The sequence below is a fragment of the Micrococcus sp. H39-S4 genome (assembly GCF_027158145.1).
Classification (GTDB): Bacteria; Actinomycetota; Actinomycetes; order Actinomycetales; family Micrococcaceae; genus Micrococcus; species Micrococcus luteus.
Map to the genome: position 1 here is coordinate 112,562 of NZ_JAPVLT010000003.1, position 55,743 is coordinate 168,304.

General features: G+C 73.8%; 54 protein-coding genes and 1 tRNA gene (2 of these 55 only partly in view). 14 read left to right on the forward strand and 41 right to left on the reverse strand.

Features of this window, described 5'->3' with window-relative positions; genetic code table 11:
- Window positions 1-745, reverse strand: the 5' portion of a protein-coding gene (locus tag O3T09_RS04340) for a glycerophosphodiester phosphodiesterase (RefSeq protein WP_269295400.1). Its footprint begins 179 nt before the window's first position; only the first 745 of its 924 coding nucleotides appear in the window; its start codon is at window positions 743-745; its stop codon lies off the left edge, out of view.
- A gap of 100 nt (window positions 746-845) precedes the next feature.
- Here O3T09_RS04340 and O3T09_RS04345 point away from each other — a divergent pair, with 100 nt between their 5' ends.
- Window positions 846-2,123, forward strand: coding sequence for a DUF445 domain-containing protein (locus O3T09_RS04345; RefSeq protein ID WP_061867608.1), 1,278 nt, complete (start codon window positions 846-848; stop codon window positions 2,121-2,123).
- A 126-nt stretch (window positions 2,124-2,249) separates the two neighbouring features.
- Here O3T09_RS04345 and O3T09_RS04350 read toward each other — a convergent pair whose 3' ends face one another.
- The 3 genes from O3T09_RS04350 to O3T09_RS04360 all read right to left on the reverse strand — a co-directional run bounded on the left by O3T09_RS04350 (window position 2,250) and on the right by O3T09_RS04360 (window position 4,042).
- Entirely contained in the window at window positions 2,250-3,149 is a 900-nt protein-coding gene (locus tag O3T09_RS04350; RefSeq protein WP_101965646.1) for a hypothetical protein, read from the reverse strand.
- 33 nt (window positions 3,150-3,182) lie between these two features.
- Window positions 3,183-3,908, reverse strand: coding sequence for an alpha/beta hydrolase (locus O3T09_RS04355; RefSeq protein ID WP_036383543.1), 726 nt, complete (start codon window positions 3,906-3,908; stop codon window positions 3,183-3,185).
- Window positions 3,909-3,969: 61 nt separating this feature from the next.
- Window positions 3,970-4,042, reverse strand: a tRNA-Lys gene (locus O3T09_RS04360).
- A gap of 158 nt (window positions 4,043-4,200) precedes the next feature.
- On the opposite strand from O3T09_RS04360, the gene O3T09_RS04365 reads away from it, so the two are divergent.
- From O3T09_RS04365 to O3T09_RS04375, 3 genes are all read left to right on the forward strand, one after another.
- Complete coding sequence (locus tag O3T09_RS04365; protein WP_041103592.1) at window positions 4,201-4,875, forward strand: hypothetical protein; 675 nt, start codon at window positions 4,201-4,203, stop codon at window positions 4,873-4,875.
- 139 nt (window positions 4,876-5,014) lie between these two features.
- Window positions 5,015-5,641, forward strand: coding sequence for a hypothetical protein (locus O3T09_RS04370; protein ID WP_098471078.1), 627 nt, complete (start codon window positions 5,015-5,017; stop codon window positions 5,639-5,641).
- Window positions 5,642-5,656: 15 nt separating this feature from the next.
- Window positions 5,657-6,682: an inorganic phosphate transporter gene (locus O3T09_RS04375; RefSeq protein ID WP_041103591.1), complete on the forward strand. Its 1,026-nt coding sequence runs from the start codon at window positions 5,657-5,659 to the stop codon at window positions 6,680-6,682.
- A 92-nt stretch (window positions 6,683-6,774) separates the two neighbouring features.
- Here O3T09_RS04375 and pstB read toward each other — a convergent pair whose 3' ends face one another.
- From pstB to pstS, 4 genes are all read right to left on the reverse strand, one after another.
- Entirely contained in the window at window positions 6,775-7,554 is a 780-nt protein-coding gene (gene pstB / locus O3T09_RS04380) for a phosphate ABC transporter ATP-binding protein PstB (protein WP_041103590.1), read from the reverse strand.
- Between the two features lie 86 nt (window positions 7,555-7,640).
- Complete coding sequence (gene pstA / locus O3T09_RS04385) at window positions 7,641-8,822, reverse strand: phosphate ABC transporter permease PstA (protein WP_036384203.1); 1,182 nt, start codon at window positions 8,820-8,822, stop codon at window positions 7,641-7,643.
- A 1-nt stretch (window position 8,823) separates the two neighbouring features.
- Window positions 8,824-9,780 (reverse strand): phosphate ABC transporter permease subunit PstC, encoded by a 957-nt coding sequence (pstC, locus tag O3T09_RS04390; RefSeq protein ID WP_044658633.1) that lies wholly within the window; start codon window positions 9,778-9,780, stop codon window positions 8,824-8,826.
- 134 nt (window positions 9,781-9,914) lie between these two features.
- Window positions 9,915-11,054 carry a phosphate ABC transporter substrate-binding protein PstS gene (gene pstS, locus O3T09_RS04395; RefSeq protein WP_020624566.1) on the reverse strand — a complete coding sequence of 380 codons (1,140 nt, stop codon included), beginning with the start codon at window positions 11,052-11,054 and terminating at the stop codon, window positions 9,915-9,917.
- A gap of 226 nt (window positions 11,055-11,280) precedes the next feature.
- On the opposite strand from pstS, the gene O3T09_RS04400 reads away from it, so the two are divergent.
- Window positions 11,281-12,450, forward strand: coding sequence for an FUSC family protein (locus tag O3T09_RS04400; RefSeq protein ID WP_069941088.1), 1,170 nt, complete (start codon window positions 11,281-11,283; stop codon window positions 12,448-12,450).
- Window positions 12,451-12,539: 89 nt separating this feature from the next.
- Window positions 12,540-13,976, forward strand: a complete 1,437-nt coding sequence (gene radA, locus O3T09_RS04405; RefSeq protein WP_144860649.1) for a DNA repair protein RadA — start codon at window positions 12,540-12,542, stop codon at window positions 13,974-13,976.
- Between the two features lie 13 nt (window positions 13,977-13,989).
- Here radA and O3T09_RS04410 read toward each other — a convergent pair whose 3' ends face one another.
- Window positions 13,990-14,841, reverse strand: coding sequence for a hypothetical protein (locus tag O3T09_RS04410; protein ID WP_119217626.1), 852 nt, complete (start codon window positions 14,839-14,841; stop codon window positions 13,990-13,992).
- A gap of 41 nt (window positions 14,842-14,882) precedes the next feature.
- Here O3T09_RS04410 and O3T09_RS04415 point away from each other — a divergent pair, with 41 nt between their 5' ends.
- Window positions 14,883-15,815 (forward strand): A/G-specific adenine glycosylase, encoded by a 933-nt coding sequence (locus tag O3T09_RS04415; RefSeq protein ID WP_269295402.1) that lies wholly within the window; start codon window positions 14,883-14,885, stop codon window positions 15,813-15,815.
- Window positions 15,816-15,852: 37 nt separating this feature from the next.
- Here the strand turns inward: O3T09_RS04415 and O3T09_RS04420 are convergent, their stop codons facing one another.
- From O3T09_RS04420 to O3T09_RS04450, 7 genes are all read right to left on the reverse strand, one after another.
- A complete protein-coding gene (locus tag O3T09_RS04420; RefSeq protein WP_144868673.1) occupies window positions 15,853-16,368 on the reverse strand; it encodes an amino-acid N-acetyltransferase in 516 nt (171 codons plus the stop codon).
- 96 nt (window positions 16,369-16,464) lie between these two features.
- The gene (locus O3T09_RS04425; RefSeq protein WP_269295403.1) at window positions 16,465-16,647 is read right to left on the reverse strand and encodes an Rv0909 family putative TA system antitoxin; all 183 of its coding nucleotides are present in this window, start codon (window positions 16,645-16,647) and stop codon (window positions 16,465-16,467) included.
- Between the two features lie 327 nt (window positions 16,648-16,974).
- Entirely contained in the window at window positions 16,975-19,530 is a 2,556-nt protein-coding gene (locus O3T09_RS04430; protein WP_141843812.1) for an ATP-dependent Clp protease ATP-binding subunit, read from the reverse strand.
- Between the two features lie 156 nt (window positions 19,531-19,686).
- Entirely contained in the window at window positions 19,687-19,989 is a 303-nt protein-coding gene (locus tag O3T09_RS04435) for a histone-like nucleoid-structuring protein Lsr2 (RefSeq protein ID WP_036314827.1), read from the reverse strand.
- A 164-nt stretch (window positions 19,990-20,153) separates the two neighbouring features.
- Window positions 20,154-20,393, reverse strand: coding sequence for a hypothetical protein (locus O3T09_RS04440; RefSeq protein WP_041104642.1), 240 nt, complete (start codon window positions 20,391-20,393; stop codon window positions 20,154-20,156).
- A 1-nt stretch (window position 20,394) separates the two neighbouring features.
- Entirely contained in the window at window positions 20,395-21,909 is a 1,515-nt protein-coding gene (lysS, locus tag O3T09_RS04445) for a lysine--tRNA ligase (RefSeq protein WP_136939888.1), read from the reverse strand.
- Between the two features lie 32 nt (window positions 21,910-21,941).
- Complete coding sequence (locus tag O3T09_RS04450) at window positions 21,942-22,931, reverse strand: 2-hydroxyacid dehydrogenase (protein WP_141843810.1); 990 nt, start codon at window positions 22,929-22,931, stop codon at window positions 21,942-21,944.
- Between the two features lie 165 nt (window positions 22,932-23,096).
- Between O3T09_RS04450 and O3T09_RS04455 the strand changes: the two genes are divergently transcribed.
- On the forward strand, window positions 23,097-24,971 hold the full coding sequence (locus O3T09_RS04455) for an MDR family MFS transporter (protein WP_136939886.1): 1,875 nt from the start codon (window positions 23,097-23,099) through the stop codon (window positions 24,969-24,971).
- A complete protein-coding gene (locus O3T09_RS04460; RefSeq protein ID WP_036314817.1) occupies window positions 24,964-25,473 on the forward strand; it encodes a MarR family winged helix-turn-helix transcriptional regulator in 510 nt (169 codons plus the stop codon). The genes O3T09_RS04455 and O3T09_RS04460 overlap by 8 nt, the downstream gene beginning before the upstream one ends.
- Before the next feature lie 39 nt (window positions 25,474-25,512).
- Here the strand turns inward: O3T09_RS04460 and O3T09_RS04465 are convergent, their stop codons facing one another.
- The 10 genes from O3T09_RS04465 to O3T09_RS04510 all read right to left on the reverse strand — a co-directional run bounded on the left by O3T09_RS04465 (window position 25,513) and on the right by O3T09_RS04510 (window position 36,430).
- Window positions 25,513-27,576 carry a M13 family metallopeptidase gene (locus tag O3T09_RS04465; protein WP_095347114.1) on the reverse strand — a complete coding sequence of 688 codons (2,064 nt, stop codon included), beginning with the start codon at window positions 27,574-27,576 and terminating at the stop codon, window positions 25,513-25,515.
- A 149-nt stretch (window positions 27,577-27,725) separates the two neighbouring features.
- Window positions 27,726-28,208 (reverse strand): SRPBCC family protein, encoded by a 483-nt coding sequence (locus O3T09_RS04470; protein ID WP_036380856.1) that lies wholly within the window; start codon window positions 28,206-28,208, stop codon window positions 27,726-27,728.
- A 47-nt stretch (window positions 28,209-28,255) separates the two neighbouring features.
- Window positions 28,256-28,954, reverse strand: coding sequence for a DNA-3-methyladenine glycosylase (locus O3T09_RS04475; RefSeq protein ID WP_136939885.1), 699 nt, complete (start codon window positions 28,952-28,954; stop codon window positions 28,256-28,258).
- Window positions 28,951-29,982 carry a pantoate--beta-alanine ligase gene (panC, locus tag O3T09_RS04480; protein WP_036338460.1) on the reverse strand — a complete coding sequence of 344 codons (1,032 nt, stop codon included), beginning with the start codon at window positions 29,980-29,982 and terminating at the stop codon, window positions 28,951-28,953. Before panC ends, O3T09_RS04475 begins: the two co-directional genes overlap by 4 nt.
- Window positions 29,983-30,135: 153 nt before the next feature.
- Window positions 30,136-30,834 (reverse strand): DUF3618 domain-containing protein, encoded by a 699-nt coding sequence (locus O3T09_RS04485; protein ID WP_036338457.1) that lies wholly within the window; start codon window positions 30,832-30,834, stop codon window positions 30,136-30,138.
- On the reverse strand, window positions 30,831-31,298 hold the full coding sequence (locus O3T09_RS04490; RefSeq protein WP_036314802.1) for a phage holin family protein: 468 nt from the start codon (window positions 31,296-31,298) through the stop codon (window positions 30,831-30,833). The genes O3T09_RS04485 and O3T09_RS04490 overlap by 4 nt, the downstream gene beginning before the upstream one ends.
- Window positions 31,295-32,110 carry a CsbD family protein gene (locus tag O3T09_RS04495; protein WP_020625303.1) on the reverse strand — a complete coding sequence of 272 codons (816 nt, stop codon included), beginning with the start codon at window positions 32,108-32,110 and terminating at the stop codon, window positions 31,295-31,297. Before O3T09_RS04495 ends, O3T09_RS04490 begins: the two co-directional genes overlap by 4 nt.
- A 216-nt stretch (window positions 32,111-32,326) precedes the next feature.
- Window positions 32,327-33,553: a glycerophosphodiester phosphodiesterase gene (locus O3T09_RS04500; RefSeq protein WP_044659881.1), complete on the reverse strand. Its 1,227-nt coding sequence runs from the start codon at window positions 33,551-33,553 to the stop codon at window positions 32,327-32,329.
- 169 nt (window positions 33,554-33,722) lie between these two features.
- On the reverse strand, window positions 33,723-35,885 hold the full coding sequence (locus O3T09_RS04505; RefSeq protein WP_102708237.1) for a S9 family peptidase: 2,163 nt from the start codon (window positions 35,883-35,885) through the stop codon (window positions 33,723-33,725).
- Between the two features lie 95 nt (window positions 35,886-35,980).
- Window positions 35,981-36,430, reverse strand: coding sequence for a DUF3806 domain-containing protein (locus tag O3T09_RS04510; RefSeq protein ID WP_095353926.1), 450 nt, complete (start codon window positions 36,428-36,430; stop codon window positions 35,981-35,983).
- 262 nt (window positions 36,431-36,692) lie between these two features.
- Here O3T09_RS04510 and O3T09_RS04515 point away from each other — a divergent pair, with 262 nt between their 5' ends.
- Complete coding sequence (locus O3T09_RS04515) at window positions 36,693-37,169, forward strand: low molecular weight protein-tyrosine-phosphatase (protein WP_070708525.1); 477 nt, start codon at window positions 36,693-36,695, stop codon at window positions 37,167-37,169.
- 102 nt (window positions 37,170-37,271) lie between these two features.
- On the opposite strand, the gene O3T09_RS04520 is transcribed toward O3T09_RS04515, so the two are convergent.
- From O3T09_RS04520 to ftsH, 9 genes are read right to left on the reverse strand one after another with little or no spacing between them, the layout of a single operon-like run.
- Complete coding sequence (locus tag O3T09_RS04520) at window positions 37,272-38,222, reverse strand: Rossmann-like and DUF2520 domain-containing protein (protein WP_101965655.1); 951 nt, start codon at window positions 38,220-38,222, stop codon at window positions 37,272-37,274.
- Window positions 38,219-39,904, reverse strand: coding sequence for a PH domain-containing protein (locus O3T09_RS04525; protein ID WP_101965656.1), 1,686 nt, complete (start codon window positions 39,902-39,904; stop codon window positions 38,219-38,221). Before O3T09_RS04525 ends, O3T09_RS04520 begins: the two co-directional genes overlap by 4 nt.
- A complete protein-coding gene (locus tag O3T09_RS04530) occupies window positions 39,901-40,413 on the reverse strand; it encodes a PH domain-containing protein (protein WP_020625296.1) in 513 nt (170 codons plus the stop codon). The genes O3T09_RS04525 and O3T09_RS04530 overlap by 4 nt, the downstream gene beginning before the upstream one ends.
- On the reverse strand, window positions 40,394-40,921 hold the full coding sequence (locus O3T09_RS04535) for a DUF3180 domain-containing protein (RefSeq protein WP_036337195.1): 528 nt from the start codon (window positions 40,919-40,921) through the stop codon (window positions 40,394-40,396). Before O3T09_RS04535 ends, O3T09_RS04530 begins: the two co-directional genes overlap by 20 nt.
- Window positions 40,918-41,562 carry a 2-amino-4-hydroxy-6-hydroxymethyldihydropteridine diphosphokinase gene (folK, locus tag O3T09_RS04540; protein WP_020625294.1) on the reverse strand — a complete coding sequence of 215 codons (645 nt, stop codon included), beginning with the start codon at window positions 41,560-41,562 and terminating at the stop codon, window positions 40,918-40,920. The genes O3T09_RS04535 and folK overlap by 4 nt, the downstream gene beginning before the upstream one ends.
- Window positions 41,559-41,939 (reverse strand): dihydroneopterin aldolase, encoded by a 381-nt coding sequence (gene folB, locus O3T09_RS04545; protein ID WP_020625293.1) that lies wholly within the window; start codon window positions 41,937-41,939, stop codon window positions 41,559-41,561. The genes folK and folB overlap by 4 nt, the downstream gene beginning before the upstream one ends.
- Window positions 41,936-42,850, reverse strand: coding sequence for a dihydropteroate synthase (folP, locus tag O3T09_RS04550; RefSeq protein ID WP_020625292.1), 915 nt, complete (start codon window positions 42,848-42,850; stop codon window positions 41,936-41,938). The genes folB and folP overlap by 4 nt, the downstream gene beginning before the upstream one ends.
- 26 nt (window positions 42,851-42,876) lie before the next feature.
- A complete protein-coding gene (gene folE, locus O3T09_RS04555) occupies window positions 42,877-43,497 on the reverse strand; it encodes a GTP cyclohydrolase I FolE (RefSeq protein WP_010079671.1) in 621 nt (206 codons plus the stop codon).
- Between the two features lie 17 nt (window positions 43,498-43,514).
- The gene (gene ftsH / locus O3T09_RS04560) at window positions 43,515-45,605 is read right to left on the reverse strand and encodes an ATP-dependent zinc metalloprotease FtsH (RefSeq protein ID WP_041104656.1); all 2,091 of its coding nucleotides are present in this window, start codon (window positions 45,603-45,605) and stop codon (window positions 43,515-43,517) included.
- Window positions 45,606-46,000: 395 nt separating this feature from the next.
- Between ftsH and O3T09_RS04565 the strand changes: the two genes are divergently transcribed.
- Window positions 46,001-47,065, forward strand: coding sequence for a type IV toxin-antitoxin system AbiEi family antitoxin domain-containing protein (locus tag O3T09_RS04565; protein WP_020625289.1), 1,065 nt, complete (start codon window positions 46,001-46,003; stop codon window positions 47,063-47,065).
- A gap of 45 nt (window positions 47,066-47,110) precedes the next feature.
- On the opposite strand, the gene hpt is transcribed toward O3T09_RS04565, so the two are convergent.
- The 4 genes from hpt to O3T09_RS04585 are packed head-to-tail and all read right to left on the reverse strand — an operon-like array spanning window position 47,111 to window position 51,457.
- Window positions 47,111-47,662, reverse strand: a complete 552-nt coding sequence (gene hpt, locus O3T09_RS04570) for a hypoxanthine phosphoribosyltransferase (protein WP_020625288.1) — start codon at window positions 47,660-47,662, stop codon at window positions 47,111-47,113.
- A gap of 49 nt (window positions 47,663-47,711) precedes the next feature.
- Complete coding sequence (tilS, locus tag O3T09_RS04575; RefSeq protein WP_036316223.1) at window positions 47,712-48,893, reverse strand: tRNA lysidine(34) synthetase TilS; 1,182 nt, start codon at window positions 48,891-48,893, stop codon at window positions 47,712-47,714.
- Window positions 48,880-50,112, reverse strand: coding sequence for a zinc-dependent metalloprotease (locus O3T09_RS04580; protein WP_020625286.1), 1,233 nt, complete (start codon window positions 50,110-50,112; stop codon window positions 48,880-48,882). Before O3T09_RS04580 ends, tilS begins: the two co-directional genes overlap by 14 nt.
- Before the next feature lie 34 nt (window positions 50,113-50,146).
- The gene (locus tag O3T09_RS04585) at window positions 50,147-51,457 is read right to left on the reverse strand and encodes a D-alanyl-D-alanine carboxypeptidase/D-alanyl-D-alanine-endopeptidase (protein ID WP_233490709.1); all 1,311 of its coding nucleotides are present in this window, start codon (window positions 51,455-51,457) and stop codon (window positions 50,147-50,149) included.
- A 220-nt stretch (window positions 51,458-51,677) separates the two neighbouring features.
- Between O3T09_RS04585 and O3T09_RS04590 the strand changes: the two genes are divergently transcribed.
- On the forward strand, window positions 51,678-52,265 hold the full coding sequence (locus O3T09_RS04590; protein WP_063189151.1) for an inorganic diphosphatase: 588 nt from the start codon (window positions 51,678-51,680) through the stop codon (window positions 52,263-52,265).
- An 89-nt stretch (window positions 52,266-52,354) separates the two neighbouring features.
- On the forward strand, window positions 52,355-52,984 hold the full coding sequence (locus tag O3T09_RS04595; protein WP_036316227.1) for a hypothetical protein: 630 nt from the start codon (window positions 52,355-52,357) through the stop codon (window positions 52,982-52,984).
- A 27-nt stretch (window positions 52,985-53,011) separates the two neighbouring features.
- Here O3T09_RS04595 and O3T09_RS04600 read toward each other — a convergent pair whose 3' ends face one another.
- Both O3T09_RS04600 and serS read right to left on the reverse strand, forming a co-directional pair.
- A complete protein-coding gene (locus O3T09_RS04600) occupies window positions 53,012-53,821 on the reverse strand; it encodes an HAD family hydrolase (protein WP_036316228.1) in 810 nt (269 codons plus the stop codon).
- Between the two features lie 123 nt (window positions 53,822-53,944).
- A complete protein-coding gene (gene serS / locus O3T09_RS04605; RefSeq protein WP_036316230.1) occupies window positions 53,945-55,228 on the reverse strand; it encodes a serine--tRNA ligase in 1,284 nt (427 codons plus the stop codon).
- A 43-nt stretch (window positions 55,229-55,271) separates the two neighbouring features.
- On the opposite strand from serS, the gene O3T09_RS04610 reads away from it, so the two are divergent.
- Window positions 55,272-55,743: the start of a diacylglycerol/lipid kinase family protein gene (locus O3T09_RS04610; RefSeq protein WP_036316232.1), read on the forward strand. The gene runs 707 nt beyond the window's last position; only the first 472 of its 1,179 coding nucleotides appear in the window; its start codon is at window positions 55,272-55,274; its stop codon lies off the right edge, out of view.

Here is a 55,743-nt window from a genome sequence, read left to right on the forward strand (position 1 = left end):
TCACGTCCGCCAGGTGCTCCCGCACGTAGGCCACGGAGGGCCCCGCCAGCCCGGCTCGGCCGCGCCAGACGAGCGCCTCGGACCCGGCCAGCGACTGACGCGCCGCCGCACGCACCGCCGCCCGGCTCAGCGGCCCCCGCGCGAGCCGGGTCGGCAGCTCCGTCGGCATGAGGTCCATCAGGGGGCAGAGGGGGTCCGTGCCGGCCAGCGGCGCCACGTGGCGCAGCGCGTCCGGATGGAAGCTCATGAGGGACACCTGCACCTGACCCACCCGGCCGGTCTCCGGGTCCCAGCCGGCCCGCAGCAGCTCCCGCAGCACCCGCTCCTCGAGCTCGTGCCCGAACGGGGAGGGGTGCTTGAGCTCGACGGCCAGGCGCAGCGGCCGGTCCGCGGCCGTCGCGATCGCCAGGAGGTCGGCCAGGGTGAGCACCTGCTCCCCCGCGCCGCCGTACGCGGCGGGCGGCGCCGTCGTCGTGGCGGGCTCGGCCCCCGGACGCCGGGCGTGCCACGAGACGACGTCGAGGCCGCGCAGACGATCCAGCGTGTGGTCCGCGACCGCGCCGTGCCCGTCCGAGGTGCGATCCACGGTGGGGTCGTGCCAGCAGACGACCTCACGGTCCCGCGTGAGCTGGACGTCGCATTCGAGACCGTCCGCGCCCACGGCGAGGGCGTGGAGCATGGCGGCGCGGGTGTGCTCGGGGAAGGCGGCGGAGGCACCGCGGTGGGCGATCACGAGGGCGGGCACGCCGCCAGGCTAGGGAGCGCGTGTGCCGACCACGTCACCGCAGGGTGCCCGGCTGGTTAACTGGTGGGGACCATTCGGTGCACGCGATCAGGAGCCTCCCGTGTCCTTCTCCCCCGACCCCGCCCAGCAGCTGCTCAGCGCCGGTGCCCTCGAACGCGCGGCGGGCCTGCGGCGCATGAAGGCCGTCGCCCTGGGGCTGCTCATCCTGCTGGCCGTGGTGTTCGTGGTCGCGTTCCCGTTGCAGGACACCCACCCGGTGTGGGGCTACGTGCGCGCCGCCGCGGAGGGCGGCATGGTCGGCGCACTGGCGGACTGGTTCGCGGTCACGGCGCTGTTCCGCCACCCGATGGGCGTGCCCGTGCCGCACACCGCCCTGATCCCGCGGAAGAAGGACCAGCTCGGCGCCGCGCTGACCGAGTTCGTGCAGGAGAACTTCCTGGACTCGGAGGTCGCCCACGAGAAGGTCGACGGACTGAAGGTGGCCGAGGCCGCCGGCGGCTGGCTGCGCCGTGAGGAGAACGCGGCTCGCACCGCCCGGGAGATCGCGACGGCGGCCCGGGGCGCCATGGCCGCGGCCGACGACGACGCCGTCCAGGAGCTGCTGCGCCAGCTGATGGAACGCCACATGGTGGCCCCGGACTGGTCCCCCACGCTCGCAGGCGTGCTGGAGGACGTGGTGGCCGGACGGCACCACGAGCGCGTGGTGGACCTCGTGGTCGCCCACACCGGGGACTGGGTGGCCGCCCACCCCGAGCTGTTCGTCGAGACGGTGCGCCGTCGCTCCCCCGAGTGGAGCCCGGACCTCGTGGACCGCCTCCTCGCCGAGAGACTGCACGCCGAGACCCTCAAGTATCTCGCCGGCATCCGCCGCGACCGGGAGCACGAGGCCCGCCGCGCCGTCGACGACTGGCTCGACCGCCTCGCCGACGAGATGCGGAACGAGCCCGCCACCCGCGCCTCGGTGGAACGGTTCAAGCGGAACCTTTTCGCGGACGAACGGCTGCGCGCGTGGGCCGGGCGGGCCTGGGTCTCCCTGCGGGACTCGCTCCTGGACGCGCTCGAGGACCCGTCCTCCGACCTGCATCGCGCGCTCGTGGCCGCCCTGCGCGACCTCGGCGCCCGCCTGCAGGAGGACCCCGAGCTGCGCGACCGCGTGGACGGCCACGCCCGCCGCGCCGCGGCGTATGCGCTGAGCTCCTACGGCCCGGCGCTCACCGGGGTGATCGAGGAGACGGTCGCCCGCTGGGACGGCGAGCAGACCGCGCGCACCCTCGAGCTGTTCGTGGGCAAGGACCTGCAGTTCATCCGCATCAACGGCTCGGTCGTCGGCGCGCTCGCGGGCCTGGCGATCCACGGGGTGGCCACGCTGTTCCTCTGAGCCGCCGCGCCCGCCCCGCACTTTCGAACGCGAGATGGGGCGAATGGGCGCTTTCGAACGTGAGATAGGGCCTATCTCACGTTCGAAAGCGCGGGGGCGGAGCCGAAGGATGCGGGGGCGGGGCCGTCAGGCGGCGGGCTTGCCCTTCTTCTGCCTGTCGTCCTTCTCGTCCTTGCCGCCGGGCAGGGCGCGACGGATCGCGCCGAGGACGCCGCCGTCGTCCTTGGCGCCCGCCGACTCCCCCCCGGCGCGCCCCTGTGCGGCGCCCTCGCGGATCTCGCCGGGGATCACCATCGGCAGGGGGCCGAAGAGCTCCGCGGCGTTCTCCATCACGGCCTTGCCCATGGCGCGGTTGCCCACGCCGCCGATCACGGCGCCCACGCCGAACGGCACGGCGCGGCCCACGAAGCCGGCACCCTGCCGCAGGAGCATCTTGCGCATGAACGTCCTCTTGAGGCGATCCACCACGAACGCGCTGATGCCGGTGCCCGATGCGGTGCCCGCGAGCGCGTTGAGGCTGGACTGCGGGTCGTAGGGACGGCCGGCCTTGGCGGCGGCCTCGCGGAGCAGCTCCTTGGCGTCGTCGCCGAGCATGAGGCCCATGACGAGGGCCTGGGCGCGCTGCGGGTCCTGCGTGGTGATGCCGTGCAGCTCGGCGAGGGACTGCGCGTAGAGGGCGGTGGCCTCCATGAAGCCGGCGACCGCGACACCGGACAGGCCGAGCGCGGCCACGGTGCCGATGCCCGGGACGATCGCGGTGCCGCCCACGGCGGCACCGGCCCCCGTGACGGTGGTCAGGTACTGCTGCCCGAGCCGCTCGGCGAGACGCTCCGGGCTCTCCCCCGGGTGCTTCGCCGCCATGCGCTGGATGTTCTTCAGGACCAGGGGGCGCTGGACCGCCAACACCGTGGAGAGGGCCTTCTCGAAGCCCTCCGTGGGCTCGCCGTTCTCATCGAGTGCCGACTTCAGCCCGAAGTCCTTCACCTTCCCGGACGCGTACCGGCCGATCGTCGAGTTCTTTGCCATGCGCGCCACAGTATCGGCGCGCGACCCCCGCGGTCAGGACCCGGGCGTCGCCGCGCGCAGGGAGTGCTCGAGGAAGATGCGCACGTCACGGACCTCGTCGGGGCCGGTCCCGTGCAAGATCCCGGGGTAGGTGCGCACGGTCAGGCGGGTGTGCTCCTCGGCCCACGCGCGGGTGTGGGCGACGGCGTCCGGATGGATCACGGGATCCTCGGCGTCCCGGCCCCAGAAGAACGGGCGCGGGCCCGGTCCCTCGGCCGGGGAGTCGAGCATGGCCAGCAGCTCGTTGTCGACGGCGAAGCCGCTCAGGCCCACACCGCAGGTGAACGCCTCGGGGCGCAGACGCAGGACCGTCGTCGCCATGGCCATGCCCTGGGAGAAGCCGAGCACCGAGACCGTGCGGAAGCCGGCCGCCACGACCTCCTCGGCGGAGAGCACGTCGAACACGCGGTGGGCGGCGGCGAGCACCTGGGCGAAGTCGGACTGCAGCAGCAGGTCGAGCAGGAACCAGCCGTGCGCGCCGGGGTCGCCCGGGCCTTCGGACGCCGTCTCGTCGATCTCGAAGCCGCCGCGCACCGCCAGGCCGGTGCACCGCTCCGGGAGCATCGGGAAGTGGCGGCGCGCCGCGCGGACCTCGTTGGAGCCGTAGCCGTGGAACACGAGCACCAGGTCCGTGCCCGCGCGCTCCGCCGGCGGGCGCGACCACACCACGCTGTGGCCGGAGCTGATCGTCTCGGTGACTGGTGCGGGCGTGGGGCTCATGGCTCCATCCTAGGGAGGACCCCCGACCGGGCGTCATGCCTAGTCAGGGGCCGCTCTCCGGTGGGCCCTGCGGGGATCGAACCCGCGACCGGCGGATTAAAAGTCCGATGCTCTGCCAGCTGAGCTAAAGGCCCCCACCCGCGGCCGACGACGACGGCGCGCGGCCGACGACGGCGACCCTCACGGGTGCCCTCCGATGGTAGCCCAGGCGTCCGGGGCACTACCGTGGACGGGGCCGCCGCCTCCGGCGACCACATCCCCACCCCGATGCGCCCTCGAAGGGAGCCCGCCCATGGCACGTCACCGCCTGCCCGCCGGCCGCGGCGCCAGCTCGAGCGCCTCGGGCGTGCTGCGCCCCCACCGGCCCCGCCTCTCGGAACCGCAGGAGCTCACGCACTTCGCCGGCGGCGAAGACCCGCAGGAAGTGGCCGCGGCGGCCTCGCGCCTGGCCCACGCCCTCGTGGCCGGCGGCCGCGCGGAGGAGGACCCGGCCATCGTCGAGCGGCTGGTCGGGCTGGTCCGCGAGCTGGGCGTCGAGACGCTCGCCGAGCTGTGGGCGGACGCCCCGCCCGTCTCGCTCGCCGGCGCCCTGTGGCGCCTGTACGCGCTCCAGGAGGCGACGACCCGCGACGGCGAGCGCTGGGCCGCCTGGTACCGCGCCGGGCATGCCGCCTACGCCTCGCGCGTCGTGGCGGGCGCCGTCGAGCCGCCGGGGCCGGCCGAGCTGCGCCGCCTCACGGACACGATCCTCACGGGCGCCTACCGCTCCGAGATCGACGTCGCGTTCGAGCGCGCCGCGGCCTACGCCCGCGTCGTGGCTCTGGGCCAGGTCGAGCACGCCGAGGGCTCCGAGGCCGCCGCCCCGGACCGCGCCGCCGCCCTCACCCGCCGGGCCGCGCGCCTGGTCAGCACCGCCGACGCCCTGGAGGCGGCGGGTCGAGCGTTTCGGGACGGATCGCTAGACTGATGGGGACGGCGCCGGGCCGCTGGTAACCCCGGGCTCCAACACATAGCCGCTGCGAGCGGCCTTCCGCCGAGAGGCGTTCCCGGTCCGGCGTCGTCGTCGACCCCTTCGCCACCCGTCGACGAGAGAGCGACCGCTGCCCATGTCCCCCCGCATGCCCTGGCTCGTCACGCGCGACACCCCGGCGCTGCGCCACATGGCGGACCTCGCCGAGGCCCTGCACCGGGCGGTGCACCTGGTGGCCCAGGTCGCGGGGACCCGCGGACCCGAGGCGGACCGTGCCGCCCGTGAGCTCGAGGAGCTCGACTCGTCCTCGAGCGCCACCCTCATGGCCTTCCTCACCGCGCTGCGCAGCGCCTACGTGACTCCGCTGCCCCGTCAGGACCTCTACCGGCTGGCCAGCGGCGTGCACGCGGCCACCCGGCGCGTCGTGTCGGCGGGCGTGCTGATCCAACGGGCCGACCTCGAGGAGCTGCCGACGCACGCCCTCGACGTCCTCGAGACCGTGGGTCGTCAGGCCGAGCTGCTCGCCCGCGGCGCCGCCGAGATGCGCGACCTCGACGCCCTGGAGGCCACGTGGATGCAGCTGCTGCGCGCCTCCCGCCGCACGGAGCGGATCATGGTCGAGTGGCTCGCCGATCTCGGCATGGACCTGCTGCAGCGCGACTACAACCGCCAGCGCGAGGTCGCCTGGGCGCTGCACGCGGCGCTCGAGGCTCTCTCCCGCGTGAACATGGACCTGGGCATGGTGCTCGTCCGTGAGTCCTGAGCCGGTGGAGGCGCCGTGACCGCGGGGCTCGCCGTCGTCCTCGTGCTGCTGTGCGCCGTCGGCGCGCTGATGGGGTTCCGTGACGCCCCCAACGCCGCGGCGCTGCCTGTCCGGTACCGGGCGCTGACACCGCGCGGGGCCCTCCTCCTGACCGGAGCGGTCAACACCGTGGGCGCGCTGCTGGGCATCGGGCTCATCACGCTGAGCGTGCACTACTTCACCTCGCCCGCGGTGCGCAGCGAGATCGGCCCCCTGGCCGTGGGCGTGTCCTGCGCGGTGACCCTCGTGTGGGGTCTGCTGCTGTGGTGGCGGCGCCTGCCCGGCTCCAGCACGCACGCGCTGATCTCCGCGCTGGCGGGCAGCCACCTCGCCGTGCGCCTGAGCCTGCACATCGACGTCGCCCACACCATCTTCGACCTCGTCCGCGCCGAGGTGCTGCTCAGCCTGCTGCTCTCGCCCCTGATCGCGTGGGCGCTCGCCCGCCTGCTCACCGCGCCCGCCACGCGGCTCGCCACCCGCGGCACCACGGTCAACGTCCAGCACCGGGCCCGCGTCGCGTTGGGCATCTCCGCCAGCGCCATGGCCATGGGCCACGGCCTGCAGGCCGGTCAGCGCATGGGGGTGCTGTGGGCCGCCGTGCTGGTGGGGTCCGGGTCCGTCCTGGCGCCGGACGCCCTGACGGCCGAGTTCGTGGGGGGCGCGTTCCTGTTCGCCCTCGCGGTCGGGCTCGGCACGCTAGGCGGCGCCTGGCGGATCGCCTGGACCCTCACCGAGCGTCTCGTGCGCCTCGACCCCCTGCGGGCGTCCGTGGCCGCCGTCATCCCCGCGGGCCTGCTGTTCGTCGGATCCCTGGTGTTCCACCTGCCCCTGTCCTCCACCCACACGGCGACGGCGGCCATCGTGGGCGCCGGCCAGACGCAGACCTACGCGTCCGTGCGCTGGCCCACCGTGCTGCGCGTGGTCGGCTGGTGGCTGCTCACGCCGGTGGCCTGCGCCCTCCTCGGCCTCCTCGGCACGCTGGCCCTCCTCCCGCTGGCCTGAGGCCGCGCCCGACGACGACGCCCGGCCCCGCAGACGCCGCGACCCCGCCCGGCGTGCGGCCGGACGGGGTCGGGGACGGAGCGCGGGGCGGCTCAGCCGAAACGGCCGGAGACGTAGTCCTCGGTCTGCTGGCTCGAGGGGTTGTTGAAGATGACGTTGGTGTCGTCGTACTCGATCAGCTTGCCGGGCTTGCCGACGCCCTGGATGTTGAAGAACGCGGTCTTGTCCGCCACGCGCGCGGCCTGCTGCATGTTGTGCGTGACGATGATGACCGTGTACTCCTCCTTGAGCTCGTTGATCAGGTCCTCGACGGCGAGGGTGGAGATCGGGTCGAGCGCGGAGCAGGGCTCGTCCATGAGGATCACGTCGGGCTGCACCGCGATGGAGCGGGCGATGCACAGACGCTGCTGCTGACCGCCGGAGAGGCCGGAGCCGGGCTTGTCGAGGCGGTCCTTGACCTCGTTCCACAGGTTGGCGCCGCGCAGGGACTTCTCCACGAGCTCGTCCGCACGGGACTTGTTCAGGCGGGTGCCGTTGAGCTTGTAGCCGGCCAGCACGTTGTCGCGGATGGACATCGTGGGGAACGGGTTCGGGCGCTGGAAGACCATGCCGATCTGGGAACGGACGCGGACCGGGTCCACACCGGGCCCGTAGATGTCCTCGCCGTCGAGCAGGAGCTGGCCGTCCACGGTGGCGCCGGGGAGCACCTCGTGCATGCGGTTGATGCTGCGCAGGAAGGTGGTCTTGCCGCAGCCGGAGGGGCCGATGAAGGCAGTGACGGAGCGGGGGGCGATGTCGATGTTGACGCCCTCGACGGCCTTGAACTTGCCGTAGAAGACATCGACGTCGACGGCCTGGATGCGCTTGGACATGAGTGGTTCTGTTCCTTCGTGGAAGTCTCTGGGGGGGTGCGACGGGGTCGGGGCCGGCCGCCCGGGGGATTCCGGGCGGCCGGGCCTCACCGGCCCTTCTTGGGGGCGAACGCCTTGGCGATGAACCGTGCCGCCAGGTTGAGCAGCATGACGATGGTGACGAGCAGCAGGGCGGCTGCCCAGGCGCGGGCGGTCGAGGGGTCCGCCGCCGTAGGCGAGGTCGGGGCGACCAGCTGGCGGTAGATGTACACCGGCAGCGCGGTCATCCAGTTGTCGAACGGGTTCCAGTTGATGCTGGTGGCGAAGCCGGCCGTCACGAGGATCGGCGCGGTCTCGCCCGCCACGCGGGCGATGGCCAGGGTGACGCCGGAGGCGATGCCGGAGATCGCGGTGGGCAGGACCACCTTGGCGATGGTCTGCCACTTGCGCACGCCGAGGGCGTAGGCGCCCTCGCGCAGCTCGTTGGGCACCACACGGAGCATCTCCTCCGTGGATCGCACGACCACGGGGATCATGAGCACCGAGAGCGCGATCGCGGCCGTGAGACCCATCTGCACGGACTGCAGTGCGGTGGACTTGCTGCCGGTGACCAGGGTCAGGACCCACGTGATCGCGGCGTAGGCGAAGAGGCCGGCCACGATCGAGGGGATGCCGGTCATGACGTCCACGAAGAACACGATGGCGCGGGAGAACCAGCCGCCGCGGCTGTACTCCACCAGGTAGATGGAGGTGAGCATGCCGATCGGCACGGAGATCAGGGTCGCGATGATCGTGATCACGACGGTGCCGATCAGGGCGTGGCCGAAACCGCCCGCGAGCCCGCCGGCGGGCTTGCCGTCCTCCACCCACGCCGAGTCGTCGATGCCGGTGATGCCCTTCATGTCGTACGCCATGATCTGCGGGTTGGCGATCAGGGTCGGCAGACCGGCGGAGAGGACCGACCACAGCACGGAGACCAGCGGCACCAGGGCCACGAGGAACGCCAGCCACACGAGGTTGCGGCACAGGCCGTCTGCGGCGCGGCGCCGGTTCTCCATCACGCGGGTGGCCACGTAGAGCCCCGCGATGTAGAGGATGGCGGCGATGATCACGAAACCGACGACGTTGAAGGCGCCGCTGAGCAGCACGGTCAGGCCGGCGGCGACGACGGCCGCGGCAGCTGCGACGGCCATCCAGGTCCAGCCGGGCTTCTGACCCTCGGTCAGGGAGTGACGCCGCGGCGTCACGCTGTCCTCGGTGGCCCGGGGAGAAGTCGAGACAGTGCTCATGTCAGTTGGCTCCCGAGAATTCCTTGTGCTTGTTCACGATCGCGCGGGCGATCATGTTCACCGCCAGGGTGATGATGAAGAGCATGAGACCGGCAGCGATCAGCTCGTGCAGGCGCATGTTGAACGCCTCGGGGAAGTTGAGCGCGATCTCCGACGGGATCGTCTGGTTCCTGCCGGACTCCACGAGCGACCAGGAGAAGACGCCGCCGGAGAGCACCATGGTGACCGCCATGGTCTCGCCGAGCGCGCGGCCGAGGCCGAGCATGATCGAGGAGACGATGCCGGCCCGGGCGAACGGGAACACGGTCATCTTGATCATCTCCCAGCGCGTGGCGCCGAGGCCGAGCGCGGCCTCCTCGTGGAGCTTCGGGGTCTGGGTGAAGATCTCACGGCAGAGCGCGGTGATGATCGGCAGAACCATCACGGCCAGCACGACGCCCGAGGTCAGCAGGGTGCGGCCCGTGGTGGTGGCCGAGCCGCCGAAGAACGGGATGAAGCCCAGGTTCTCGTTGAGCCAGCCGTAGATCGGCACCATCAGCGGAGCGAGCGTCAGCCAGCCCCACACGCCGTAGACCACGGAGGGGATCGCGGCCAGCAGATCGATCACGAAGCCCACCGACTGCGCGATGCGCGGGGGCGCATAGTGCGAGATGAACAGGGCGACACCGATCGCGACCGGGGTGGCGATGAGCAGAGCGATGATCGACACCATCACGGTGCCGGCCATGAGCGGCCACACGTACTGGAAGAAGGAGTCCGCAGACACGAGCTCCGCGCCCGGCTGCAGGGCAGGCCATGCCTCCGTCAGGAGGAAGACCGCCACGAAGGCGAGCACGAGCAGGATCAGGACGGCGGCCGCAAGGGCCCCGCCGGAGAGGAGCTTGTCTCCGGCGGCTCCGCGGCGGGGGCCGCGCAGGCTGGACGGCTTCGGTGCCGCCTCGTTGGTGGTTGAGGACACAGTGCCTTCCCTCAGATCGACGTGCGTGGTGATGGACGGGCCGCGACGAACGAGAGCCCTGACGCGGCTTCAGCCGCCGGGCCCGTGGGGCCCGGCGGCCGAAGCGGCGGTGGGTCAGCCGACAAGAAGCGACATCAGCCCTTGACCGAGATGGCCTCGATGCGCTCCATGGCCTTCTTGCGGGTGTCCTCGGAGATCGGGGCGTTGCCCGCGGACTCCTCGGCGGTCTTCTGACCGTCCTCGGACACGACGTACTCGGCGAAGGCCTTGACCTGGTCCACGGTCTCCTGCGACTCGTACTGGTTGCAGTAGATGTGGTAGGAGACCAACACGACGGGGTACACGCCGGACTCGTCGGTGGCGCGGTCGAGCTCGATCGAGCCGTCCTCCTTGGCCTCGGACTTCTCGACGGTCGCGGCCGCGGCCTCGGCGGAGTACTTCACGTACTCCTCGCCGACCTTCACGGACACGGTGCCCAGCTCGCCCACGGCGGAGGCGTCGGCGTAGGTGATGGCGCCCTCGGTCTGGGAGGCCAGGCCCACGACACCCTTGGTGCCCTGGGCCGACTCGGCGGTGATGTCGGACGGCCAGGTCTCGACCTCGTCGTAGGACCAGGCATCGCCGGCGGCCTCGGTGAGGTAGGCGGTGAAGTTCTCGGTGGTGCCCGAGTCGTCGGAACGGTGCACGACGGTGATCGGGGTGTCGGGCAGCTCGACGCCCTCGTTCTGCGCGGCGATGGCCTCGTCGTTCCAGTTCTTGATCTCGCCGGAGAACACCTTGGCGATGGTCTCGGCGTCCATCTTGACCTCATCGACGCCCGGCAGGTTGTAGGCCACGGCGATCGGGGAGATGTAGGCCGGCACGTGGAACGCACCCTCGTCGCCGCAGTTCTCCTTGGCGGACTCAGCCTCCTCCTCCTTGAGGGCGGCGTCGGAGCCGGCGAAGGAGGTGGCGCCGGCGAGGAACTTCTCACGACCGGCACCGGAGCCGTCCGGGGAGTACTGCACGGTCAGGTTCGGAGCGATCTCGGTGACACCCTGGGTCCAGGCGGTCATGGCCGCCTCCTGCGAGGAGGCGCCGGCGCCGACCAGGTTGCCCTGGACCTCGGAGGTGGTGCCCTGCTCGCCGCCGGCGGAGCCGGAGGCATGCTCGCCGCCGGCGGAGCCGGAGGCATCGGAGCCGCCGTTGCCGCTGTCCGCGGAGGAGCAGGCGGTCAGGGCGATGGCGGCCACGGACAGGAGGGCGGCGGAGCGGCCGAAGCGGTGAGCCTTCACGAAGAGCCTCTTTCAATCGGATGACGACGGTGAGGGCAGAGCGTCCGGCTGGCCCGGTTCTGCACCGCACCCGACCGTACGGTCCAGAGGTGAATCGAGTGCTCGGCCGGGGTGAACAGATGGTGAACGGGAGCGGCATTCGCAGGAATGATCTGTGCCGTGGGCCACAATGCTTGGTTGAGCCTCGCACGGCGGGGGCACCGCGGCGTCGGACTAGGCTGGCCGCATGACGGACCGCTTCGCCACCGCCACGGGCACGGTGCCGATGGTCGACCCCCAGACCCGCGGGGAACGTCTCGGCCGCTTCCTGCGTCGGCGCGCCCGTGCGGGCTGGTCCCGCGTCCGCTCCTCCGTGGGCCAGGCCGCCCTCGTCGCTGTCTGCGCGGTGGGCGCCTACTGGTTCGCGGAGGCCGTCCTGGGCCACCAGCAGCCCCTGTTCGCCTCCACCGCCCTACTGATCGCCCTCGGCTTCCAACGGGAGCCGAAGCTGCGCAAGGTGGCCGAGGTCGCCGTCGGCTGCACCGTCGGCATCCTGATCGGGGACCTGCTCATGGTCGGGCTCGGCCGCGGCCTGTGGCAGGCCTCGGTGGTCCTGTTCGTGTCCGTGATGGTGGCCCGGTTCCTGGACTCCGGCGCCACGTTCACGATGCAGATGTCCCTGCAGTCCGTCCTCGTGGTCCTCCTGCCCACCGGCACGGGAGGGCCGTTCGTCCGCAGCCAGGACGCGATCGTGGGCGGCGTCCTGGCCCTGCTCGTCACGTTCCTCTCGCCCCAGGACGTGCGCCGTCCCGCGGTGCGTCAGCTGGGTGGACTCTACGACTCGATCGCCACGGTGCTGCGCGACCTCTCCCGGGCCCTGCGGGAGAACGACTCCCGCACCGCCTGGATGGCGCTCGTGGCCAGCCGCGGCACGCACACCACGCTGGAGGCGCTGCGCAAGGAGCTGCGCGTCACGCATGAGCAGACCGTGTTCAACCCGCTGCACCGCTCCTCGCGCTCCTTCGTGGAGGACGCGGTGAACGCGGCGGACCGCTCGGACCTGGCGGTGCGCTCCCTGCGGATCGTGGCCCGGCGGGTGGTCTCGGTCCTGGACGAGGGTGTGTTCGACGACGACGACCGCGAGCGCCTGGCAGCCTGGTTCGACGACGCCGCGGACGCCGTCGAGATCCTGCACCGCTCCCTCGTGGAGCCGCAGGCCGAGGGCCGCCATCGCTCGCTGTCCGTGGCGCGGGACGCCCTGGGGGCGTCCGCGTCCGCGCTGGACCCGCACCAGCTGGGCGGCGGGTCCGTGCACGGCGAGGCGCTCGTGATGCTGCTGCGGCCCATGATGGTGGACCTCATCGAGGCCACGGGCGCCGAGCACGACGAGGCGCGCGGCTACCTGCCCCGCGTCTGAGCCCGACGGCGGCGCACGGCCCCGGCGGCCGACGTCGGACCGCGCGCGGTGCCGGCTAACGCGTCCGCCTCGGCTCCTAGAGTGGGCGCATGGCCACCAAGACCGCCCCGAAGCGTGCCCCCGGATACCGCTGCACCGAGTGCGGCTGGACCACCGTGAAGTGGGTCGGCCGCTGCGGGGAGTGCCAGTCGTGGGGCACGGTCGAGGAGATCGGCCTGACGTCCACCACCGGCCGCACGCGCGCGGCCACGGTCGCGGAGGTCGCGCCGCGCATCGCGGACGTGGACGCCACGCTGGCCTCGTTCCGCTCCACGGGGGTGCGCGAGCTGGACCGTGTGCTCGGCGGCGGCCTCGTGCCGGGCGCGGTGATCCTGCTGGCCGGCGAGCCGGGCATCGGCAAGTCCACGCTGCTGCTGGACGTGGCCGCCCAGACGGCCCGCGGCGCGGGCGGCGGCGGTCCGCGCTCGGTGCTGTACCTGACGGGTGAGGAGTCGGCGGCGCAGGTGCGCTCCCGCGCAGACCGGATCGGGGCGATCGCGGACACCCTGCGCTTGACGGCGGAGACGGACCTGGGTCGGGCGCTGGGGCAGATCGAGCGGACGGACCCGGAGCTGGTGATCGTAGACTCCGTGCAGACCCTGCAGTCCACCGAGGTGGACGGGATCGCCGGGGGCGTCAGCCAGGTGCGCGAGGTGGCGGCCAGCCTCATCCGCACGGCCAAGGAGAAGGGGATCACCACGGTCCTGGTGGGCCACGTGACGAAGGACGGGACCATCGCGGGTCCGCGGCTGCTCGAGCACCTCGTGGACGTGGTCTGCCAGTTCGAGGGGGACCGCCACTCACGGCTGCGCCTGGTGCGTGCGGTGAAGAACCGCTTCGGGCCCACGGACGAGGTCGGCTGCTTCGATCTGCGGGAGGACGGCATCGAGTCCCTGGACGACCCCTCCGGTCTGTTCCTCTCGGGCGTCTCGGAGCCGGTCGAGGGCACGTGCGTGACGGTGACGCTCGAGGGCCGGCGCCCGCTCGTGGCCGAGGTGCAGTCCCTGCTCACCCCGTCCGCCGGCGGCAGCCCGCGCCGCACCGTCTCCGGCGTGGACGCGGCGCGCGTGAACATGCTCCTGGCCGTGCTCCAGCGCCGGGCCCGTTTCGCCCTCGCCCAGGACGACTGCTACGTGGCCACCGTGGGCGGCGTGCGACTCTCGGAGCCCGCCTCGGACCTGGCCGTGGCCGTCGCTGTGGCCTCGGCGAAGCTCTCGGCCCCCGTCCCGCAGGGGATGATCGCGGTCGGCGAGCTCGGGCTGGCCGGGGAGGTGCGCCCCGTGCCTGGCATCGGGCGACGGGTGCGTGAGGCCGCGCGGCTGGGCTTCACCCGCGCGCTGGTCCCCCGCTCCCCCGAGCCGCTCGGCGAGGTCCCGGCGGGCTTCACGGTGGCGGAGGTCGGCTCGATCGGCGAGGCCCTCGCCACGATCCCCACGTGGACGGGCGGCGGCCCGGCCGCGCATCCGGAGGCCGGCCCCGGCCGCTGACGACGCGCCCGGCTCAGCGGGACGGCGACGGCGACGGGTCGGTGGTCGTGGCGGGCGCCGCGGACGGCGAGGCCGACGCCGGGGAGGGCGAGGCGGACGCCGGAGCTGAGGCCGACGCCGGGTCGGAGGCGGACCCCGACGGGGAGGCGCTACCGCTCGAGGAGGGGGCGGCCGAGGAGCCGCCGTCCTGGGTCCCCGGGGCGAGCTCCTCGAGGATCTTCAGCGCGACGGGGCGGGAGGTGACGTCGCCGAGGCTGACCGTCAGCAGATGGGGCCCGGGCTCCGCGAGAGCGCCGAGGCGGCCGCAGTCCTGGCTCGAGGCGCGGCCGGACCAGCGGTACACGGCGGTGAGCTCCTCGTGCGGGTACAGCACCCGCTGGGCCTCCGCGGGGTCCGCCTGGCAGATGCGGGTGGAGAAGACGTCGTCGCCCTCGGCCGTGCGGATCCTGAACTCCTGCCGGGCCGTGCCCACATCCGTGCGGCACGGGGTCGAGGAGAGGTTCGTGATGCCCAGGCGCAGCTCGGCCTCCTCGCCCCGCTGATACTCGGACCGGTCCACGGAGGCGGCGATCCGCAGATCCGAGGGCTGGCACTCGGCCGCGTCCTCGACGGCCACGGTGGGCGAGGCGGAGCCGGACTCGGCGTCCGTGGCCGGGGCGGGCGACGGGGAGTGCACCGGCGTCGGGGCGGCGGAGGGGTCGGCGTCCTCGGAGGAGAAGGCGCCGATCCCGGCGCGGACGAGCGCCACGACGGCCCACCCCACCAGGAGCAGGAGCACGAGGGCGAGCAGGGCGGCCACGAGCCGCCGGCGGCGGTAGACGGCGGGGGACGGCTTCGACCCGGGGGAAGTCGGACGAGACGGCATGCGATCCAGGGTAGGCGGCGGCGCACCCTACAGTGGACGCCATGCCCGCGCCCGCCCCCCTCGTCCCGCCCACAGTGGACGTGCCGCGCCTGCACGACGCGGTGCTGGGCTGGTTCGCCGTCCACGCCCGGGACCTGCCCTGGCGCAGCCCGGACTGCTCCCCGTGGGGCGTGCTCGTCTCGGAGATCATGCTCCAGCAGACGCCGGTCGTGCGGGTGCTGCCCCGCTGGCGGGAGTGGCTGGAGCGCTGGCCCACCCCCGCGGACCTGGCCGACGCCCCCGCCGCAGACGTGCTCACGGCCTGGGACCGGCTCGGCTACCCGCGCCGGGCCCTGCGCCTCCAGGAGGCCGCCCGGGCCGTCGTCGAGCGCCACGACGGCCGGGTGCCGGCCGACCCCGCCGCCCTGCGCGCCCTGCCCGGCATCGGCGAGTACACGGCCGCGGCGGTCGCGAGCTTCGCGTTCGGCATCCCCGAGACCGTCGTGGACACCAACGTGCGCCGGGTGATCGCGCGCGCGGTCGCGGGTGAGGCCCTGCCCGGCAGGTCGCTGACCCGCGCCGAGATGCGCCGCGCCCAGGCCCTCATGCCCGAGGACCCCACCCGCGCCAACGCGTGGAACGCGGCCGTCATGGAGCTCGGGGCCCTCGTCTGCACCGCCCGCTCCCCCGCCTGCGAGCGCTGCCCCCTGGCGGAGACGTGCGCGTGGGTCGCGGCGGGCTCCCCGCCGCCGGTGGAGATGCCGCGCGGCCAGGCCTGGGCCGGCACGGACCGTCAGGTGCGCGGGGCCGTGATGGCCGCCGTCCGCGAGCACGGTCGCGTGGCCGAGGCGGAGGTGCCCGCCGTCGTCGTGGCCGGGGGGTGGCTCGGGTCGCACCGCCCCGAGGACGCGCAGTGGGCGCGGTGCGTGGCCGGGCTCGTGTCGGACGGGCTGCTGGCCCGGGACGCCGACGGCGGCCTCACCTTCCCGGCCTGACCTCGCCGGGGCCTGGGGCGGCCCGCGGTGCGGCGGCTCAGAGGCGGCGGATCATCCGCGTGTTGCCGAGCGTGTTCGGCTTGACCCGGGCGAGGTCCAGGAACTCGGCGACGCCCTCGTCCGTGGAGCGCAGCAGTTCCGCGTAGACCTCCGGGTCCACGGCGGACTGGTCCGCCATCACCTCGAAACCGTGCCGGCGGAAGAACTCGACCTCGAAGGTCAGGCAGAAGACCCGCTCGACGCCCACGGCCCGCGCACGGTCCAGCAGCTCCTCGATGACCAGGTGCCCGACGCCGGCCCCCCGGTGGGCCTCCGAGACGGCGAGGGTGCGGACCTCGGCGATGTCCTGCCACATCACGTGGAGGGCGCCGAAGCCGGCCAGGGTCCCATCCGGCTCCTCGGCGACCACGAACTCCTGGATGGCCTCGTAGTAGGCCACAGCCTCCTTCTGGAGCAGCACGCGTTCCCGCGCCAGCGGCTCCACGAGCGCCTGGATGACCGGCACGTCCTGGGTCCGCGCCGAGCGGAGGGTGAGGGGGCGGTCGGCAGGCATGGGGTCCAGTCTAGGCACGGACATCCCGACCCCGGAGAGACGGGAGCCCCCGTCCCGGCGGACCGGGCGGGGGCTCCCGCGGCGTCGACGGCAGGCTCAGGCCTGCTGCTCGCCCTCGTCCCCGGACAGGAACTTCTCCTGCGCGCCGTCGACACCCTTGTCCACGGTGTCGCCGTGCTCGCCGAGCTTGTCGCCGTGCTGCTCCTGAGCGTTGTCCACGGCCTCGTCGATCTCGTCCGAGTGCTGGTTTGCGAGGTTGTTCAGGTCACCGATACCCATGGGCGGCCTCCTTCTTCTCGGGGCTGTTCCGCGGCCGTCCCGGCGAGCGCCGGGTCGAGGCGGAGACAGGACCACCGTCGAGCGGTCACAGACCACAGTGGCACCGATCCCGCCGCGAGGGAACCCCTCTCGCGCCTGCGGGGAGGCGGGCCGGTTCAGCGGTCCTTCGCGAGGCCGTCCTTGATGCCGGCGGCGGTGTCGCGGACCTCGGCCCCGGCGTCCCCGCGGGGGCACGACGACGGCCCGCCGCCTCCTCCCCGAGGGGGAGGGGCGACGGGCCGTGGCCACCGGACGCGCGGTCCGGCGTCGTGGGTCAGACCCCGCAGGTCACACGGAGCGGTCGGCGTCCACCGGATCGCCGGCACCGGGCTCGAGCTCGGCCAGGTCCGCACCCTCCAGGGCCTCCCGGCCGCCGGAGAACGCGAACGTCAGCTCGGCGCCCTCCCCCTCGCCCGTGGCGTCCACGGTGATGAGGGAGCCGGCCGGGATCTCGCCGAAGAGGATCTTCTCCGAGAGCTGGTCCTCCACCATCTGCTGGATGGTGCGGCGCAGCGGGCGGGCGCCCATGGCCGGATCGTAGCCGCGGTCCGCGAGCAGATCCTTGGCGGACTGGGTGAGCTCGATGGACAGGTCCTGCTCCGCCAGGCGCTTGCCGAGGCGGGAGACGAACAGGTCCACGATCTCCACGATCTCGTGCTTCTGCAGCTGCGGGAACACGATCACGTCGTCCACACGGTTGAGGAACTCGGGGCGGAAGTGCTGGCGCAGCTCCTCCTTGACCTTGCCCTTCATCCGCTCGTACCCGGTGGTGGTGTCCGTGGCCGACTGGAAGCCGGTCATGACGCCCTTGGAGATGTCCCGGGTGCCGAGGTTCGTGGTCATGATGATCACGGTGTTCTTGAAGTCCACCACGCGGCCCTGCGAGTCGGTCAGGCGACCGTCCTCGAGGATCTGCAGCAGGGAGTTGAAGAGGTCCTGATGGGCCTTCTCCACCTCGTCGAACAGCACCACGGAGAACGGACGGCGGCGGACCTTCTCGGTGAGCTGGCCGCCCTCCTCGTAGCCCACGTAGCCGGGAGGGGCGCCGAACAGACGCGAGACGGTGTGCTTCTCCTGGAACTCGGACATGTCGAGCGTGATGAGCGCGTCCTCGTCCCCGAAGAGGAACTCCGCGAGGGACTTGGCCAGCTCCGTCTTGCCGACGCCGGTGGGGCCGGCGAAGATGAACGACCCCGAGGGGCGGTTCGGGTCCTTCAGGCCCGCGCGGGTGCGGCGGATGGCGCGGGACAGGGACTTGATGGCCTCGTCCTGGCCGATCACGCGGCGGTGGAGCTCGTCCTCCATGTTGCGCAGGCGGTCCGTCTCCTCCTCGGTGAGCTTGAACACCGGGATGCCGGTGGACTTGGAGAGCACCTCGGCGATGAGGTCCTCGTCCACCGTGGCGACGTCGGCGTCCGCGCCGGTGCGCCACGCCTGCTCCTTCTCGCGGCGCTCGTCCCCGAGCTGCTGCTCCTGGTCCCGCAGGCGGGCGGCGCCCTCGAAGTCCTGGCCGTCGATGGCGGCCTCCTTCTGGGTGCGCACCTCCGCGATCCGGGACTCGTAGGCCTTGATCTCCGGCGGCACGGTCATGCGACGGATGCGCAGACGCGCGCCGGCCTCGTCGATCAGGTCGATGGCCTTGTCCGGCAGGTGCCGGTCGGAGACGTAGCGGTCCGCCAGGCCGGCGGCGGCCTTGAGCGCGCCGTCGGTGATGGAGACCTTGTGGTGCGCCTCGTAGCGGTCCCGCAGGCCGCGCAGGATCTCCGTGGCGTCCTCGACGGACGGCTCGGCGACCTGGATCGGCTGGAAGCGGCGCTCGAGCGCGGCGTCCTTCTCGATGTGCTTGCGGTACTCGTCCAGCGTGGTGGCGCCGATGGTCTGCAGCTCACCGCGGGCCAGCATCGGCTTGAGGATGCTGGCGGCGTCGATCGCGCCCTCGGCCGCACCCGCCCCGACGAGGGTGTGGATCTCGTCGATGAACAGGATGATGTCCCCGCGCGTGCGGATCTCCTTGAGCACCTTCTTCAGGCGCTCCTCGAAGTCGCCGCGGTAGCGGGAGCCGGCCACGAGGGAGCCGAGGTCCAGCGAGTAGAGCTGCTTGTCCCTGAGCGTCTCCGGGACGTCGCCGCGGTCGATCGCCTGGGCCAGGCCCTCGACGACGGCGGTCTTGCCGACGCCGGGCTCGCCGATGAGCACGGGGTTGTTCTTGGTGCGGCGGGAGAGCACCTGCATGACGCGCTCCATCTCGCCCGCACGCCCGATGACGGGATCCAGCTTGCCGTCGTGCGCGGCCGCGGTGAGGTTGCGTCCGAACTGGTCCAGCACCACGGAGCCGGCGTTCTGGCCGGCCTCGCCGCCCTGGCCCACCCCGGCGCCGGCGGTCTCCTTGCCACCCTGGGCGCCGCCCTGGTAGCCGGAGAGCAGCTGGATGACCGTCTGACGGACGCGGTTCAGGTCCGCGCCGAGCTGCACGAGCACCTGGGCGGCCACGCCCTCGCCCTCGCGGATCAGGCCGAGCAGGATGTGCTCGGTGCCGATGTAGTTGTGGCCGAGCTGCAGCGCCTCGCGCAGGGACAGCTCGAGCACCTTCTTGGCGCGCGGCGTGAAGGGGATGTGGCCGGGCGGGTTCTGCTGACCCTGGCCGATGTCCTCCTGCACCTTCTCTCGCACGGCGCCCAGGGAGATGTCCATGGACTCCAGTGCCTTGGCTGCGACGCCCTCACCCTCGTGGATCAGACCGAGCAGGATGTGCTCGGTACCGATGTAGCTGTGGTTGAGCATGCGCGCCTCTTCCTGGGCGAGCACGACCACCCGCCGGGCGCGGTCGGTGAATCTCTCGAACATGGGCACACTCCTTGCGTACGGTCGTGGTCGAGACTACGCACCCGGGCCGCGTGCCGCGCGACTGTTCGCCAGCGGGAGAAGCGGCCCGGCCGTCGTCGGGAGGGGCCGGAACGAGGCCCGGGGACGCCGATCCCTCGACGCACCCGGGCGGGGCGCTCACTTGCGCTTCGCGTTGCGGTAGGCCTCCACCACGTCGCGGTGCAGACGGCCCCGGCTCGAGACCTCGTAGCCGTTCTCGGCCGCCCACTTGCGGATCTGGGCGGCCTCGACCTTGGGCGACGGCGGCGCCACGGCGCGGCCCTTCTTCATGTAGGGCTTCAGGAACTCACGGAGTTCCGCAGCGTGCTCCTTCGACAGGTCGATCTCGTAATTGCGACCGTCCAATGCAAAGTTCACGGTCTCATCTGCAGGCGAACCGTCAAGATCATCCACGAGGACCACTTCTACCTTCTGTGCCAACGGTGATTCCCACTTTCTTCTCTCGTGCGCGTGTCCCTGGGTTCCGGTCTTCGCTCTCGGGGTTCTTTCCCGCGTGCTCACGATTCCGGCCGTGCACTTGTGGTGATTCAAGAATACCGCAACAAAGCCGGGCAGAAGGATTCTTCAACGCCGGGGAAGGAATCTCACCGGGCGCGGTCCTCCGGATCAGCCCCCGGCCCTCCCTCGGCTCGGCGTCGGGCCGCCCACTCACGGGCCTCGGCCTCCTCGCGGGCCGCCCGCGCGTCCGCGCCCGAGAGCCGGCGGGCCTGACTCTCGCGCTCGCCCGTGTCCGAACGCAGCAGGGAGCGCATCACCAGCCAGAAGATGAGCCCGAGGCCGATCGAGGGGGCGAGGACGGAGAAGTAGTCCCAGAAGGCGGCCATGTCAGGCCTCCGGCTTGAGCAGCGGGAAGAGGATGGTCTCGCGGATGCCGGCGTCCGTGAACAGCATCACCAGGCGGTCGATGCCCAGGCCGATGCCGCCCATGGGCGGGGCGCCGTACTCGAGGGCGCGCAGGAAGTCCTCGTCCAGCTGCATCGCCTCGTCGTCGCCGGCGGCCGCCATCGCCGACTGGGCGGTCAGGCGCTCGCGCTGGATGACGGGGTCGATCAGCTCGGAGAACGCGGTGCCGCGCTCCATGCCGCCGATGATCAGGTCCCACGCCTCGATGACCCGGTCCTCCGAGCGGTGCGGGCGCGCGAGCGGCTGGGCGGCCGGCGGGTAGTCGTACACGAACGTGGGGTTCATCAGGGTGGGCTCCACGATCTCACCGAACAGCTCGATCACGAGCTTCTCCGCGTCCCACGCGGGGTCCACCTTGACCTCGTGCTCCGCGGCGATCGCCCGCAGCGTCTCGGCGTCCGTCTCCGGGGTGATCTCGCGGCCCACGGCCTCGGACAGCCCCGGGTACACGGCGACCCAGGCCCACTCGCCGTCGAGGTCGATGACGCCCTTCGCGGTCTCGAGCCGACGCCCGGCGCCCACCGCGTCCGCGGCGTTGAGGATGATCTCCTGCATGCGCTCGGCCATGACGTGCATGTCCGCCCACGCCTCATAGGACTCGAGGGTGGTGAACTCGGGCGAGTGGGTCGAGTCCACGCCCTCGTTGCGGAACACGCGGCCGATCTCGAACACGCGGTCGATGCCGCCGACGACGGCGCGCTTGAGGTACAGCTCGGTGGCGATGCGCAGGGTCATCGGCTGGTCGAACGCGTTGAGGTGCGTCTCGAAGGGACGCGCGAGGGCGCCGCCGTGGACCAGCTGGAGCATCGGGGTCTCCACCTCCACGTAGCCGTGGCCCTCGAGGGTGCGCCGCACCGCCGAGGTGACCTTGGCCCGGGTGTAGACCATGCGGCGGGCCTCCTCGCGCACGATCAGGTCCGCGTAGCGCTGGCGGACGCGGGTCTCCTCGTTCAGGTCCGCGTGCAGCACGGGCAGGGGGCGCAGCGCCTTGGAGGCCATCTCCCACGCCGAGGCCATGATGGACAGCTCGCCGCGGCGCGAGACGATCACCTCGCCGGTGACGGAGAGGAAGTCGCCCAGGTCCACGACCTTCTTCCACTCGGCCAGGGACTCCTCACCGACGGCGGCCAGGGACACCATGACCTGGAGGCGGACGGCCTCCCCGTCCGCACCGGACTCCTGCAGGGTGGCGAAGCAGAGCTTGCCGGTGTTGCGGAGGAAGACGACGCGCCCGGTCACCGACACGGTCTCGCCCGAGGTCCAGTCGGGCTCGTGGCCGTCGAACCGCTCACGCACCTCGGCCAGCGCGTGGGTGCGCGGCACCTGCACGGGGTAGGCCTCGCGGCCCGAGGCGAGCAGCTGCTCACGCTTAGCGGCGCGGACGGCCTGCTGATCGTGGTGGTCGACGGCGGCGGAGGCGGAGTTCTCGGTGGTCACGGTTCCCGAGTCTACCGACGGCGCCCCGCCGGTCAGCCGCGCACCTCGGGGTTGACGAGGGCCGGGACCTCCGCGCCCGTGGCCATGGCGATCGCGTTGCGCGCGGCCAGCTCGGCCATCGCGGCGCGGGTGTCCCGGGTGGCGGAGCCCAGATGCGGCAGGAGCATCACGTTCTCCAGCTCGGCCAGGCCCGGGGCGAGGGCGGGCTCGTCCTCGTAGACGTCCAGACCGGCGCCGAAGAGCCGCCCCTCGCGCAGGGCGGTGACGAGGGCCGCCTCGTCCACCACGGGGCCGCGGGCCGTGTTGACGAGGACGGCGTCGTCCTTCATCTTCGCGATCACCTCCGCATCCACGAGGTGGTGGGTGTCGTCCGTCAGGGGCACGTGGAGGGAGAGGACGTCCGCGACCTCGACGAGCTCCTCCCAGCGGACCTGACGGACGCGGCCGGCGAGGTCGCCGAGCTCCTCGGCCGCCACCTCCCGGTGCGCGGGAGGCCGCGGCGCGAACACGACGTCCATGCCGAAGGCGAGCGCGCGCTCGGCCACCGCCTTGCCGATCCGCCCGAAACCGGCCAGGCCCAGGGTCGCGCCGCGCACGTCCCGGCCCACGAGCAGGTCCGGCGCCCAGCCGTGGAAGCGCCCCTCGCGCACCATCCGCTCGCCCTCGGGGGCACGGCGGGTCACCCCGAGGATCAGGAGCATCGCGATGTCCGCGGTGGCGTCCGTGAGCACGTCCGGGGTGTTGCCGACGGCGATCCCCCGCCGCGTCGCGGCGGCCACGTCCACGTTGTTGTAGCCGACCGCGTAGTTGGCGATGCCCCTGATCCGCGCGTCGGCGAGCACGTCGGCGGTGAACTTCTGGTCCAGGGCCGCGACGACGACGTCGTAGTCCCCCGAGGCCACCAGCCGCGCGAGCGCGGCGTCCCCTCCGACGTCGGCGCCGTCCACCACCTCTCCGGCCTCGCGCAGCATCCCGAGCCCGGGCTCAGGGAGGCGGGTCATGAGCAGGAAACGGGGGGTCACGGCGGGGCCTCACTCTCGGATCGGGGGGAGGACGCGGCGTCGTCCGGCGTGACCAGGCTAACCGCGGACGGCGGGTGCGGCCCGGTCCGACGCCCCTTATGATTGACTCTCGTCAATCATTGACTCATGTCAATCACCGCGCCGCCCCTCCCGCCGAAGGACCCCATGACCCCAACCTCCCCCGCCCCCGAGGCCGTCGCGCCGGCCGGCGCCCCCTCGCTCGAGCGCGCCGCCGCCGACGCCGCGCGCCACCGCTCCGTGCTCCAGGCCCTGACCGGCCTCCTGCTGGGCATGTTCGTCTCGATGATCGCCAACACGGTGGTCTCGACCTCGATGCCGGTGATCATCCACGACATCGGCGGCGACCAGACCGCCTACACCTGGGTCATCACCTCGGCCCTGCTCGCCACGGCCATCGCCACCCCGATCTGGGGCAAGCTGGCCGACCTCGTCAACCGCAAGGTCCTCTTCCAGGTCGCCCTGGCGATCTTCGTCGCCGCCTCCGCGGCGGCCGGGTTCACCCACGATCCGACCTTCCTGATCGTCTGCCGCACCGTGCAGGGCCTGGGCGGCGGCGGCCTCGTCGCGCTCAGCCAGGTGATCATGGCGGACATCATCAGCCCGCGTGAGCGCGGCCGCTACATGGGCCTGTTCGGCGCCGTGATGGCCGTGGCCACGGTGGGCGGCCCGCTCGCCGGCGGCGTGATCACCGACCTGTGGGGCTGGCGCTGGAACTTCTTCGTGGCGGTGCCCTTCGCCGTCGTCGCCCTGGTGATGGTGCAGCGCACCCTCCACCTCCCGCACCGCGAGCGCCAGAAGGTGTCCATCGACTACCTCGGCATCGTGTTCCTGACCGCGGCCACCGCGCTGCTGCTGATCTGGGTCACCAGCGCCGGCCGCGACTTCGACTGGGCCAGCACCACCACCGCGTGGATGCTCGGCGGCGCCGCCGTCGCCACCGTCCTGTTCGTCGTGACCGAGCTGCGCGTCGCCGAGCCGCTCATCCCGCTCACCCTCTTCCGCGACCGCACCTTCACCCTCGCGACGATCGCCTCGATCGCCACGGGCCTGGCCATGTTCGGCTCCTCCGTCTACCTGGCCCAGTACATGCAGCTGGCCCGCGGCGCGACGCCGACCCAGGCCGGCCTCATGACCATCCCGATGATCCTCGGCCTGCTCGTGTCCTCCACGGTGATCGGCGGCCTCATCACCCGCACCGGCGTGTGGAAGCGCTGGCTCGTGATCGGCGCCGTCCTGCTGATCGCCGGCACCGCCCTGCTCGGCACCCTGCACTACGACACCTCCTTCTGGCTGGTGTCCCTCTACATGTTCCTGCTCGGCGCCGGCGTCGGCATGACCATGCAGAACCTCGTGCTCGTGGTGCAGAACACCACCGACCCGCGGCAGATGGGCGTCGCCAGCTCCGGCGTCACCTTCTTCCGCACCCTGGGCGGCAGCATCGGTGTCGCCGTGATGGGCGCCGTGGTCTCCAACGTGGTCCCGGACCGCATCGAGGAGCGCCGCGCGGACCTCGCCGCGGCCCTGCGCAGCCTGGGCCCGGACGCCGCCGAGTGGTCCGAGAGCCTGCAGTCCAGCACCCTGCCACGCGTGGCGGAGATGCCCGACGGCCTGCGCTCGATCTTCGAGGACGTCTACGCCACCGGCATCTCCCACGCGTTCCTCGTGGGCGTGCCCCTCGCAATCGTCGCGCTGATCGCGATCCTGTTCCTGCCGAACATCCCGCTGGGTCGCATGACCACCTCCGAGCGCCTCCACGCCACCCGCGCCGACCTGGCCACCCACGCCACGGCCGAGGCCATGCAGACGCTGCCCGCGACCGGTCCGATCCCCGTGGTGACCGCGGCGCAGGGGCAGCATCCCGCCGAGGACCCGGAGGAGTCCCGGGCGGTGGCGGCCGAGCGCCCGGCGACGGCGTCGCCGGTGGCCGGCCGGCCCGTCGCCCCCGCGGCGCTGGCCGTGGCGGGGACGGCCCTGCTGGCGGCCGTCGTCACCGCGCTGGTCCGGGCCCGCCGTGGCTGACGGCGCCCCGGACCCGGGCAGAGGCGGCGACGACGCGGGCTTCGAGGCCGCCGTCCAGGGGCTCGAGCAGGCGTTCTCGCGTCTGGTCCTGCAGCACCGCCAGGTGATGGTCCGCTACGCGGCGGCCCTCAGCCCGGCCCTGTCCGTCGGGGCGATGAAGGCGTTCATGATGCTGGCCAACGAGGGGACCATGACGCCCTCGGCCGTGGCCGAGGGCCTGCTGGTGGACCGCGCCCAGGTCTCCCGCATGGTCCGCGACCTCGAGGCCGCCGGGCTGATCACCCGAGAGCCGGACCCGCGGGACCGCCGCTCCGCCCTCCTGAGCGCCAGCCCCGAGGGGCTCGCCCGCCTCGACGCGGTGCGCGGCGGCCCGGCGGGTCGCGGGCTGCGCGACGACCTGGCGCGCTGGGACCGCGAGGACATCCGGACGCTGACGCGCCTGCTGGACCGGCTGGCCGCCGAGCGTCAGACCCGGATGCAGGACCCCGCCGAGTCCGAGTGAGCCGCCGGCCGGACCCGCGGGCCCGGCCGGCGGGCGGGATCACCAGATGGTGACGCGCTCCTCCGGGGCCAGCCACATGGGATCCCCCTCGCGCGTGCCGAACGCCTCGTGGAAGGCGTCGATGTTCTTGACCACCTGGTTGCAGCGGAACTCGTTGGGCGAGTGCGGGTCCGAGGCGATGCGGGTGACCATGGCCTCCGGTCGCGTGAGCTGACGCCACACGGTGGCCCAGGCGGTGAAGAACTCGCGGTCCCCCGCCGCGGCGTCGAGGGAGGCGCCGTCGCCCTCGTCCCGCCAGATCTCCAAGGCGCGGTGGGCGATGCCCAGGCCGCCGAGGTCGCCGATGTTCTCCCCCAGGGTGAACTCGCCGTTGACGCGGTGGTCCGGGGCCTCGGCCGGGGAGAGCGCGTTGTACTGGGCCACCAGCCGGGAGGTGCGCTCGGTGAACGCCGCGCGGTCCTCCTCGGTCCACCAGTCCTCGAGCCGACCGGCGCCGTCGTACCGCGAGCCCTGGTCGTCGAAGCCGTGGCCGATCTCGTGGCCGATCACGGCGCCGATCGCCCCCAGGTTCGCGGCCATCGAGGCCTCGGGGTCGAAGAACGGGGGCTGCAGGATGGCGGCCGGGAAGACGATCGCGTTCTCGAGCGGGGAGTAGTACGCGTTCACCGTCTGCGGCGTGATGTGCCACTCCTCCGGGTCCGGCCCGTCCGCGATCTTGCGCAGGTCCCGCTCCCACTCGAGCTCCGAGGAGGAGCGGGCGTTGCCCAGCAGGTCGCCGGCGTGGACCTCGAGGGCGGAGTAGTCCAGCCACTTCGAGGGGTAGCCCACCATGGGGCGGAACATCGCCAGCTTCTCGAGCGCCCGCTGACGGGTCTCCTCGCCCATCCACTCGAGCTCCTCGATGGACCGGCGATAGGCCTCCTGGAGCAGGCCCACGAGCTCGTCCATCGCGGCCACGTGGCCCTGCGGGAAATGGCGGGCCACGTAGAGCTGCGCCACGTCCTCGCCGGCCGCCCCGTTGACGAACGCGACCGCGCGCTTCCAGCGGGGGCGGACCTCCTCGGTGCCGGCCAGGCGGCGGCCGTAGAAGGAGAAGTTCTCCTGCACGAACGCGTCCGGCAGGAAGCCGGCGAAGGAGCGCAGCACCTGCAGGATCAGCCAGTGACGCCAGTCCTCGAGGTCGGCGGCCTCGGGTCCCTCGAGCAGCCCCTGCACACCGGAGAGGAAGTCCGGCTGCCACACCACGACCTCCGCGGCGCGCTCGCCGGCGGCGTCCACGCCCTCGAGCCACGCGTCGGCCAGGGGGAAGAGCTCCGTCAGCCGGTCGTGGGTCATGGGGTTGTAGCGGGCCACGGCGTCCCGGCTGCGGACCAGGTCCCAGTGCAGGGCGGCGATGCGCTTCTCCAGCTCCACCACCCGGACGCCCAGCGCGGCGGCCTCGTCCCGGTCCGCGCCGATCCCGGCCAGCGCCAGCAGACGGCCGGTGTGCTCGGTGTACTGCTCGAGGATCTCGGCGTAGGCCTCGTCCCGGTAGTAGGACTCGTCCGGCAGGCCCAGGCCGCCCTGGAGCAGGTGCAGGAGCATGCGGTCCGGGTTCCCGGCGTCGTTGAGGGCGCCGGTGTTGATGAGGCCGGAGACGCCCTGGCGCTGCAGTCGCCCGGACAGGGCGAGCAGCTCCGCGGGGGTGGACACGGTGGCCACCGCCGCCAGGTCCGAGGCGATCGGCTCGAGGCCGCGGGCCTCCACGGTCTCGTCGTCCATGAACGAGGCGTACAGCGCGGCGATCCGGCGCTTGAGCTCCGGATGCTCCGTGCCCTCCGCGTCCTCCTCGTCCAGCGGGGCGAGCGGGACGTCCCGGTGCGCGCCGGCCGCGGCCGTGGCCTGCACGCGCGCCTGGGCGGGATCGAAGCCCGTGCCGACCTCGCGCACGGCGTCCTCGCACAGGTGCCGGACGGCGAGCTCGGCCGCGTCCCGCAGCTCGAGGAACGCGCCGTAGGCGCCCTGGTCCGCGGGGATCTCGTGGGTGTCCAGCCACCCGGCGTTGACGTGGCGGTACAGGTCCTCGCGCGGCGACGGGACTTCGGGCTCGGCGGTGGCGGTCACGGCGGATCCTCCTGGACGTGGGGGTGGACGGTCTCGCACGGCACTCTAGCCGTGACACCGGACACGACGACGGGCACCGCACCCTGGCCGGGTGCGTGCCCGTCGTCGAGGGGACGGCCGGCCCGGAGGCCGCCGTCGGGAGGCGGGGGTCAGCCGACCTCGGCGGCCAGCTTCGCGAGCGACTCCTCCATCTGCTCCTCGGAGACCATCGGGAAGAGGTTCTTCGCCAGCAGCTCCGGGTCGGTCACGGCGGTCCAGTCGTAGGTGAGGGACACGACCGTGCTGCCGGAGCCGTTGTCCTCGAGCCGGTAGACCCACTGCCAACCCTTGGGCTCGGTGCCGGCGGGGGCGGTCTTCCAGCCGACCAGCTTGTTCGGGTCGTAGGCGACCACGTGATTGTCGGTCTGGTAGTCGCCACCCATGTGCTCCGCGTGCATGTTCATGGTGAACACGTCGCCGACCTTCTGGATGCGCTGGGTCTTGTCGTCGGACTGCACCATGCCCGAGCCGTCGAACTTCGCGTGGTTCGCGGGCAGGGTCAGGAAGTCGAACACGTCCTTGGCGGACGCGTCGATGGTCCGGGTGACGGTCTGCTGGGTCTCGCCGTGGGCGGTCTTGTTCATCTCGGTCATGGGATCAACCTAGGCACGGGGCCGGGGCGGTCGACAAGGTCTGGGGGTCAGTCCGGCACGTTGCGGCCACGCCGGAACGCGGACACGCTGCGGTGGCCGGCCACGCTGAACCGCCACGGGAAGCGCACGGAGCCGCCCTCCCCCGAGACGCCGACGCGCGGGCCCGTCACGACCTCGATCGGCGGCTCGGCCGGATCGCGGGGCGCGGGCGGGGCCAGGAGGAAGCGGGCGGGCGCGGCCGGCGCGGCGAGGCGGGCCGAGGTGCCGCCGTCGTCGGCCACCTCCGGCGGCGCGGCGACGATCTCCACGGGCGCGTGGCCCATCTCCAGGGTGATGCCGAGGCCCTGGCCGAGGTTGCCCGGGCCGGAGAGCAGCTTGGGGCCGGTGTCCCGGCCACGGCGGGCCACCGCGAGGTCCCCTCCCGCGAGCACCTCGGCCGCACGCAGCAGCACACCGCCGGCCTCCCCCTCGGGGTGGCCGACCAGGTTCAGGCAGCGGTGGATGCCGTAGTTCAGGTACACGTACGTGCGCCGCGGCGGCCCGAACAGCGCGGCATTGCGCTCGGTGCGACCGCGGAACGAGTGGGCGCCGGGGTCCGCGCCCGCGTTCCCGTACGCCTCGGTCTCGGTCAGCCGCACGGTGACGGCGCCGTCCGGGGCGACGACGGTCAGCCGGCACCCCAGCAGCGTCGCGGCGAGCGTGGGCGAGGGGCTGTCGAAGGCGGCGGCGAGACGCTCCGGGGTCACGGCAGGGGCCCCGCGGCGGGCAGCACCATGGTGTCGATCAGCCGGACGGGCGGCACGTGCGCGGCCACGAGGGCGAGGGCCTCGCGGCGCAGCGGCTGGCACAGCAGCTCCGGACCGAGCTCGGCGAAGGTGTCCCGGTCCACCACCACGAGGTGGTCCAGCTCGACGCCCGGCTCGTCCTCGACCATCCGGCGCGCGGCCTGGACGTCGACGGGTTCACCGGACGCCGCGGCGTCGGCCAGGGAGCGCAGGGCGCGGCTGAGGACGAGCGCGTGCTCCAGGCCCGCGGCGTCCAGGCGGGTGTTGCGGCTGGAGAGCGCGAGGCCCTCGGGCGAGCGGACGATGGGCACGGCGCGGACGTCGACGTCGATGTCGAGGTCCGTGGCCAGGCGGCGCAGGACGGTGAGCTGCTGCGCGTCCTTCTGGCCGAAGTAGCTGCGCAGGACCGGCGCCGCCGGGCGCACGATGTTCCACAGCTTCGCCACGACGGTGGCCACGCCGTCGAAGTGGCCCGGGCGGGAGGCGCCCTCGAGGACCTCCCCCATGCGGCCGGCGGAGACGGTGACGATCGGCGCGTCCGGGTAACCCGGGTACATCTCCTGCACGTCCGGGGCGAACACGACGTCGGCGCCCGCCGCCGCCAGCAGGTCCAGGTCCGCGTCGAGGGTGCGCGGGTAGTGCTCCAGGTCGGCCGGATCGCCGAACTGGAGCGGGTTCACGAAGATGCTGACCGCGACGACGTCGTTCTCGGCGCGGGCCCGCCGCACCAGGGCCGCGTGGCCGCCGTGGAGGGCGCCCATCGTGGGGATCAGGCCGACGGTGACGGGCTCGGCGTCGCCGTCGTCCGTGGCGTGGGCGACGAGCTCACGGAGAGCGGAGCGCATCTCGGCGACGGTCCGGGCCAGACGCGGGCGCGCGGAGACGCCGTCGGCCTCGGCCGTCACGGGAGCGGGGAGGGCGTCCTCGAGGGTCAGGCCGGTGCCGGCGGGGACGGGGCGCTGGTCGGGGACGCGGTCGAGAGGGGTCACCCTCCGAGTCTAGGCACGGGGCCTCGGGGAGGACTTCCGCCTCACCACGCGCATCTGGTCCAAGGCCTGAGCCGCGGGCCGGATTCGGCCCCAAACGCGCGACGCCGGCCAGTCCCGTCAACGGGACCGGCCGGCGTCGTGCTCGGGTCGGGCTCAGGCGTCCTTCGCGGTGTCCTTCACCTGGCGGGCGGCGTCCTGGGACTCCGCCTTGAGGTCCTGCGCCGTGTCCGTGCCCTGCTCCTTGAGGTGGGAAGCGGCCTCGGCAGCCGACTCCTTCACGCTCCCGGCGGCCTCGCGGGCGGCGGGCTCGAGGTCCTCGCGCAGCTGCTGGGCCGCCTGCTTGGCCTCGTCCACCAGCGGGGCGGCCTGCTCCTTGAGGCCCTCCGCGGCGCGCTGCTCCACGCGTGAGGCGGGGATCAGCGAGCTGAGCAGCAGGCCGGCGCCGAAGGCGATCAGCCCGGCGGCCAGCGGGTTGCCCGCGGTGCGGCCGCGCAGCTGAGCCGGGGCCTGCTGCAGGGCGAGCTGGGCGTCGTCGGCCCACTCGGACACGCGGTCGCCGGCATCGCCCAGGCGGTCCTGGGCCTGGCCGGCAGCGTCGTACGCGGAGGCCCGGGCGTCGTCGATCACCCCGTGGGCGCGATCGCCCAGCGAGGGCTCGTGGCGGTGCTGCTCCGGGGAGCCCATGATGTTCTCCTTCGCGTGGATGAAGCCGTCCTTGATGCGGTTGGTCTGCCGGGACACGGCCTTCGTGGGGCTCACCTTCTCGGCGAGGGCGTCCACGTCCTGGCCGAGCTCGCGGCGCGTACGCTCGATGTCGGCGCGGATCTCATCGGGGTTGTTGCTCGTGGTCATCGCGTCTCCTTCGCGGGGTTCAGGGTCTCGGGGATCTCCTGAAGCGTCTCCTGGGTCTGCGGCAGACCCTTGATCTTCTCGATGTCCTTCTTGCCCTGCACGGCCAGCACGGCCGCCACGACGCCCCACAGCACGGCCACGATCAGCGCGGCCCAGCCGATCGGCAGGAACACGTCGAGCAGGTGCATCAGGGCGAGGGACAGGAACATCAGCAGGAAGAAGCCGCCGACGGCGGCGCCGGCCAGCAGCCCCGCCCCCTTGCCGGCCTTCTTCGCGGACTCGGTGGCCTCGGCCTTGGCCAGGGCGATCTCCTGGCTGACCAGCGTCGACAGCTTGGCCGACAGGCTCTGGAACATCTCGCCGAGGCTCTCGTGCTCGGCGCGGAACTCCGCCTGCGTGGGCGGCGGGGTGTGCGCGCCGGAGTGCGGCGTCGCGTCGCGGAACGGCTCGTGGGCGGTGCTCATGCGTCACCCCCGGGCCGGGTCTGGTCGAACGGCCGCTCGGCGGTCAGGCCCTGCTGGACCGGTGCCTGCGTGCCGTACGGGACGTCCCCGACGCCGGCCGCGCGGCGGGGCCCGGCGCCGTCCGCGACGCGGCCGTCGGCCTGGGAGAGCGAATCGCTCGAGTAGGCCGGGGCCTGCGAGTCCAGGTGGTGCGGAGTCACGTCCGCGTGCACCGCGTCCGGACGGGTCTCGTGACGGCGCGGCGAGGTGGAGGCGGTGGAGTCGGGCTGGGCGGCGTCGCGGATGCCGCGCGTCAGTCGACCGGCCACCAGCCCGGCGCCCAGGGCGAGGGCCAGGAACGTGCCCGGACGGCGAGCGGCGAAGCCGCGCACGTCCTGCAGCAGGTCCTGCGGGGAAGCGGTCTCCAGGCGCTGGGTCAGGGCCTCGGCACGGTCCGCCACCGAGGCGACGCCCTGGCGCACCAAATCGGTCTGCGGCTGCTCACCGGAGACCACGCGGTGCAGGTCGTCGGTGTAGCTGCGCACCTGGCCCGCGAGCCGCTCCTGCTGGGTCTGCACCTGCGCGCCGACCTGCTCCTGGGCGGAGCCGACCAGCGACTGCACCTGGTCAGCGGCCTCGTCCTTCACCTGGCCGGCCTCGTGCTTGGCGGTGGCCGCGAGGTCCTGGGCCTTGTCCTTGGCGTCGTGGGCCACGGCCTTCGCCTGGCCCTGGGCCTCGCCCGCGGCCTGCTGGGCCTTGCCCTTCGCCTGGTCCTTGGCGTCACGGCCCTCGGCTGAGGAGCCGTGGGCGTTCTTCGGCGTGTTCGTCGTCATGCTGTGCCTTCCTTCGTCCGGGTCGGCGTCCCTCATGGCCGGCCCTTCTGGCCGTCCACGTCACCGGGTCCACCGGTCTTGAGCGCCAAGGTAAGCACCGCAGGGACCCTGCCGGAAGACCTCGGGTCCGCCGGGATCGGTCGACGCAACACGCGTGCCGCCGCGCCCCCCACCGGGCCGGGCGGCGCGACGGCGTCGTCTCCGGTCGGGACGGGGTCAGCGCACCTTCAGGCCCCGCTGGGCGGTCTTGCCGACGCCCCGGCCCGGGTGCTCCTTCTTGCCCTGCATCCAGACGTCCACGGCCTGCACGCCGAGGTCGGGGTGGTCGGTGAAGAAGCCGTCGATGCCGGCGTCGAGGAACGGCTGGATCATGCCGACCATGTCGCCCTGTGCGTTCCGGTCCGTGGAGGAGCGGAACTCCGTGTAGAGGAACTGGTTCTCGGCGCGGAAGGTGTACGGCACCACCTCGAGGCCCGCGCGGTGGGCGAGGGAGACGAACGCGGTCTCCTCGCCCATCGAGCCGTCCTTCTCCTTGGTGATGATCTGCGCGAAGGCCGGGCCGAGCGTGTCGACGCCGGCCGCGCGGATCTCGCGCATGCCCGCGGCGGTCTCGTAGAAGTCGTAGTCGCGGAGTTCGTCGCCGGCGGCCACGGAGTCATAGGGTGCGCCGGTGACGCTGGAGAGGAACACCGTCTCGGCCTTGAGGCCGAGGTTCTCGTTGAGATCGCGCAGGTTGGCGAGTTCGAAGGACTGCACGGTGGCGGGGGCGTTGCGCTTGTTCAGGCCGTGCTCGTCGAGCAGCTCGACGACGCGCTCCTCCATGGACAGGCCGATGGAGTCGAAGTAGGTGGGGTGCTTGATCTCGGGGATGACGCCGATCTCGCGGCCGTGCCGGGCCGAGAGGCGCTCCCGCAGCTCGAGCACCTCCTCGAAGGTGGGCACCTGGTACCGGCCGTCGTAGGACGCGGACTCGGGGCGGACCTGCGGCAGGCGCTCCTTGGCGCGCAGGGTCTTGAGCTCGGCGAGGGTGAAGTCCTCGGTGAACCAGCCGGTGAGGGCCACGCCGTCGACGACCTTGGTGGTCCTGCGGTCCGCGAACTCGGGTCGCTGGGCGACGTCCGTGGTGCCGTCGATCAGGTTCTCGTGGCGGACCACGAGCACGCCGTCCTTGGTGGAGACCAGGTCCGGCTCGATCACATCCGCGCCCTGGGCGGCGGCCAGCTCGTAGGCGGCCAGGGTGTGCTCGGGGCGGTAGCCGGAGGCACCACGATGACCCACGACGTCGGGACGCACTACGGGCTTGCCCGTGACGGACTGCGCGGCGGCCGGGGTCTCCGTTGCGGCGGGGGCGGCGACGGCCGGGGCGGCCAGCGGGGCGCTGACGGCGACGGCGGCGGCGAGGGCCACGAGGCCGCGGGCGGCGTGACGACGGACGGAGGTCATGGAACGGTCCTTTCCGGGGGGGATGACCGCTCCAGTGGGCCAGATCCGGGTGTCGGCCGGGTGGCCCCCCTCCGGCCACAGCCGGCCCGTCCGGTGAACAGCCGGTGACGGGCGGCTGATCGGAGAGGTTCAGCCGCCCGTCACGATGCGCGGCACCGGGCCCGGCGACTCAGCCCGCCGTCGACGACGGCCGCGTCAGTCCCAGCGTCTCCGGGGCCGTCGGGGCGCTGTCGCCGAGGACGTGCTCGCCCAGGAAGCCGAGGACGACCTCGTACCAGACCTTCGCGTGCTGCGGGGCGAGGATCCAGTGGTTCTCGTGGGGGAAGTAGAGGAACCGGTGGTCGGTGGTGCCGTCCGCGGCGGCCGGCCGCCCGGACTTCGCCAGCAGGTCCGACCACAGGCGCAGCCCCTCGCCGATCGGCACGCGGTAGTCCTTATCGCCGTGGATGACGAGCATCGGGGAGACGATCTCGCCCACGAACCGGTGCGGAGAGTTCTCCTGCTGCATCTGCTCGTCCATCTCGCGGGCCCAGTAGAACGCGGCGTCCGTCGTCGGGCCGAAGCCGTCCAGCGCCCACAGCGAGGCGTGCGTGACCACGCACCGGAACCGGTCGGTGTGCCCGGCCACCCAGTTCGCCATGTAGCCGCCGAACGAGCCGCCCATGGCGGCGGTGCGGTCGCCGTCGACGTCCTCACGCGCCACGACGGCGTCCGTGAGCGCCATCAGGTCCGTGTAGGGCGCCTGGCCCCAGCGGCCCCAGCCGCGTTCGATGAAGTCCTGGCCGTAGCCCGTGGACAGCGCCGGGTCCGGCAGCAGCACCGCGTAGCCGCGCGCCGCCATGATCCACGGGGTCCAGCGCCAGCTCCACGCGTTCCACGAGCCCAGGGGCCCGCCGTGGATCCACAGCAGCAGCGGGTGACCGCCGGCCGGCGCCTCCCCCTCGGGGAGCACGAGCCAGCCGCGCACGTGCGTGCCGTCCTCGGCGACGGTCTCCACGTCCTCGAGGGTGCCCGGGATCGCGGGGCGCTCCACGGGGTTCGGCAGGCGCGTGGTCTCGCCCGTGGCCAGGTCGATCCGCGCCACCTCCGGCGGGAACAGGTAGGAGGAGCGGACGCCGTAGGCCGTGGCCCCGTCCGGGGAGAGCACGATGTCGGTCCACGCCTCGTCCTCCCGGGTCACCTGCGCGACGGCGCCGGTGGCCACCTCGATGCGGAACACCGGGCGGCGGCCCTCGGAGTCCGCGAGCGCGATCACCGCGGAGTCGTCCGGCAGCCACGCGACGACGTCGGCCCAGCGGTCCCAGCCGTGGGCCAGGGGCGTGGTCTGGCCCGTGGCCGTGTCCATCACGTACAGGCGCGGGTGCACGGCGGAGTGCGGGGTGGAGTCGGGGGTGCGGACGACGACGGCGCGCGTGCCGTCATGGCTGACGGGGCCGACGGCCACGTCCTCACCGGGGACGTCGTGCAGGACGCGGTGCTCGCCCGTGGCCAGGTCCACGCGCACCACCGTGCCCTCGCGCACGTTGCCGCGAGCCTCGGCGGTGGCGGCCGTGGTGAGCAGGAACGAGCCGTCCGGGGCCACCTGCGCGCCGATCCCGAACGCGTGGGAGCGCGGGAATCCGGAGACGTGGCGCAGGTGGTGCGCCACGTCGTCGGCCTCGGGAGCCAGGCCGGAGGCGGCGGGGCCGGGCTCGGCGGCGTCGGCGTCCGTGGCGGGCTCACCCTGCGGGTCCGGGCCGGGCTCGAGGACGAAGAGCTCGGGGCGGGCGGGGCCGAGGTCGTGGTCCCAGAAGCGGATGGGGTAGCCGGTGTGCAGGATGGCGTCCACACCGGCGTCCTTGCGGGTCTGCGCGAGGGCCGCGTGCTCGGCCTCGGTGGTGGCGCCGAGCAGCCGGTCCGCCGTGACGACCACGCGGTCCGCCGCAGAGGCGCACGTGACCGCGGCGACGCCGCCCGGGCGGGAGAGCACCACGCGCGCCTCGCCGCCCCGGGCCGGCAGGGCCCACAGGGCGCTGCGCTTCTCGGCCTCGGCGTCGGCGGGGTCGGGACGGGCGGAGGTGAAGAAGAGGGTGCCGTCCGCGGCGAACTGCGCGCCGGCCTCGCCCTCGCGGGAGCGGGTCAGGCGGTGGGCGGGGCGCTTGCCCGCGGGGTCGACCTCCCAGAGGGCGGTGGCGTAGCCGGTGCCCTTTGCGTCCCGGGCGGCGACGGTGGTCACCAGGCGGGCGCCGTCCGGGCTGAGGGTGAGACCGGCGACGCGCGGCAGCGCGGTGAAGGCGTCGAGGTCGTGGAAGGGGGTGGCGGGGGCGGCCGGGGTGTCCGGGGTGGAGGTCATGCGTTCGTTTCTATCGGCCCGCACGTGATCCGGGCAACACGGAGGGCGGCGGGGTGGTGGCGTCGACGGCGGGCCGCCCCGGTGCCCGCCGCGCCTCAGGCGCCGGGCCGCGTGCCGGCGTCGGCCCGGATCTGCTGGAGCTGTTCGCCGAGCCAGTCGACGTACCCGCCCATCCACTCCCCCGTGGCCTGGTGGTTCCAGCTCTGGCCGACCACCGGCTGCGGGAAGACGACGGCGTCCGAGAGGGTGTCCCGCAGCGCGAGGGCGGGCCCCTCCTCATCCGCGACCGTCACCCACTGCATGCCGTGGCGCGCACCCAGGTGCTCGCCGAGCAGCACCGCGACGACGTCCAGCAGCACCGCCAGCTCCTCGGGGTCCAGCTCCTCGGCCTCGGCCTGCGAGCGGGCCAGCACGGCGTCGTAGTACGCGGCGACCGCGTCCAGGTCCAGGTGGTCCACGCCCTCCTGCGCGGCGAAGTCGCGACGGACGCGCACCCACTCCCGCTCGGGCTCGGTCAGGGGGCTCATCTCGGGCTGGTCGGTCATGGCCTCCATCCTGCCAGGCGCGCCGGGCGCCACCGTCGCCGGAACAAACGGTGCCGGCCGCGCTTTCGTTCGAGAAGCGGCGGCGTGTCGCAGCGCTTTCGTTCGAGAAACGGCGAGGAACCGGGGGGACACACCGCCGGAGGCCTGCGATCCCCCAGCGGGAGCACTCGTGGACGCGCCCGATGTCGTGCCGCCAGCGACGAGGCGAGCGTGCGGGCCGTCGTCGTCCGCCGCCCCCGACCGGACTTGAGACACTGGCCCCATGCGCATCATGACCGTCTGCCTGGGGAACATCTGCCGCTCGCCCGCCGCCGAGGCCGTGCTGAACCGCAAGCTCGCGGAGGCCGGTCTCGACGACGTCGAGGTCACCTCCGCCGGCACGTCCGACGAGCACGTGGGCGCCCGGCCGCATCACCTCACCCGCGAGGTCGGCGGCGAACTGGGCTACGAGTTCCCGACGGTGGGGGTGCAGCTGTCCGCCGACCTCGTGGACGAGGCCGACCTGATCCTGGTGATGGACGAGGCCAACCTCGCCGACGCGCGGCGGCTCGCGACCACGGACGAGCAGCGGGACCGGATCCACCTGATGGGCGAGTTCGCGTCGGATGCGGACAGCGCCGGGGTGCGCGAGGTCCCCGATCCGTACGGGTGTCCGCGGCCGCAGTTCGAGGAGATGTACCGGCAGATCGAGGACGCAGCAGACGGCGTCGTCGCCGCGATCCGCGACGGCCGCCTCTGACGGCCGGGGCGCGGCCCCGGACCCGCCGTTTCCCGAACGAAAACGGTCCGGGACCCGCCGTTTCCCGAACGAAAGCGGGGGGCGGGGGCGGCGGGGGGTCGGTCAGTCGTCGTGGGGGTCGTCGGAGTCGTCGAGGACCTCTCGCAGCCGCGCCGCCGTGTCCGCGCGCAGGGTGCCGCGGGTCTCGGCGCGGTCGGTCGTCGCGCGGGCGAGGGTCTCCCACACGGCCCGCACGTCCGGGGGCAGTCCCCCGGCCTCGAGCTCCCCGAGGGTCTCACGGTGGGTCCGCAGCGTGTCGACGTCACCGCGGGCCACGGGGCCGGTGAGGGCGCCGTCGCCGTCCGTGAGCGCGTTCTCCAGCGCGGCGGTCATCAGTGAGCGCAGCACCCGCACCGGGTCGGCCACCCCGATCGTCTCGAGGATCTGGCGGGCCTGCGCCGTCAGCGTCACCAGGTGGTTCGACCCGTGGGACAGCGCCAGGTGGTAGGCCGCCCGGTCGGCCTCCTTCACGACCACGGGCTCGCCGCCCATCTCCACCACGAGCGCCTGGGCCACGGGCAGCACCACGGGGTCCGCGGTCACGCCGAACACGCAGTCCTGCAGCCGGGCGACGTCGAGGCTCAGCCCCGTGAACGTCATGGCCGGGTGGATCGCCAGGGGGATCGCCCCGTGCGCGCGCACCGGCTCCATCACCCCCACCCCGTAGCGGCCGGAGGTGTGCACGAGCAGGTGGCCGGTCTGCACGTGGCCCGCGGCGGCCAGGCCGGCCACGAGCTCGCCCAGCGCGTCGTCCGGGACGGCGAAGACGACCATCTCGGAGCGGCGCAGGATCTCGGGGATCTCCAGGACGGGCACGCCCGGCAGGAGCATCTCCGCGCGGTCCCGCGAGGCCTCGGAGACGGCGTGCACGCCCGTGATCGTGTGGCCCGCCGCCCGCAGCGCCGAGCCCAGCACGGCCCCCACACGGCCCGCGCTCACCACGCCGACGCCCAGCCGCCCGGGCCGCTGCGCCGGGTCGTGCGGGTCCAGGCTCAGGTCGAGTCCGCCGGTCATCGCTCCTCCTCGCTGCGCACGGCGGGGATGTCCGCCCCGCTCTCCTCCCCGACGACGGCGCCGCCGCCGACGCCGGCCCGCGCCAGTTCGCGGCGGCCCACCTCGGTGGCCGCGACCTCGCGCGTGCGCTGCTCGAAGCGGGCCAGTTCCTCGGGGCGCATCCACTGGTCGCGGTCGGCGAGGCGACGCGAGACGGCCGCGTGCCGGGCCTCCCGGGCGTACAGGTCCACGGCCACGTCCTCGTCGAGGTCGCGGACCACGGCCTTCACCCCCGCGACCCACACGCGCACCGTGGCCAGACCCAGGCGTCGCTGCACCGGGCCCTGCGCCAGCTCGGCCGCCTGCATGCGCTCGTGCTGGAGGGTCTGCAGCCGGCGGTTCAGCCAGCCGCTGCGCACCACCAGCAGGGACCGCGTCGTCGTGAAGCCGGTCCGCCGCCAGGCGAACCAGTTGAACCACCACCTGCCGCGCCGCGGCACGTGTTGGAAGCCCCCCTCCGTGCCGGAGCCGTGCACGCCGAGGTGTATGAGCCCGGCGGGGGTCAGCCCCTGCGCGGCACGCGCATCACCGTCCAGGCCCGGGTCCGGTGCCACGACCGTGAGGACGCGGAGCACGTCCTCCCACGGGCCGACGGGCAGCGCCACGTCCCGGGCGCCGTCGGACTCCTGCAGGTAACCGGCCACCGCCATGTTCACCCGATACCAGCCGAAGGGCCGCCAGAACAGGGGCTGGGAGACGGTCACCCCCTGCACCCGCCCCGGCGGGACGGTCTGGTGGGTGGTCTCGGTGAGCCCGTGCCGCAGTCGCAGCCCGTCGGTGGAGCGGCGCACCTGGAAACCCCAGCCGGCGTTCAGCCGGGACCACGCGACGCCGGCCACGGAGAACAGGGCGGGCAGGGACGCGGCCGCGCCGATCCCGGTCAGGGTCTCCCCCTCGTCCAGCACCGCCTCGGGCAGCAGCGCGACCACGAGGGCGAGGCCGCCCAGCCAGATCAGGGACCCGGCCAGCACCCCCAGCACACCTCCGGAGAGCAGGACGGAGCCGAGGAGCCGCCCCGCGGGCACCTGCAGCATGAGTTCGCCGGCGTCCGCGTCCGCGGCGTCGGCGTCGGGGAGGCCGGGCTCGGCCGCCCGCTCCGGCGCGGACGCGTCCGCCCCGGCTCCCCCGAGCATCCCCGACGCGCGGTCCAGGATCTCCCGGCGCACCGCTTCGGCCTCGGCGCGGCGCAGGAAGGACAGCTCGAGCGCGGACTCGCCGCCGTCGGCCGCCTCGACCTTCACCGTGGCCAGCCCGAGCAGCCGAGCCACGAGGGGGTGCTGCAGGTCCACCGCCTGGATGCGGTCGTAGCGCATCTGCCGGCGGCTGCGGAAGAGCCAGCCCTGGCGCAGCTCGATCCGGTCCTCCCCGCAGCGGAACCGGGTGAACCACCAGGAGAAGAAGAACACGAGGCTGATCAGCAGGGTGACCCCCAGCAGGATGCCGCCGGCCACGAGCAGGCTGCCGTCGCCGCCGCCCGGGGCGTCCTCCCCGCTGAGCCGGCCCGCCGCGAAGTCCTCCACCGCGTTGCGGCCCGCGAAGAACAGGATCAGCAGCAGGAAGGTCCAGCCCCGCACCCAGGGCGAGGCGGGGTGGACGCGGACCCAGCCGGCGTCGTCGGCGGGGGGCGGGGCGGCCGCGCTCACAGGCCCGCCAGCCGCGCCTGGCCGCGCGCCATGAGGACTTCGCGCAGCTCCTCGGCCCTCTCGCGGGGCACGCCCTCCAGGGTGACGTCCCCGCCCGCGGCGGCGGTCTTCAGGGTGAGGGTCTGCAGCCCGACCCGGCGCAGCAGCGGACCGTCCGACACGTCCACGTACTGCAGGCGGCCGTACGGCACCGCGTGCACGCTGCGGAACAGGATGCCCTCGCGCCACAGGACGTCGTCCTCGCGCTCGGCCCAGCCCATCGCGCGCACGCGCCGCGGGATCAGGATCAGGTCCACGATCCAGGACACGACGACGACGGCCGGCAGCCCCCACGCGACCCACGCGGCCATCCCCGCCCACGGGCCGGTGAGCTTGAGGATCAGCGGCACGGAGAACGCGGCGAGCCAGATCAGGTGGCCGATGGTCGTGGCGATGAGCTTCACCGTCGCCAGCCGCGGCGAGGCCGGCGTGAAGGCCACGCCGCTCAGGTCAATGCCGGGCACGGGCATACCCTCCTTCCGTCTCGGGACGGGCCGGTCGGCCCGGGGACCCATCCTGCCCACGACCGCCCTCGGGCGCATCCTCCTCAGGCGGGATCCGGCACCACCGTTCGACGATCAGCCCCACCACCAGCAGGACGAGGCCGCCGACGGCCTGCAGGGCGGCCTCCCGCACGGTCGGTGCCTCCACGCCGGCCCGCAGCAGCACCTGCACCGCCACCCCGGCGTGCCACCCGCCGAGGGCCGCTCCCGCGAAGCCGGAGGCCTGGCCGAGCACGAGGGTGCGGGCCGCGGCGAGCGGGTCCATCCGCGCGGCGGCGGGCTTCTCCCGGTCGCGGCGCACCCGCCAGCCCAGCGCGAGGCACAGCACGGAGACCGCGGCCACGGTGATCAGGCCGCTGCGGCCCACCACGGGCGCCGGCCAGCCCAGGGACGGCGCGGCGAGCCCGGCCAGCCAGCCGAGCACGGCGGCCACCAGCACCACGAGCAGGGTCCACCCGGAGCGCAGCGCGATCACGTGGCCTCCCTCCCGAGGGCGTCCGGGCGCGCGGGGCGGAGCGGGGCGACGTCGTCGGTGCCGGCCAGCAGCCGGTGCCGCTCGGGCTCCTGACGGCGCACCCCGGGGGCGTCCGCGGCGACGGCGGCGAGGTCGGCGACGGGCGTGCCGGCGAGCGTGGCGTCCGCGTCGAGCCACAGCCACGGCAGCAGCACGAAGGCCCGCTCGGCCGCGCGGGGGTGCGGCAGGGTGAGGTCCGGGTGGTCGCTGCGCACGTCTCCGTAGGCGATCACGTCCACGTCCAGGGTGCGCGCGCCCCAGCGGACCTCACGCCGCCGATGGTGGTCCTGCTCGAGCCGGTGCGCCACCGCGAGCAGCTCCCACGGCGCGAGGTCCGTGCGCAGCGTGACCACCTGGTTGAGGTAGTCGGGCTGGCCCGGCGGCCCGCCCACGGGTGTGGTGACGGCCCGGGGCGAGGCCCGGACGTCCGTGATGTGCGGCAGCGCGGACAGGGCGGCGACGGCGGCGTCGAGCGTCTGCGCGGGCTCGCGCAGGTTGGCGCCGAGGGCCAGCACGGCCGCGACGGGCGCGTCCGGGCGGGCGCCCAGCTCGGGGATGGGCGCGGGGCCCTCGGCCGGGTGCGACCAGTCGACGGTGCTCACGCGAGGTCCTCCCGGGTGCGGTGCACGGTGACGGCGGCGTCCGCGAAGTCGTGCGGGATGGGCGCCTGCGGCTTGTGCACGGTGACCTCGACGGCGGCCACCACGGGCTGCTCGGCGAGGACGGCGCGGGCGATCCGGTCGGCGAGGGTCTCGATCAGGTCCACCGGCTCCCCGGTGACGAGGCGGACCACGGTGTCCGCGACCTCGGCGTAGTTGGCGGTGCGCGCGAGGTCGTCGTCGGCCGCGGCGGGGCCGGCGTCGAGGTGGAGGACGACGTCCGTGACGAACGGCTGCCCGTCCCGGCGCTCGTGGTCGAAGACCCCGTGGTGCCCGACGGCGGACAGCCCGGCCAGGCGGATGCGGTCCCGGGCGCTCACGGCAGCACGTCCTCGGAGACGGGCTCACCCGGGGCGTGCGCCCCGACCCAGGCGGCGGCGGCGCGGACGGCGTCGGCGCTGGCGCGCACGTCGTGCACGCGCACGCCCCACGCGCCCTGGGCGGCGGCGAGGGCGGAGATGGCCGCGGTGGCGGCGTCGCGCGCGGCGGGCGGGGCCGGGGTGCCGTCGTCGTCCGCCAGCAGCGTGCCCAGGAACCGCTTGCGCGAGGCGGCGACGAGCACCGGGTGGCCCATGGCGCGGAGCCACTCGAGGCCGCGCAGCAGCTCCCAGTTCTGCTCGCCGGCCTTCGCGAAGCCCAGGCCCGGGTCGACGATCAGCTGCGCGGGCTCGACGCCCGCGGCGAGGAAGCGGCCGGCCACGTCCCGCAGCTCGCACACGACGTCCGGGACGGTGTCCTCGTAGACGGCCAGCCCGTCCATGGTCTGCGGGTTCCCGCGGTTGTGCATGAGGATGTACGGCGCGCCCGACGCGGCGATCAGCGCCGGCATATCCGGCTCGTGGGCGAGGCCGGAGACGTCGTTGACGATCACCGGCCCCAGCGCCAGGGCAGCCCGGGCGGTGGCGGTGTGGCGCGTGTCCACGGAGAGGACGACGTCCTCGGCCAGCAGCGCCTCGATCACGGGCAGGATGCGCTCCTGCTCCTCGGCCGGCGGCACGGCGCGGGCCCCGGGGCGGGTGGACTCCCCGCCCACGTCCACGATGTCCGCGCCGTCCGCGACCATGCGCCGGGCGTGCTCGACGGCCGCGCGGACGGTGGCGTGCTCCCCGCCGTCCGAGAACGAGTCAGGGGTGACGTTGAGGATGCCCATGACCAGGGTCCGGCCCGCGGGCAGCCGCCCCAGCAGGGCGCGGTTCGCCTCCCGCGCCGCCGCGTCGATGCTCTCGTCCACGTGTCCTCCTCCGCCGTCGGTGGTCCTCAGCCGTGCATGATGAGGCTCATCGCCTCGGAGCGCGTGGACGGATCCCGCAGCTGGCCGCGCACCGCCGAGGTGACGGTCTTCGCGCCCGGCTTGCGCACGCCGCGCATGGACATGCACATGTGCTCGGCCTCCACCACCACGATCGCCCCGCGCGGGGCCAGGTGCTCCATGAGCGCCTCCACCACCTGCGTGGTCAGCCGCTCCTGCACCTGCGGACGCCGCGCGTACAGCTCCACGAGACGGGCCAGCTTGGACAGCCCCGTCACGCGGCCCTCGGCGGAGGGGATGTAGCCGATGTGCGCGGCGCCGTGGAACGGCACCAGGTGGTGCTCGCACGTCGAGTAGAACGGGATGTCCTTCACGAGCACGAGCTCCTCGTGCGCGATGTCGAACGTGGTGCCGAGCACCTGGTCCGGGCTCTGGTGCAGGCCCGCGAAGAACTCCGCGTACGCCTTGGCCACCCGCGCCGGGGTGTCCGCCAGGCCCTCGCGGTCCGGGTCCTCGCCGATCGCCAGCAGGATCTCCCGCACCGCCGCCTCGATGCGGGGCCGGTCGACCGCGGTCGAGTCCGGGTCGAACGTGCCGGGGACGGCGTCGTCGGGGGTGTGGGCTGTCATGCGGGCCTCCTGCGCGGTCAAAAGGTCGGTCCCTCGCCGGGGCCCGGCGTGTTGCTCGGACCGCCGTGCGGCGGCAGGCCGGGGCCGGCCGCGTCCCCGCCCAGCGACGACGGCGGCGCACCCTCCGGACGCACCGGCACCGTGGTGCCCTCGACGCCGACGGGGGTCTGCTCCCCGCCGTCGTGGCGCGAGCGGCGCTCGGAGGGGGAGAGGACGGGCGGGATGTCCTGCGGGAGCCGGTCGTCCGAGGCCAGCCACACGCCGCGCTCGGGCCGCTTGCGGACGTCCGCGAAGATGGCGGCGATGGCCTCCTGGGTGAGCGTCTCCTTCTCGAGCAGCTCGTAGGCCAGCCGGTCCAGGACGTCCCGGTTCTCCGTGAGCACCCAGTGGGCCTCGGCGTGGGCCTGGTCCAGCAGGGTGCGGACCTCGGCGTCCACCAGGTACGCGAGCTCCTCGGAGTACTCGCGGGAGGAGCCGCCGGGGGCACCGCCCACGAAGGGCTCGGAGCTGCCGCCGCCGAGCTTGACGGCGCCCACCTTGGCGGACATGCCGTACTCGGTGACCATCTTGCGGGCCGTGTCCGTGGCCTTCTGGATGTCGTTCGCGGCGCCCGTGGACGGGTCCTTGAACACGATCTCCTCCGCCACGCGCCCGCCCATCGCGTACGCGAGCTGGTCCAGGAGCTCGTTGCGGGTGACGGAGTACTTGTCGTCCTCCGGGACCACCATCGTGTAGCCCAGGGCGCGGCCGCGGGGCAGGATCGTGATCTTGGTGACCGGGGCGGAGTTGCGCAGCCCGGCCGCGACGAGCGCGTGGCCGCCCTCGTGGTAGGCGGTGACCTTGCGCTCGTGCTCGTTCATCAGGCGGGTGCGCTTCTGCGGGCCGGCCATCACGCGGTCCACGGCCTCGTCCAGGGCGTGGTTGTCGATCACGTTGTTGTTCGAGCGCGCCGTGAGCAGCGCGGCCTCGTTGATCACGTTGGCCAGGTCCGCGCCCGTGTAGCCGGGGGTGCGCTTGGCCAGGGAGCGCAGGTCCACGTCCAGGGCGATCGGCTTGCCCTGCGCGTGCACCTCGAGGATCCTGGCGCGGCCCTCGAGGTCCGGGGCGTCCACGGGGATCTGGCGGTCGAAGCGGCCCGGGCGCAGCAGCGCCGGGTCCAGGACGTCCGGGCGGTTGGTCGCGGCGATCATGATGACGTTCGTGGAGGCGTCGAAGCCGTCCATCTCCACGAGCATCTGGTTCAGGGTCTGCTCGCGCTCGTCGTTGCCGCCGCCGATGCCTGCGCCGCGGTGCCGGCCGACGGCGTCGATCTCGTCCACGAAGATGATGGCGGGGGCGTTGGACTTGGCCTGCTCGAAGAGGTCGCGCACGCGCGAGGCGCCGACACCCACGAACATCTCCACGAAGTCCGAGCCGGAGATCGAGTAGAACGGCACGCCGGCCTCACCGGCCACGGCCTTGGCCAGGAGGGTCTTGCCCGTGCCGGGCGGGCCGTAGAGCAGCACGCCCTTGGGGATCTTGGCGCCCACCGCGCGGAAGCGGTCCGGCACGGTGAGGAACTCCTTGATCTCCTGGAGCTCCTCCACCGCCTCGTCCGCGCCCGCGACGTCCTTGAACAGCACGTCCGGGTTGTCCTTGTTGATCAGCTTGGCGCGGGACTTGCCGAACTGCATGACCTTGCCGCCGCCGCCCTGCATGCGGGACATCAGGAACCAGAACAGCAGTGCGATGAGCAGGAACGGGACCATGAAGCCGAGCAGCGAGAGGAACCAGTTGCTCCGCACCGGCTCGTCCGTGTAGCCGTCCAGGGCCGAGTCGTCCACCGCGGTGACCACGTCCGTGGCGCGCGCGCTGGCGAAGTAGAAGTAGACCTCCTTGCCGAGGTCCCGGTCGTCCTGCTTGTAGGGCTCACGCAGGGTGAGGTCCACGCGCTGGTCCCCGTCCACCACGCGGGCCTGCGCGGCCTTGTCGTCCTTCAGCAGGGCCATGCCCACGTTGGTGTCCACCATGGTGCGGCCGCTCTGTGACGTGGTCAGCGGGATCGCGACGGCGAGGACCAGCAGGCCCAGCAGGATCCAGACGTAGGGCTTGTTGAACAGCTTCTTCACGGTCCGAGTGTCTCCTGGTCTGCCGCGGGGGCCGGGCTGCCCGGGGCGGCCGCCGTGCGGCCGGGGCCGGCGAAGGGCCGACGTCGCGCCCGGGTCAAGCCCCCACGGTACCGGCCCGGCCCGGGTGGCCGCTGACTGTTCGCGTCAGGTGGACAGGGCGCGGGCGGTCGGCCGGGGTCGGCGTCGGCCAGCGCCGTCCTGACGCCCACCGGGAATGCGGGGGGTCGGAATGGCGCGTGGATCGCACCTCAGAGCGACCGCTCGCGTGACAGGAACGCTGGCGCTGCGACCGCGCCCCTGCGTCCCCGCCTGCACAGACCCCCGTGCACCCGCATCCCTCCCCAGGCCGGCGGCGGCTCAGGACGCCGCCCGCTTTACCGCGCCAGGCTGGCACCATGCGTCACCCCGCCCCGCTTCCCGCGGCCTTGCTTCACGGCCCCTTCACCGCCGCGCAGGCGAGGGCCGCCGGCATCGACCTCAACCGGCTGCGTCGCTCCGACGTCGAACGCCTCGCCCGGGGCCTCTACCGCCGGCGTGAGGTCACCCCGGCCGCCGTCGAGCGCCCCGCGGCCGGCTCCTCCCCCTACCGGTGGAGCACCCCGCTCTCGGCCACCCAACACGAGCTCCTGCTGCGACTCGCCCGGCACCGCGCCACCACGGTGGTGTCGCACCAGACCGCGGCCCGCGCCCGGGAGATCTGGCTGCCGGAGCGACTGGACGCGGGGGACGACGTCCACGTGAGCCGCCCGCGAGACCGTGGCCAGCTCTCCCTCCCCGGCGTCACCTCCCACCGAACAGCGCTCCCGCCCGCGGACGTGGAGCGCGTGCGGATCGGCGGCCTGGCCTGGTACGTCACCGCCCCGCCCCGTCTCTGGGTCGACCTCTCGGCCCTGCTCGACGACGACGAGCTCGTCATCCTCGGCGACCATCTCGTCCGCCGGGCGCAGCTGTCCGGCGGCCCGGACGCCGCCGAGCGGACCCGGGCGGCCCTGGCCCAGGCGGCCGAAGCGAGCCCGTCCGCGCACAACCGACGACGACGGCTCCGCACCGCCGCCACACTGGTCCGGGTGGGGGCGCACTCGCCGAAGGAGACGCGGCTGCGGCTCGCGCTGAGGGCCGCCGGGCTCCCCGAGCCCGCACTGCAGCTCGAGGTCTGGGACCCGGAGTTCTCCCTGCACCACCCCGCGACGGCGGACCTGGGCTATCGGCAGGCGAGAGTGGCCCTGCACTACGACGGCGGCCACCACGGCGCGGATCGCCAGATCGACCGTGACGTGCAGCGCAACGCGGCCTTCGAGCGACGGGGCTGCCGGAACATCACCGTGTCCTCCTCCGACGCTCGCCGCGGATTCACGCGCGTGATCGTGGAGGTGCGCCGTCACCTCGGGGACGCCGGCGACCTGTCACGCAAGGAGTCGGAATGGGGCGTGAATGGCACCTCAGAGCGACCGCTCACGTGACAGGTCGGTCACACCTGGCCTGGCCACTCCGGGCCGGGCCCCCGGTCAGCTGTAGACGTGCGGGGCGAGCGTGCCCACGAAGTCCAGGTTGCGGTACTTCTCCGCGTAGTCCAGGCCGTAGCCCACCACGAACTCGTTGGGGATGTCCCGCCCGACGTACTTCACGTCGATGTCCACCTTCATGGCCTCCGGCTTGCGCAGCAGGGTGCAGATCTCGACCGAGGCCGGGCCGCGGGACTCCAGGTTGGCCTTGAGCCAGGACAGCGTCAGGCCGGAGTCGATGATGTCCTCGACGATCAGGACGTGCCGGCCCGTGAGGTCCGCGTCGAGGTCCTTGAGGATGCGCACCACGCCGGAGGACTTGGTGCCGGAGCCGTAGGAGGAGACCGCCATGAAGTCCAGCTCCACGTGGGAGTGCAGGGCGCGGGTGAGGTCGGCGACCACCATCACGGCGCCCTTGAGCACGGCGACGATGAGCAGGTCCTTGTCCGCGTAGTCGCGGTCGATCTGGCGGGCCAGGTCCGTGATCGTGTCCTGCACGTCCTCGCGGGACATGAGGACGTGGCTGAGGTCGTTCTGGACATCCTGTGCGTCCATGCGCCGCTCCTGGTGAGTGCTCGTGCGGGAATGCCGGGCCGGGCCGCAGTCAGGGACCGGGCAGGCAGGGGATGAGGTCCAGTCTGGCACACGCCCGATGCGCGGCCACCCCGCCGGGCAGCTCCACCGGACCGGCCGACGTGCCCCCCGCGCGGGCGCCCGTCACGAGGGCGTCCGCCGCGAGGATCCGTTCGCGGGGCGGGGCCTGCCCTCCCGCGGCGCGGGCGGCGCGCGCGATCACGCGGTGGCGCACGGCGGCGGGCAGCGCGGCCAGGGCGTCCAGGTCCAGGGAGACGACGCGCGGGTCCCGGGCGGGCGGGTCGACACGCAGCCGGGCGACCTCGTCGCCGGCCCAGGCGTCGAGGGCCGCGGCGTCCTCGGCCGCGATGGCCGCGGTGCGCACCAGCCCGGCCCGCACACCGGGGCCGAGGCCGGCGTCGGGGTCCTCGAGTGCGGGCAGCACGCGGGTGCGGACCCGCGAACGCAGCAGCGCGGGATCGCGGTTGTGCGGGTCCTCGAACCAGGTCAGCCCGGCCCAGCGGCAGATCGTCTCGGTGTCCGCCCGGGTCAGGCCCAGCAGCGGGCGGGCGACGGCGGCCCCGCCCGGCAGCGTCCCGCGCGCCGGGATCCCCGCGAGGGACCGCGTGCCGGAGCCGCGCGCGAGCCCGAGGAGGACCTGTTCCGCCTGGTCGTCGGCGGTGTGGGCGGTGAGGACGACGGCGGCGCGCCCCTGCCCCGCGTCCCGGGCGGCGGCGGCGAGGGCCTCCCGGCGGGCACGCCGGGCGTCGGCCTCGGGGCCGTCGCCGGTGCGGGCCACCTCGACCCGCGTGACGGTGACCGGGGTCAGACCGAGGATGCGGGCGACGTCGGCGGCGGCCGCTGCCACCGCGTCGCTGCCCGACTGCAGCCCGTGGTCCACCACGGCCGCGCCGATCGGGCCGAGCCGCGCACCGTCCCGGGTGCCCACGAGGACGGCGCAGGCCACGGCGAGCGCGAGGGAGTCGGCGCCGCCGGAGAGGGCGACGAGCCCGCGGGGGCGATTCCCCGCCCGGCCCGGCCCGGCATCCGCGCGACAGGACCCGTCGCCCGCGAGGGCCTCCCGCACCGCCGCGACGGCCCGGTGCAGGGGCTCGGGCCAGCGGGTGCGCGGCGGCCATGCGCCGACCGCGGGCAGGCCGCCGGCCCCGCCCGCCGGCGTCGGCCCCGGGTCCCGCGCCTCAGGCCTGGGCACGGATGCGCGCCACCCACGTCTCGGGGGCGTGGAGCTCGGCCTCGCTCGGCAGCAGCTCGGGGGCGTCCCAGACCACGTTGAACCCGGCCATGCCGAGCTGGGCCACGGCGGCGGCCACGAACCTCTGGCCGTCGCGGTACTGGGCCATCTTCGCGTCCATGCCCAGCACGCGGCGGAGCATGCGGTCCAGGGGCGAGCGGCGGTCGCCGCGCTCGTCGAAGCGGCGGCGGATGGTCTTGACGGAGGACACGACGGAGGAGTCGACGCCGTCCATCACCACGTTCGCGTGCCCCTCGAGCAGGGACATCACGGCCGTCAGCCGGGACAGGCGCTCCCGGTCCTCCTCGTCCTGGATCGCACCGAGCAGGCCCGGCGTGGGGCGGGCCGGGGCCGCGTCCTGCGCGTCGTGTCCGTCCCGCGCCCCAGTCCGGCCGGCGTCGGCCTCCCGACCCAGCGGGTTCGCCGCCGCGAGCGCGGTGCGCAGGCGCTCGGGCAGGGACTCGGCCTTGTCGAACAGGCCGACGGTGAGCGCCGTGATCTCGGCCCGCAGGTGCTCGCGCAGCCAGGGCGCGGCCGCGAACTGCACGCGGTGGGTCTGCTCGTGCAGGCACACCCAGAGGCGGAAGTCCGCCGGGTCCACGTTGATCTCCGCGCGCACCTGCGCGACGTTCGGGGCCACGAGCAGCAGGCGTCCGCCGGCGGGGCCGGCCGCCGTCCCCCCGGGGCCGGGCAGCGCGATGAACGGGTCGTACTGGCCGAGGATCCTCCCGGACATCCAGGCGAGGATCCCGCCCATCTCCAGGGCGGTGGCGTGCCGGGTGACGCGGGTGGTGGCGGCGGCGTGCTCGCGGGGCCGGGTGTCCCGCAGATGCGCGAACGTGGGGTCCAGCAGGGTGGCGAAGGACTGGGTGGCGGCGCGCGACCAGGTGGGGCGGTCCACCACGAGCACCTGCGAGTCGCGCAGGTCCCGTGCCGCCTCGAGCCCGGTCAGGCGGTGGACGTGCGGCACGGCGGCCTCCGCGGCGGCGCGCAGGCCCTCTGCCTCGCGCGTCGCCTCCCGCGGCGTGAACCGGGGGCCGGCGGCGGCGAGGGACCGTGCGGTCCGTGCTGCGAAGGCCCAGTCCACCGGGTGGGCGACGGCGGGGCCCGGCTCGGCGGGGGCGCCCGGCTCGGCGTCCGCGGCGGCGCGGGGGCGGTCGGTCGCGTGGTCGTCGCTCATGGGCTCCATCAGATCACAGGCCCCGGACCTCGGATCAGAGCCCGGCGACGGCGCTGACGGCCTCATCGACCGCCGCGCGCGCGGGCTCCAACTTCCACTGCAGATCCGAGCAGATGATGCTGAACGCGAGGACCCGCCCGGACGTCGTGGTGACGGTGCCGGTGAGGGAGACCGTCTGGTCGAGCGTGCCGGTCTTCGCGGCCACGGCCTGCCGCGCGGGGGCATCCGGGAACCGGTCGCCCAGGGTGGAGTCCTCGCCGGGCCGCGGCAGGCCCTCCAGCACGGTGCCCAGGGCGGGTGTGCGGGCCACCCCGGCCACGACGCCGGCCAGCTGGCCCGCGCTGACGCGGTTGTCCGGGGACAGGCCCGAGGAGTCCACGAGCGCCATCCCGGCGGTGTCCACGCCGAGGTCCTCGGCGGTGGCCGTCAGCAGCTGCGTGGCGCCCTCGTGGGTGGCGGGCAGGTCGGCGGCGGGCGCGGCCGTGTGGGCCAGGGCCTCGACCACCTGGTTCTCCGAGTGGGCCAGCAGGTACGCGACCTGCTCCCCCACGGACGCGGACTCCACCGCCGCGACGGGGGCGGCGGCGAGGACCGTGGAGCGCGGCACCTCGGTGGCCGGGATCGTGTCCCGCAGACCCACCTCGAGGTCGGCGCCGGAGGCGGCCACCGCGTCGTCGAGCGCGGCCTGGAAGGTGAGGGCGGCGAACTGCGCCGGGGCCTCGATGCGGTCCTCCCCGGTGCCGGGGACCTCACGGCCGCCGTAGGTGGCCAACGGCTGCACCGGCGCGATGTTGCCGCTCTCCGGGATGTCCGACGTCCAGCGCGGGTTCAGGGCCGTCCGGTCCGTGAAGAGCCGCAGGTCCGTGCTGACCACCACCTGCCCGGTGACGCCGTCCTCGACCAGCCCGGCCACGGTCCGCTCCGCGAGGGTGCGCAGGCCCGCGCGGCCGGAGACGTGCTTCGAGTCCGAGGCGCCCGTGCCCAGCAGCACGTCGCCGCCACCCACGAGCACCAGCTCGGTGGCCGCGCCGTCCGCGGTGGGCTGGGCCACCACGGTGGTCTGCAGAGTCGTCTCAGGACCCAGGGCGGAGACGATGGCCGCGGCGGCGAGCACCTTGAGCGAGGACGCGGGGGCCACGGGCTCGTCCGCGTCCCGCGCGTACAGCACCTCGCCGGTGGCCAGGTCGCGGAACTCAGCGGAGACGGTGCCCGGGGACGTCTCCAGCCCCGGCTCGACGGCGGCCGCCACCTGGGCCGCGGTGGGGCCGGTGGACGGGGACGACGACGTCGGCCCGGCGGTCGTCGACGAGGCGGACGTGCTCGACGGGGCCGGCGGCGCGGTCACGGGCCCGCAGGCGACCAGGACGGCCGCGAGCGCGGCCAGGAGGACGGCGGGGAGCGGGCGGCTCCGGAGGCGTTCCGTGCGTCGATCCCGACGCCCAGCGCGCCCCGTGTCCACCTGTCCCATGCGTCCATCATGACGGGCGCCCCCGGTAGGCTGACGGCAGCACCGCCGGGCGGCGCCGCGCCGCCCGGACACCCCACCCTCTGTGCGAAGGAGAGTCATGGCGCACGACGTCACCATCGAGATCCCCGCGGGCTCCCGCGTGAAGTACGAGTTCGACCACGAGACCGGCCGCCTGCGCCTGGACCGCGTGCTCTTCACCTCCATGCAGTACCCCACGCACTACGGCTACTTCGAGAACACCCTCGGCGAGGACGGCGACCCGCTGGACGCCCTCGTGTACCTGCCGGGCTTCGACCTGGTGCCGGGCTGCGTTGTCGAGGCCCGCCCGATCGGCGTGTTCAACATGACCGACGACGGCGGCGGCGACGCCAAGCTGCTGTGCGTCCCGGCGGACAAGCGCTACGACCACATCACCGAGCTCGAGCACGTGGAGGAGTCCCTCAAGCAGGAGATCGAGCACTTCTTCACCCGCTACAAGGACCTCGAGCCGGGCAAGTGGGTCAAGGCCGAGGGCTGGGAGGGCCGCGCGGCGGCCGAGGCCGAGCTCGAGGCCTCCATCCAGCGCTTCAACGCCGAGGGCGACGAGTCCCCGACCGACGAGCCCCAGGGCCGCGACGTGGACACCGAGGAGGCGCAGCCGGCCACCGAGAAGGGCGAGGAGACGGACGAGCCCCAGGGCCGCTGACCCCCGCACCGCCCCCGCGCGCGACGCCGGCCGCTCACCCCTCGGGGTGGGCGGCCGGCGTCGTCTGCGGGCTGGCAGAATCGACGACCATGTTCGTGCTCACCATCAACCAGCGGGACACCCTCGACGCCGGCGACCGCGTGGACACGTTCCTGCGCGCCCTCCAGGACGTGCCGGGGCTCGGCGACGCCGTCGTGCTCCCGTTCCAGCGCGCCGTGGGCGACGAGCTGATCGGCGCCGTCGAGGACCCGCGCGTCGCCGTGGACGTGGCGCTGCGCGCCCTGCGGCAGCGCCGCTGGAACGTGGGGGTCGGCGTCGGGACGGTGACGCACGCGGACGGTGCGGCGGGCGCGCCCACCTCCGGGGACCTGCACGACGCCGGCGGGCCCGGTCTCGCGGCGGCGCGGCGGGCCGTGGAGGCGGCGGCCGTGTCCACCGCGCGGATCCCGTTGGCCGTGCGCGGCCGGGACGAGGAGGCGGCCGCCGAGGCCGAGGCCGTGCTGCGACTCGTCGGGCAGCTCGTGTGGTCCCGGACCGACGCCGAGTGGGCGGTGCTGGACCTGCTGGTGCCCGGGGTGCGCGGCCAGCAGAAGCCGGCGGCCGCCGCGCTCGGGATCACGGCGCAGGCCGTCTCGCAGGCGGTGCAGCGCTCCTACTGGAACGAGGAGCACGCCTGCCGCCCCGCCGCCGCGCGGCTGCTCACGCTGGCGGGGGGCTGACCCGGCGGCCCGGGCCGGTCGCGCCGCTCAGGCCGCGGCCGGCTCCTCGAGGAGCGAGCGCAGCACCGTGGCGAGCCCGTGCTCGTCCACGTGCCCGGTGACCTCGTCCGCGGCGGCCACGACCTCCTCCACGGCCTGGCCCATGGCCACGCCGCGGCCGGCCCAGCGCAGCATCTCGATGTCGTTGCGGCCGTCGCCCACGGCCACGGTGTCCTCGGGGGCCACCTTCAGCACGGTGCGCAGCGCCTCGAGCCCGGAGGCCTTGGTCACGCCCGCCGCGGCGACGTCGAGCCACGCCGTCCAGCCCACGGAGTAGGTCACGCCGGACAGGCCGATGCCCTCCACCGCGCGACCGAACTCCTCGGCGGAGGAGTCCGTGGAGAACACCACGAGGCGCACGGCCGTGGTGTCCATGAGCTCCTCGAACGTGACGCCCTCCGCGGCCACGCCGAAGGACATGTCCTGGAACCGCTCGGTGGAGCGGAAGGTGCCGTCCGGCAGCTCGAGCGCGTACTTGGCGCTGGGCAGGCGGTGGCGCAGCTGGGTCAGGACCGAGCGCGGGTCGAAGGTGCGCAGGTCCGTGATCTCGTAGCCCTCCTCCAGCTCGGGGTCCAGGCGCAGCGTGACGCCGCCGTTGGAGCACACCATGAAGCCGGCGCCGATCCCCAGGGAGCGGGCCACGGGCAGGGTGGCCGCGCGGGAGCGGCCCGTCGCGATGACCACGTGGTGCCCGGCGTCCAGCACGGCCCGCACGGCCGCGCGCACGGGCTCATGCAGATGGCCGTCATGGTCCACGATCGTTCCGTCCACGTCCAGGCACACGAGCTTCTTCGTCATGGCCCCACCCAACCACACGGCCCGGACATGGCGGCGACGCGCGGGTGAACGGCGGGGCACCGCCGGGGCGCCGCGGGGCAGGCGGGCGGGACGGCCGGCGCCGCCGGGGACGACGTCGTCCGCTCAGACCAGCTCGAAGCGCTCCATCCCGCCGAGGTAGGGGCGCAGCGCGGCGGGCACGGTGACCGAGCCGTCCGCGTTCTGGTGGTTCTCCAGGATCGCCACGATCCAGCGGGTGGTGGCCAGGGTGCCGTTGAGCGTGGCCACCATGCGGGTCCCGCCCTTGGAGCCGTCCGCCGTGCGGACCCGCTCGCGGATGTTGAGGCGGCGGGCCTGGAACGTGGTGCAGTTCGAGGTGGACGTCAGCTCGCGATAGGTGCCCTGGGTGGGGACCCAGGCCTCGCAGTCGAACTTGCGGGCGGCGGAGAGGCCGAGGTCGCCGGCGGCGATGTCGATCACCCGGTACGGCACCTCGATCGCGGCGAGCATCCGCTCCTCCCACGCCAGCAGACGCTCGTGCTCCGCCTCCGCGTCCTCCTGTGCGGCGTAGATGAACATCTCCAGCTTGTTGAACTGGTGCACGCGGATGATGCCGCGGGTGTCCTTGCCCGCCGAGCCCGCCTCGCGGCGGTAGCACGTGGACCAGCCCGCGTACCGGACGGGGGCGCTCACGTCCATGATCTCGTCCGCGTGGTAGCCGGCCAGGGCCACCTCGGAGGTGCCCACGAGATACAGGTCGTCGCGCTCCAGGCGGTAGATCTCGTCGTCGTGCTCGACGTCGAAGCCGGTGCCCTGCATGGTCTCCGGGCGCACCAGGGTGGGCGGGATGACCGGCACGAAGCCGTTCTCCAGGGCCAGGTCCAGGCCCAGCTGCATCAGGGCGAGCTCGAGACGCGCACCCACGCCCTTGAGGAAGCTGAACCGGGCGCCGGACACCTTCGCGCCGCGCTCCATGTCGATCGCCCCGAGCAGCTCGCCGAGCTCGAGGTGGTCGCGCGGCTCGAAGCCCTCGGCGGCGAAGTCGCGCGGCGTGCCGACCTCCTTGAGGACCACGAAGTCGTCCTCGCCGCCAGCCGGGACGCCGTCGACGATCAGGTTCGGGAACCCACGCTGCAGCTCCGCGAGGCGGGCCTCGGCGGCGCCGGCGGCCGACTCGGCCTCCTTCACGCGCGCGGCCAGGTCCTTCACCTCGGCCAACAGGGCCTGCTTCTCCTCGCCCTTCGCCTGGGCGACGCGCTTGCCGAAGGCCTTCTGCTCCGCGCGCAGCTGCTCGAAGCCCGCGATGGACGAGCGGCGGGACGCGTCCGCCTCGACCACGCGGTCCACGAGGGACGCGTCCTCCCCGCGGGCCTCCTGGGAGGCGCGGTACTTCTCGGGCTGCTCGATGAGGTCCTTGACGTCGATCACGTGCGCCAGCCTAGCGGGCGGGGCCGACGCCTAGACTCAGGGCATGACTCCCGAGTGGTGGATGGCGCTGGCCGCCCTGGTGCTCCTGGCCGTGCTGGCCGTCGTCGTGGTGGTGCTGGCGGTGCGCCAGGTCCGCCTCGGCGTGCAGCACCAACGGACGCGTCTCCTGGTGGACGCCCTCGACGCGCGGGTGGGCGGCGTGCAGCGCCGGCTGGAGGAGGTGCCCGGCATCGGCACGGGCCGCCACGAGGTCGCGCTGGTGCTGAACCCCATCAAGACGCACGCGGACCGGGTGCGGCGCGAGCTCGAGCGGCTCGCGGCGGCGGAGGGCCTCGGCGAGGTGCTCGTGCTCGAGACGCAGGAGGACGACCCCGGCACCGCCATGGCGCGGCAGGCCCTCGACGCCGGTGCCCGGCTCGTGATAGCCGCGGGCGGCGACGGCACGGTCCGCACCGTGGCCGAGCAGCTGGCCGGCACCGACGTCGCCCTCGGCGTGGTGCCGCTGGGCACCGGGA

What these genes read in the sequence shown, in the direction of transcription:
- O3T09_RS04350 (WP_101965646.1), bottom strand. Translation starts at nt 3,149, where the DNA reads ATGGCAAAGAACTCGACGATCGGCCGGTACGCGTCCGGGAAGGTGAAG.
- O3T09_RS04355 (WP_036383543.1), bottom strand. Translation starts at nt 3,908, where the DNA reads ATGAGCCCCACGCCCGCACCAGTCACCGAGACGATCAGCTCCGGCCAC.
- O3T09_RS04365 (WP_041103592.1), top strand. Translation starts at nt 4,201, where the DNA reads ATGGCACGTCACCGCCTGCCCGCCGGCCGCGGCGCCAGCTCGAGCGCC.
- O3T09_RS04370 (WP_098471078.1), top strand. Translation starts at nt 5,015, where the DNA reads ATGTCCCCCCGCATGCCCTGGCTCGTCACGCGCGACACCCCGGCGCTG.
- pstB (WP_041103590.1), bottom strand. Translation starts at nt 7,554, where the DNA reads ATGTCCAAGCGCATCCAGGCCGTCGACGTCGATGTCTTCTACGGCAAG.
- pstA (WP_036384203.1), bottom strand. Translation starts at nt 8,822, where the DNA reads ATGAGCACTGTCTCGACTTCTCCCCGGGCCACCGAGGACAGCGTGACG.
- O3T09_RS04400 (WP_069941088.1), top strand. Translation starts at nt 11,281, where the DNA reads ATGACGGACCGCTTCGCCACCGCCACGGGCACGGTGCCGATGGTCGAC.
- radA (WP_144860649.1), top strand. Translation starts at nt 12,540, where the DNA reads ATGGCCACCAAGACCGCCCCGAAGCGTGCCCCCGGATACCGCTGCACC.
- O3T09_RS04410 (WP_119217626.1), bottom strand. Translation starts at nt 14,841, where the DNA reads ATGCCGTCTCGTCCGACTTCCCCCGGGTCGAAGCCGTCCCCCGCCGTC.
- O3T09_RS04415 (WP_269295402.1), top strand. Translation starts at nt 14,883, where the DNA reads ATGCCCGCGCCCGCCCCCCTCGTCCCGCCCACAGTGGACGTGCCGCGC.
- O3T09_RS04420 (WP_144868673.1), bottom strand. Translation starts at nt 16,368, where the DNA reads ATGCCTGCCGACCGCCCCCTCACCCTCCGCTCGGCGCGGACCCAGGAC.
- O3T09_RS04425 (WP_269295403.1), bottom strand. Translation starts at nt 16,647, where the DNA reads ATGGGTATCGGTGACCTGAACAACCTCGCAAACCAGCACTCGGACGAG.
- O3T09_RS04430 (WP_141843812.1), bottom strand. Translation starts at nt 19,530, where the DNA reads ATGTTCGAGAGATTCACCGACCGCGCCCGGCGGGTGGTCGTGCTCGCC.
- O3T09_RS04440 (WP_041104642.1), bottom strand. Translation starts at nt 20,393, where the DNA reads ATGGCCGCCTTCTGGGACTACTTCTCCGTCCTCGCCCCCTCGATCGGC.
- O3T09_RS04455 (WP_136939886.1), top strand. Translation starts at nt 23,097, where the DNA reads ATGACCCCAACCTCCCCCGCCCCCGAGGCCGTCGCGCCGGCCGGCGCC.
- O3T09_RS04470 (WP_036380856.1), bottom strand. Translation starts at nt 28,208, where the DNA reads ATGACCGAGATGAACAAGACCGCCCACGGCGAGACCCAGCAGACCGTC.
- O3T09_RS04485 (WP_036338457.1), bottom strand. Translation starts at nt 30,834, where the DNA reads ATGACCACGAGCAACAACCCCGATGAGATCCGCGCCGACATCGAGCGT.
- O3T09_RS04490 (WP_036314802.1), bottom strand. Translation starts at nt 31,298, where the DNA reads ATGAGCACCGCCCACGAGCCGTTCCGCGACGCGACGCCGCACTCCGGC.
- O3T09_RS04495 (WP_020625303.1), bottom strand. Translation starts at nt 32,110, where the DNA reads ATGACGACGAACACGCCGAAGAACGCCCACGGCTCCTCAGCCGAGGGC.
- O3T09_RS04500 (WP_044659881.1), bottom strand. Translation starts at nt 33,553, where the DNA reads ATGACCTCCGTCCGTCGTCACGCCGCCCGCGGCCTCGTGGCCCTCGCC.
- O3T09_RS04505 (WP_102708237.1), bottom strand. Translation starts at nt 35,885, where the DNA reads ATGACCTCCACCCCGGACACCCCGGCCGCCCCCGCCACCCCCTTCCAC.
- O3T09_RS04510 (WP_095353926.1), bottom strand. Translation starts at nt 36,430, where the DNA reads ATGACCGACCAGCCCGAGATGAGCCCCCTGACCGAGCCCGAGCGGGAG.
- O3T09_RS04515 (WP_070708525.1), top strand. Translation starts at nt 36,693, where the DNA reads ATGCGCATCATGACCGTCTGCCTGGGGAACATCTGCCGCTCGCCCGCC.
- O3T09_RS04520 (WP_101965655.1), bottom strand. Translation starts at nt 38,222, where the DNA reads ATGACCGGCGGACTCGACCTGAGCCTGGACCCGCACGACCCGGCGCAG.
- O3T09_RS04530 (WP_020625296.1), bottom strand. Translation starts at nt 40,413, where the DNA reads ATGCCCGTGCCCGGCATTGACCTGAGCGGCGTGGCCTTCACGCCGGCC.
- folE (WP_010079671.1), bottom strand. Translation starts at nt 43,497, where the DNA reads ATGACAGCCCACACCCCCGACGACGCCGTCCCCGGCACGTTCGACCCG.
- O3T09_RS04565 (WP_020625289.1), top strand. Translation starts at nt 46,001, where the DNA reads ATGCGTCACCCCGCCCCGCTTCCCGCGGCCTTGCTTCACGGCCCCTTC.
- hpt (WP_020625288.1), bottom strand. Translation starts at nt 47,662, where the DNA reads ATGGACGCACAGGATGTCCAGAACGACCTCAGCCACGTCCTCATGTCC.
- O3T09_RS04580 (WP_020625286.1), bottom strand. Translation starts at nt 50,112, where the DNA reads ATGAGCGACGACCACGCGACCGACCGCCCCCGCGCCGCCGCGGACGCC.
- O3T09_RS04590 (WP_063189151.1), top strand. Translation starts at nt 51,678, where the DNA reads ATGGCGCACGACGTCACCATCGAGATCCCCGCGGGCTCCCGCGTGAAG.
- O3T09_RS04595 (WP_036316227.1), top strand. Translation starts at nt 52,355, where the DNA reads ATGTTCGTGCTCACCATCAACCAGCGGGACACCCTCGACGCCGGCGAC.
- O3T09_RS04600 (WP_036316228.1), bottom strand. Translation starts at nt 53,821, where the DNA reads ATGACGAAGAAGCTCGTGTGCCTGGACGTGGACGGAACGATCGTGGAC.